The sequence below is a fragment of the Dysgonomonas sp. GY75 genome (assembly GCF_015234155.1).
Lineage (GTDB): Bacteria > Bacteroidota > Bacteroidia > Bacteroidales > Dysgonomonadaceae > Dysgonomonas > Dysgonomonas gadei.
Map to the genome: position 1 here is coordinate 1 of NZ_JADCLQ010000036.1, position 57671 is coordinate 57671.

Annotated in this window: 50 protein-coding genes (1 of these 50 running past the window's edge); 19 read left to right on the forward strand and 31 right to left on the reverse strand. The window is 39.8% G+C overall.

The features are described from left to right. Positions 1 to 283: 283 nt before the first annotated feature. Positions 284 to 805, reverse strand: coding sequence for a hypothetical protein (locus IR083_RS12535; RefSeq protein ID WP_194224565.1), 522 nt, complete (start codon positions 803 to 805; stop codon positions 284 to 286). Positions 806 to 1020: 215 nt separating this feature from the next. Here IR083_RS12535 and IR083_RS12540 point away from each other — a divergent pair, with 215 nt between their 5' ends. From IR083_RS12540 to IR083_RS12550, 3 genes are all read left to right on the forward strand, one after another. After that, entirely contained in the window at positions 1021 to 2196 is a 1176-nt protein-coding gene (locus IR083_RS12540) for a TlpA disulfide reductase family protein (protein ID WP_194224566.1), read from the forward strand. 169 nt (positions 2197 to 2365) lie between these two features. After that, entirely contained in the window at positions 2366 to 2833 is a 468-nt protein-coding gene (greA, locus tag IR083_RS12545; RefSeq protein WP_194224567.1) for a transcription elongation factor GreA, read from the forward strand. A 6-nt stretch (positions 2834 to 2839) separates the two neighbouring features. Then, positions 2840 to 3232 carry an HIT family protein gene (locus IR083_RS12550; RefSeq protein WP_006799588.1) on the forward strand — a complete coding sequence of 131 codons (393 nt, stop codon included), beginning with the start codon at positions 2840 to 2842 and terminating at the stop codon, positions 3230 to 3232. A gap of 62 nt (positions 3233 to 3294) precedes the next feature. Here the strand turns inward: IR083_RS12550 and IR083_RS12555 are convergent, their stop codons facing one another. The 4 genes from IR083_RS12555 to IR083_RS12570 all read right to left on the reverse strand — a co-directional run bounded on the left by IR083_RS12555 (position 3295) and on the right by IR083_RS12570 (position 10750). Continuing rightward, complete coding sequence (locus tag IR083_RS12555; RefSeq protein WP_194224568.1) at positions 3295 to 4101, reverse strand: alpha/beta hydrolase; 807 nt, start codon at positions 4099 to 4101, stop codon at positions 3295 to 3297. A gap of 952 nt (positions 4102 to 5053) precedes the next feature. Next, the gene (locus IR083_RS12560) at positions 5054 to 6436 is read right to left on the reverse strand and encodes an efflux transporter outer membrane subunit (RefSeq protein ID WP_194224569.1); all 1383 of its coding nucleotides are present in this window, start codon (positions 6434 to 6436) and stop codon (positions 5054 to 5056) included. Continuing rightward, positions 6423 to 9581: an efflux RND transporter permease subunit gene (locus tag IR083_RS12565; protein WP_194224570.1), complete on the reverse strand. Its 3159-nt coding sequence runs from the start codon at positions 9579 to 9581 to the stop codon at positions 6423 to 6425. The genes IR083_RS12560 and IR083_RS12565 overlap by 14 nt, the downstream gene beginning before the upstream one ends. Next, the gene (locus IR083_RS12570) at positions 9581 to 10750 is read right to left on the reverse strand and encodes an efflux RND transporter periplasmic adaptor subunit (protein WP_006799592.1); all 1170 of its coding nucleotides are present in this window, start codon (positions 10748 to 10750) and stop codon (positions 9581 to 9583) included. Before IR083_RS12570 ends, IR083_RS12565 begins: the two co-directional genes overlap by 1 nt. Positions 10751 to 11530: 780 nt before the next feature. Between IR083_RS12570 and IR083_RS12575 the strand changes: the two genes are divergently transcribed. The 4 genes from IR083_RS12575 (at position 11531) to IR083_RS12590 (ending at position 19666) form a co-directional block, all read left to right on the forward strand. Continuing rightward, on the forward strand, positions 11531 to 14539 hold the full coding sequence (locus IR083_RS12575) for a SusC/RagA family TonB-linked outer membrane protein (RefSeq protein WP_194224571.1): 3009 nt from the start codon (positions 11531 to 11533) through the stop codon (positions 14537 to 14539). A gap of 18 nt (positions 14540 to 14557) precedes the next feature. Next, positions 14558 to 16183 (forward strand): RagB/SusD family nutrient uptake outer membrane protein, encoded by a 1626-nt coding sequence (locus IR083_RS12580; protein ID WP_194224572.1) that lies wholly within the window; start codon positions 14558 to 14560, stop codon positions 16181 to 16183. Positions 16184 to 16212: 29 nt separating this feature from the next. Then, the gene (locus IR083_RS12585; protein ID WP_194224573.1) at positions 16213 to 17280 is read left to right on the forward strand and encodes a SusF/SusE family outer membrane protein; all 1068 of its coding nucleotides are present in this window, start codon (positions 16213 to 16215) and stop codon (positions 17278 to 17280) included. 169 nt (positions 17281 to 17449) lie between these two features. Beyond that, complete coding sequence (locus IR083_RS12590) at positions 17450 to 19666, forward strand: glycoside hydrolase family 97 protein (RefSeq protein ID WP_194224574.1); 2217 nt, start codon at positions 17450 to 17452, stop codon at positions 19664 to 19666. A 64-nt stretch (positions 19667 to 19730) separates the two neighbouring features. Here the strand turns inward: IR083_RS12590 and IR083_RS12595 are convergent, their stop codons facing one another. The 3 genes from IR083_RS12595 to IR083_RS12605 form a co-directional block, all read right to left on the reverse strand. Further along, positions 19731 to 20201 carry a hypothetical protein gene (locus IR083_RS12595; RefSeq protein ID WP_194224575.1) on the reverse strand — a complete coding sequence of 157 codons (471 nt, stop codon included), beginning with the start codon at positions 20199 to 20201 and terminating at the stop codon, positions 19731 to 19733. A gap of 14 nt (positions 20202 to 20215) precedes the next feature. Beyond that, positions 20216 to 21499, reverse strand: a complete 1284-nt coding sequence (locus IR083_RS12600) for a serine dehydratase subunit alpha family protein (protein WP_194224576.1) — start codon at positions 21497 to 21499, stop codon at positions 20216 to 20218. A gap of 223 nt (positions 21500 to 21722) precedes the next feature. Continuing rightward, positions 21723 to 22595 (reverse strand): flagellar motor protein MotB, encoded by an 873-nt coding sequence (locus IR083_RS12605; protein WP_006799599.1) that lies wholly within the window; start codon positions 22593 to 22595, stop codon positions 21723 to 21725. A gap of 249 nt (positions 22596 to 22844) precedes the next feature. On the opposite strand from IR083_RS12605, the gene IR083_RS12610 reads away from it, so the two are divergent. Next, positions 22845 to 23795 (forward strand): diacylglycerol/lipid kinase family protein, encoded by a 951-nt coding sequence (locus IR083_RS12610; RefSeq protein ID WP_194224577.1) that lies wholly within the window; start codon positions 22845 to 22847, stop codon positions 23793 to 23795. A 12-nt stretch (positions 23796 to 23807) separates the two neighbouring features. On the opposite strand, the gene IR083_RS12615 is transcribed toward IR083_RS12610, so the two are convergent. The 7 genes from IR083_RS12615 to IR083_RS12645 all read right to left on the reverse strand — a co-directional run bounded on the left by IR083_RS12615 (position 23808) and on the right by IR083_RS12645 (position 34857). Beyond that, positions 23808 to 26369, reverse strand: a complete 2562-nt coding sequence (locus IR083_RS12615; protein WP_194224578.1) for a DUF5686 and carboxypeptidase-like regulatory domain-containing protein — start codon at positions 26367 to 26369, stop codon at positions 23808 to 23810. Positions 26370 to 26633: 264 nt separating this feature from the next. Further along, on the reverse strand, positions 26634 to 28322 hold the full coding sequence (gene ettA / locus IR083_RS12620; protein ID WP_194224579.1) for an energy-dependent translational throttle protein EttA: 1689 nt from the start codon (positions 28320 to 28322) through the stop codon (positions 26634 to 26636). A 773-nt stretch (positions 28323 to 29095) separates the two neighbouring features. Beyond that, a complete protein-coding gene (locus tag IR083_RS12625) occupies positions 29096 to 30751 on the reverse strand; it encodes an AMP-binding protein (protein ID WP_006799603.1) in 1656 nt (551 codons plus the stop codon). Positions 30752 to 31007: 256 nt separating this feature from the next. After that, positions 31008 to 32069 (reverse strand): bifunctional 3-deoxy-7-phosphoheptulonate synthase/chorismate mutase type II, encoded by a 1062-nt coding sequence (locus IR083_RS12630; protein WP_194224580.1) that lies wholly within the window; start codon positions 32067 to 32069, stop codon positions 31008 to 31010. 13 nt (positions 32070 to 32082) lie between these two features. Continuing rightward, on the reverse strand, positions 32083 to 33249 hold the full coding sequence (locus tag IR083_RS12635; protein WP_194224581.1) for a pyridoxal phosphate-dependent aminotransferase: 1167 nt from the start codon (positions 33247 to 33249) through the stop codon (positions 32083 to 32085). A gap of 36 nt (positions 33250 to 33285) precedes the next feature. After that, positions 33286 to 34128, reverse strand: a complete 843-nt coding sequence (locus IR083_RS12640; protein ID WP_006799606.1) for a prephenate dehydratase — start codon at positions 34126 to 34128, stop codon at positions 33286 to 33288. Positions 34129 to 34401: 273 nt separating this feature from the next. Next, entirely contained in the window at positions 34402 to 34857 is a 456-nt protein-coding gene (locus IR083_RS12645; RefSeq protein WP_194224582.1) for a cupin domain-containing protein, read from the reverse strand. 345 nt (positions 34858 to 35202) lie between these two features. Between IR083_RS12645 and IR083_RS12650 the strand changes: the two genes are divergently transcribed. Together IR083_RS12650 and IR083_RS12655 are read left to right on the forward strand one after the other, a co-directional pair. After that, entirely contained in the window at positions 35203 to 36525 is a 1323-nt protein-coding gene (locus IR083_RS12650; RefSeq protein WP_194224583.1) for a hypothetical protein, read from the forward strand. 8 nt (positions 36526 to 36533) lie between these two features. Beyond that, positions 36534 to 37778, forward strand: a complete 1245-nt coding sequence (locus IR083_RS12655) for a hypothetical protein (protein ID WP_194224584.1) — start codon at positions 36534 to 36536, stop codon at positions 37776 to 37778. Positions 37779 to 37784: 6 nt separating this feature from the next. Here the strand turns inward: IR083_RS12655 and IR083_RS12660 are convergent, their stop codons facing one another. After that, positions 37785 to 38534, reverse strand: coding sequence for a GH25 family lysozyme (locus IR083_RS12660; RefSeq protein WP_006799610.1), 750 nt, complete (start codon positions 38532 to 38534; stop codon positions 37785 to 37787). A gap of 115 nt (positions 38535 to 38649) precedes the next feature. On the opposite strand from IR083_RS12660, the gene IR083_RS12665 reads away from it, so the two are divergent. Together IR083_RS12665 and IR083_RS12670 are read left to right on the forward strand one after the other, a co-directional pair. Beyond that, a complete protein-coding gene (locus IR083_RS12665; RefSeq protein ID WP_006799611.1) occupies positions 38650 to 39045 on the forward strand; it encodes a CD225/dispanin family protein in 396 nt (131 codons plus the stop codon). A gap of 63 nt (positions 39046 to 39108) precedes the next feature. Next, entirely contained in the window at positions 39109 to 39516 is a 408-nt protein-coding gene (locus IR083_RS12670) for a DUF2752 domain-containing protein (RefSeq protein ID WP_194224585.1), read from the forward strand. 31 nt (positions 39517 to 39547) lie between these two features. On the opposite strand, the gene IR083_RS12675 is transcribed toward IR083_RS12670, so the two are convergent. The 8 genes from IR083_RS12675 to argR are packed head-to-tail and all read right to left on the reverse strand — an operon-like array spanning position 39548 to position 46229. Next, positions 39548 to 40669, reverse strand: a complete 1122-nt coding sequence (locus IR083_RS12675) for an aspartate aminotransferase family protein (RefSeq protein WP_194224586.1) — start codon at positions 40667 to 40669, stop codon at positions 39548 to 39550. 1 nt (position 40670) lies between these two features. Next, positions 40671 to 42017 (reverse strand): MutS-related protein, encoded by a 1347-nt coding sequence (locus tag IR083_RS12680; protein WP_194224587.1) that lies wholly within the window; start codon positions 42015 to 42017, stop codon positions 40671 to 40673. Between the two features lie 37 nt (positions 42018 to 42054). Beyond that, positions 42055 to 42420 carry a four helix bundle protein gene (locus IR083_RS12685; RefSeq protein ID WP_194224588.1) on the reverse strand — a complete coding sequence of 122 codons (366 nt, stop codon included), beginning with the start codon at positions 42418 to 42420 and terminating at the stop codon, positions 42055 to 42057. 49 nt (positions 42421 to 42469) lie between these two features. Continuing rightward, entirely contained in the window at positions 42470 to 43438 is a 969-nt protein-coding gene (gene argC / locus IR083_RS12690; RefSeq protein ID WP_194224589.1) for an N-acetyl-gamma-glutamyl-phosphate reductase, read from the reverse strand. A 60-nt stretch (positions 43439 to 43498) separates the two neighbouring features. Further along, entirely contained in the window at positions 43499 to 43873 is a 375-nt protein-coding gene (locus tag IR083_RS12695) for a GxxExxY protein (protein WP_194224590.1), read from the reverse strand. Positions 43874 to 43923: 50 nt separating this feature from the next. Then, positions 43924 to 45123, reverse strand: a complete 1200-nt coding sequence (locus tag IR083_RS12700; protein ID WP_194224591.1) for an argininosuccinate synthase — start codon at positions 45121 to 45123, stop codon at positions 43924 to 43926. Between the two features lie 10 nt (positions 45124 to 45133). Continuing rightward, on the reverse strand, positions 45134 to 45727 hold the full coding sequence (locus IR083_RS12705) for a GNAT family N-acetyltransferase (RefSeq protein ID WP_199343238.1): 594 nt from the start codon (positions 45725 to 45727) through the stop codon (positions 45134 to 45136). A 46-nt stretch (positions 45728 to 45773) separates the two neighbouring features. Further along, on the reverse strand, positions 45774 to 46229 hold the full coding sequence (gene argR / locus IR083_RS12710) for an arginine repressor (protein WP_242052408.1): 456 nt from the start codon (positions 46227 to 46229) through the stop codon (positions 45774 to 45776). Between the two features lie 274 nt (positions 46230 to 46503). On the opposite strand from argR, the gene IR083_RS12715 reads away from it, so the two are divergent. Beyond that, positions 46504 to 46761, forward strand: coding sequence for a hypothetical protein (locus IR083_RS12715; protein ID WP_006799621.1), 258 nt, complete (start codon positions 46504 to 46506; stop codon positions 46759 to 46761). Between the two features lie 12 nt (positions 46762 to 46773). Here IR083_RS12715 and IR083_RS12720 read toward each other — a convergent pair whose 3' ends face one another. Genes IR083_RS12720 through kdsA form a run of 5 tightly spaced genes read right to left on the reverse strand, consistent with a single transcriptional unit; the run spans position 46774 to position 49786 of the window. Further along, positions 46774 to 47508: a biotin--[acetyl-CoA-carboxylase] ligase gene (locus tag IR083_RS12720; RefSeq protein WP_194224593.1), complete on the reverse strand. Its 735-nt coding sequence runs from the start codon at positions 47506 to 47508 to the stop codon at positions 46774 to 46776. Between the two features lie 15 nt (positions 47509 to 47523). Beyond that, positions 47524 to 47895 carry an MmcQ/YjbR family DNA-binding protein gene (locus IR083_RS12725; protein ID WP_194224594.1) on the reverse strand — a complete coding sequence of 124 codons (372 nt, stop codon included), beginning with the start codon at positions 47893 to 47895 and terminating at the stop codon, positions 47524 to 47526. A gap of 5 nt (positions 47896 to 47900) precedes the next feature. Continuing rightward, on the reverse strand, positions 47901 to 48266 hold the full coding sequence (locus IR083_RS12730; protein ID WP_194224595.1) for a YraN family protein: 366 nt from the start codon (positions 48264 to 48266) through the stop codon (positions 47901 to 47903). A gap of 9 nt (positions 48267 to 48275) precedes the next feature. Beyond that, the gene (locus IR083_RS12735) at positions 48276 to 48989 is read right to left on the reverse strand and encodes a 2-phosphosulfolactate phosphatase (RefSeq protein WP_194224596.1); all 714 of its coding nucleotides are present in this window, start codon (positions 48987 to 48989) and stop codon (positions 48276 to 48278) included. Next, positions 48986 to 49786: a 3-deoxy-8-phosphooctulonate synthase gene (gene kdsA, locus IR083_RS12740; protein ID WP_006799626.1), complete on the reverse strand. Its 801-nt coding sequence runs from the start codon at positions 49784 to 49786 to the stop codon at positions 48986 to 48988. The genes IR083_RS12735 and kdsA overlap by 4 nt, the downstream gene beginning before the upstream one ends. A 257-nt stretch (positions 49787 to 50043) precedes the next feature. Here kdsA and IR083_RS12745 point away from each other — a divergent pair, with 257 nt between their 5' ends. From IR083_RS12745 to IR083_RS12765, 5 genes are all read left to right on the forward strand, one after another. Next, positions 50044 to 50889: a helix-turn-helix domain-containing protein gene (locus tag IR083_RS12745; protein WP_006799627.1), complete on the forward strand. Its 846-nt coding sequence runs from the start codon at positions 50044 to 50046 to the stop codon at positions 50887 to 50889. 300 nt (positions 50890 to 51189) lie between these two features. After that, on the forward strand, positions 51190 to 51702 hold the full coding sequence (locus IR083_RS12750; protein WP_194224597.1) for an ECF transporter S component: 513 nt from the start codon (positions 51190 to 51192) through the stop codon (positions 51700 to 51702). Positions 51703 to 51826: 124 nt separating this feature from the next. Next, positions 51827 to 52225, forward strand: coding sequence for a phosphoribosyltransferase (locus IR083_RS12755; RefSeq protein WP_194224598.1), 399 nt, complete (start codon positions 51827 to 51829; stop codon positions 52223 to 52225). A gap of 40 nt (positions 52226 to 52265) precedes the next feature. After that, on the forward strand, positions 52266 to 53204 hold the full coding sequence (locus IR083_RS12760) for a DUF362 domain-containing protein (protein WP_194224599.1): 939 nt from the start codon (positions 52266 to 52268) through the stop codon (positions 53202 to 53204). Positions 53205 to 53235: 31 nt separating this feature from the next. Beyond that, on the forward strand, positions 53236 to 54771 hold the full coding sequence (locus IR083_RS12765; RefSeq protein ID WP_194224600.1) for a 4Fe-4S dicluster domain-containing protein: 1536 nt from the start codon (positions 53236 to 53238) through the stop codon (positions 54769 to 54771). A gap of 91 nt (positions 54772 to 54862) precedes the next feature. Here IR083_RS12765 and IR083_RS12770 read toward each other — a convergent pair whose 3' ends face one another. After that, positions 54863 to 55036, reverse strand: coding sequence for a hypothetical protein (locus IR083_RS12770; RefSeq protein WP_194224601.1), 174 nt, complete (start codon positions 55034 to 55036; stop codon positions 54863 to 54865). 181 nt (positions 55037 to 55217) lie between these two features. After that, a complete protein-coding gene (locus IR083_RS12775) occupies positions 55218 to 56282 on the reverse strand; it encodes a DUF3868 domain-containing protein (protein WP_194224602.1) in 1065 nt (354 codons plus the stop codon). A 247-nt stretch (positions 56283 to 56529) separates the two neighbouring features. Between IR083_RS12775 and IR083_RS12780 the strand changes: the two genes are divergently transcribed. Then, positions 56530 to 57671 carry the 5' portion of a PhoH family protein gene (locus IR083_RS12780; protein WP_194224603.1) on the forward strand. It continues 190 nt past the right edge of the window, so only the first 1142 of its 1332 coding nucleotides appear in the window; its start codon is at positions 56530 to 56532; its stop codon lies off the right edge, out of view.

Here is a 57671-nt window from a genome sequence, read left to right on the forward strand (position 1 = left end):
ATTTAATTTAATAAAAACCCAAATAGTGTACTACACTCTATAATGTTGTTATTTCAGTTCCTTCAAAGATCGCTCTTCCGCCCTACGCAAAACACCCTTCTTTAAACGTGCCCTTTAGTGGTAAAGCGGGTGCAAAAGTAGAAAACAATTCCTTACACTCCAAACTTTATGAAACCTTTTTTTGAAATATTTTTTAGACAAACATTGTAAAATCAAAGTATACACCTAGAATACAACATGTTGTTAAAACCAGAACAAACAAGCCCCATAAAAAGCATAAAATTTACCGACCTATACCGAACTCATAAGTAAGTTTCAAAGCCAATCCATGATATGTAGGTTTGATCGCCACTCTTTTATCGGGTTCCACATCAGACCATTCATAATACGTCGCCTTTTGCAATGAATAAACAAGTCCAATATTCCATGCACTACGTCCTTGCTTTGCAATACTTACCCCGAAGGAAGTACTAAAATAAAAACCTTTTCCCATAGCACCCGAATATCCGACCTTTATATCCCAAAAAGGAGTAGTATTGTCATCCAGAAAATTAATACGTGGATTGATAAAGATGGGCAGAGATGAATCCTTTTTATTTAGAGTCATAGTATAACTTGTTCCCGCACCTACATAAAAAATCGGATTAAACTGATAGCCTATAGATGTTCCATATTCGAACCGGTGATTCTTTGTTTTACCAATACCATGTATATAAGCATAATCAAGAAAAACCCGGAATCCTTTTATTTCCTGATTCCATACCTTCTCCCTCCGCTTGGGTCTTGGGACGCTAAAAGAAATCAAAATGGTTTTAACTATTATACGATAAAATCAATACAATTATTATCTCAGGTCAGAAAAAATATCATTTTATAAAAATCAAAATAAATAGATTTGATTATAATTAATATCTTTGCTGGTCTGAAATATATAGATAAAGTTTTTTTACTTCTATAATATATAATAGTTAAATAATACATCAATATATACTTTGATTTACTTATAATACAACATTATACATGAAAACGTCTCTTTTATCAAAAATCACAATCCCGGCTATTGCTTTATTAGTATCATTTGCATCATGCAAAGACAAGAAGCCTCAATTTACTATTGAGGGAAAAATAAGTAATGCCGACACAACTACACTATATCTGGAGAAAAGATCTCTTACCGAAACAACTATAATTGATTCTGTGAAATTAGATAAAGATGGTAATTTCAAATTCACAGAGGTAAATGTTGGTTATCCTGAATTTTATTTACTAAAGCTAAACGGACAAACAATCAACCTGGCAGTAGACTCAATAGAGACTATTACCGTAAATGCACCGAAAGAAACATTTGCCCTGGATTACACTGTTGATGGCTCTAGTGGTTCGGCTAAAATAAAAGACATAGTTCTGGCTCAAAACAAGCTAAGCCAAACCTTCTCCGAACTGAAAAAGAAATTTGAAAGTAAAGAAATATCACAAGATGAATATATTGCGGCTGTACAAGATGGAGTGAATGAGTACAAAACCAAGGCTAAAGACCTTATATATTCCGATTATAAAAGTTTAGCGGCTTATTTTGCGCTTTTCCAAAAAGTGGATAACTATTTGATTTTCGACCCATACAACAAAAAAGATATAACTGCATTCCAAGCTGTAGCTACAGTATGGGATACACAATATCCGACGTCTCCCCGCACAGCCAATCTGAAAAATTTTACTTTATCTGCTCTGGCTGAAATCCGCAAAGCAGCAGGTCAGGAAGAAGCGATAAACAGAATCGCAACATCGGAAGTTACAGACCATGCTACATATTATAATATAACCTTACCTGATAGACATAACAAGAATATAAGTCTTTCCTCATTGCAAGGGAAAGTAGTCATACTGGACTTTACAGCATATCAAACAGACTTTTCCCCGGCGCATAACATCCTGCTTAATAAGGCTTATGAAAAGCATAAGGGAAATATTGAAGTATATCAGGTTTCATTCGACACAGATGTGCATGCCTGGCAAAACAGCGCTGTAAACCTTCCTTGGATTTGCGTAAGAGATGACAAGTCATTGACTTCCGATTTACTGACAAAGTATAACATTCAGGGATTCCCAACTACTTTCATAATCAATAAAAAAGGAGAGATCGTAAAAAGGGTATTATCCACGGATGATTTATCTTCTGAAGTTCAAAAATTATTATAAAAGTTCTCTAAATATTTTGACGGTATAAAAATTATACCTTATCTTTGCTTGTAATAGATTGAAAAAAGGAAAAGGAGTTCTGGCCTATACGGCAAGGATTCTTTTTCTTTTTGTCGCTTTAAAAAATCAAATGAAATAATAGTCACTAACTAATTTAACTTTAATTACCATGGCTATCACTTACATGACCGAAGACGGTTACAAAAAGTTGAAAGAAGAAATCAGCGCTCTGGAGAGCGAAAGGCCGGCTATCTCGAAACAAATAGCTGAAGCCCGTGATAAAGGCGATCTGTCGGAAAATGCCGAATACGATGCAGCCAAAGAAGCTCAGGGATTGCTTGAGGCAAAAATAGCCCAGATGAAAAATCTGTTGGCAAACGCCCGTATAATAAACGAAGAGGCGATAGGGATCGATGTAGTACAGATACTAAACAAGGTAACTATACGTAACACAAAGAACAATCAGCAGATGACATATACCCTTGTAGCTGAAAGTGAGGCAAACCTGAAAGAAAACAAGATTGCAGTAAACACTCCTGTTGCACAGGGCCTTATGGGCAAAAAAGTGGGTGATGTCGCCGAAATAAAAGTTCCTTCGGGAATGATGAGTTTCGAAATCGTAAACATCTCTATCTAACAGCTGATGGCTAGTATCTTTAGTAGAATAGCAGCCGGTGAGATACCTTCTTACAAGGTGGCAGAGGATGAGAAATTCTTTGCCTTCCTTGATATAAATCCTATGGCTAAAGGTCACACTCTGGTCATTCCTAAACAGGAGGTGGATTATATCTTCGATTTGGACGATGCAGCCATAGGCGAGATGAATATCTTTGCCAAGAAAGTTGCCAAGGCCATCGAAAAGGCTGTTCCATGCCAACGCATCGGCCTAATGGTTATAGGAATGGAAGTTCCTCATGCACATATACACCTGATTCCGATAAATAAGGAATCGGACATGCTGCTATCCAACCCCAGAGTAAAGCTGGAGCAAGCTGAATTCGAAGAGATTGCCCGGACGATTAGAGAAAATATCTGATAAGATTTATTTCAAAATAGGAAGGGCGGGAATCATAAGGTTTCTGCCCTATTTGTTATGTCTTATTTCTTACTATATCTCTTTATCCAATCGAGCAAGAGCAAACAACCGGGACCTCCCACTCCCCCGTGATCAAAGCCCTGTACTTCGTACATGGTCACATCTTTATTTCCAAATGACTTCAGGATAGCTTCCATATGCAAGTTTTCTTCATAGCGCGCTGTCATTTCCAGATTACGGTCTCCCGAAATTAATAAAATAGGAGGAATGCCTGCCCGTGCCTGATTCAATGGTGCATAAGCATCAACTATAGGAAGATTTTGAGGTATCCCCCGTTCTTTCCTTATGGTGTAATGCGTATTAGTCTGGCCACTGATAGGCACCAGCCCCTTTATCTTATCCGCATCGATTCCGTACTTTTCAAGATAACTCTTATCCAGTCCGACCATAAGAGTAAGATAGCCCCCGGCAGAATGCCCCGATACATAAATATCATTCACACTACCGCCATACGACGCGATGTTATTGAAAACCCACGCAACCGAAGCGGCAGCATCCTCTATATATGCCGGATTTGTGGCTTTCGGGCTAAGGCGGTAATTGACTGCCACTACCGCGATACCTTTTTCCTTCAGTTCGTTCGGGATATGCTTTTCCCCGCCTTCAAGGCCTCCGCCATGAAACCAGACCACCACAGGAAAATCTTTCTTATCCACGGGATAGTATATATCCAGTTTACAACGCTCCTTACGGTATGCATCCGTTTCGGCAGCGCCGGTATAAGGTATATCCCTTTTCAGTTCATATGTATTCTGCGCAGTTATGGTCAAAGCACAGAAAAGGAAGATTATGATCAAACTTTTTTTCATATAGTTTATTTATTAATTTAAGATCCAAAATTTATAGTTACAAAAGTAACAGAAAACTAATGTGCCGATTAGTAAATTTGCCGATGTGCCAATTGCGCAAAGCGACTTTACTGTTAATAGTCAACAGTTAACAACCTCGTAACTGGTAACTATGCCTAAAAGGTAACAAAGGTAACACAATTACATTACTTTCTCACCTGTTACTTTTCAGGCTCCGACCACCCCTCATTTATCCCATACCAATATATTCCCAACAAAAGCAATTAGGTAAAAAAATAACAGTTTTTTAGTCTTTGTACACTTTGCGATTCTCTTTGTACGTTTAGTGGTTAATGCTCTTTACCACAAGGGGCACAAAGACTTACACAAAGATCACTATAAAAAAGGTAACAAAGGTAACACCTTTTTCCCAATTTGATATTGTTACTTTTTCTCTCATTTTCATCATCCAAAATATCAAAGAACTTATCTATATAAAAACAAATACTTGTTTAGATATAGATAAACTTTAAGCGATTTTATAGTAATGGATAAAAAATAATGGCGTATTTTTCCTTATCGCTATAGGGGCGAAAAATCTTTCACCCACATAATCAACAGGCGAAAGATTTTTCACTAGTGTCCACTAAAATAAATTAACTCTTTATTCGATGTTATTTTGATATATTTTTCACGCCATCATATTCTATAATAACTAAATGGAGTCTTTTTTCTTGGTATTTTCTAATATATCGTTTGCATTTTGCTATTATAAATTAAAAATATAATTTGAAAAGTACACCTAATATATTAATTCATAAATAATTAGTTTATAGAATCTTAGAAGAATTGTTAATGATTTTTTGTGGACACTAGTGAAAGATTTTTTGCCCCTACAATACCAAATACGACAATAAATATTTACTCATTACTATAAACCTTCAATACTATAAAATGATTATTTTCCCGAAGATCATTTTACCACTCCCCCACCCAATGCCTTATATAAACCTACCATTGAGGATAATTCATTCAGGATGGCAGTATTAAGGGCTATCTCGGCATCGAAGAACTGACGTTGTGCATCCAGCAGGTCAATATAGCTGATCACTCCGTTCACATACTGCAATTTAGCCAGTTCATGGTACGATTTAGCTGAATTGTACAATGCCTCTTGCGAACGATATACTTCTTTCATCTTATTAAAAGTCCCAATGGAATTATTCACTTCTTTAAATGCTTCCAGAACAGACTTCTCGTAAGTATATACTTCTTGTTCATAAGCGGCCTTCGCGGCATTATGCGCCGCTTTATTTTTTCCCATATTGAATATTGGACCTGTAAGAACGCCGGAAATAAACCATGTAGGGCTTTTCAGAAAATTAGACAACTCATCGTTCTCCCCACCCAAACGCCCTGTCAGGCTCAGAGACGGAAACATCTCCGTATAAGCAATGCCTACACGGGCATTCGCCTCTATTAGTTTTTGCTCTGCCTGTATCATATCCGGACGCCGCTTCAGGAGGGATGAAGGCAGATCCACAGGCAGGCTTTGAGGAATTAACTGATGATTTATATCGTCTCCTACCCTCGGTATAGAGCCGGATGGAAATTCTCCGGCCAAGACAAACAAATCATTCTCTTTCAGCTTTATTTCATTTTCCAGATTAGGAATCAGGGTTTCGGTACGTGCAAGTTCCACCAGACTCTGCCGGTATGGTATTTCCGATGTCAGACCTCCCTCGTACCGCAATTTGGCAAAGCGGACACCCTCGCGGCGGGCTTCCAACGTTTGTTTTACGATTTCCAGTTCACGGTCAAGTGCTTTCAGTTCAAAATAAGATTGGGCTACCTGTGCCACAATGGTCAGGTGCAGGGCTCTTTGCGCCTCCACTGTCTGCATATAAGCGGCCACGCCCGCATCATTTGCCCAACGGAGTTTGCCCCAGACATCCAACTCCCACGATACGTTCAGGTTTGCCCGCAGTTCAGGAGTATATTTACTGTTGTCTCCTCCATAGTTCAGATGTTCTTTTTGTCCGGCAAGTTCACCTCCAATCTCAGGAAATAAATTTGCAAAAGAGATACGTTTTTTGGCAGCCATTTCTTTTATACGGGCCACAGCAACAAGCATATCTTTATTATGGCCGAGAGCCTTGGTAATCAATCCCTGCAAAACGGTATCGGAGTATAGCGTACTCCAGCCGATATCAGATGCATCGCCAGTAGCCATACTTCCGGCATCAAAAGCCTTAGGCATATTCATCTCCGGCTGCTCATACTTCTGGCCTATCTTACAGGACGACAACAAAATAACAGAAATAATCAATATATATTTGGGTTTACTCATTTTCATTCCTTTTTATCAGCTTTTTAATTTTCAAGAACTTAGGGAATTTCAATTCAGGAATTCTTAGTTTTTCTTTAAATTTATAAACTAACACAAAGAAAAACGGCACCAGAATTATACCAAATGTAATAGCTATAATCATACCGAAAAACACACCTGTACCAATCGAATGCCTGCTTGCAGACCCCGGACCGGAAGCTATCACCATAGGCAGCATACCCAGTACAAAAGCCAGCGACGTCATCAGAATAGGACGGAAACGCAGTTTCGCCGCCTGCATAGCTGCAAATATCGGCTGCATACCTGAATCCACCTGCTCTTTCGCAAATTCGACTATCAATATCGCATTTTTAGCGGCAAGACCGATAAGAGCTACGAGTCCTATCTGAAAATAAATATCATTGTCGAGCCCTAAAGCCCATATCCCTAAAAATGCACCCAATGCCGCAATAGGCAGGGACAGCAAGACTGAAATAGGTACCGTCCAGCTTTCGTACAAAGCGGCAAGGAAAAGGAATACGAAAAGAAATACCAGTCCCAGCACGATCCCTGTCTGCCCGCTGGCTTTCTGTTCCTGAAACGATAATCCGCTCCATGCCACGCCTATATTTTCAGGCAAATGTTCTTTCGCTATACGCTGTATTTCATGCATAACCTGCCCGGAACTGTGCCCGGCCGAGGGTGTCACCTGCATAGATGCAGATGTATACATGTTGAATCGGGTGATATTACCCGGACCTGTGGTATAGCTTGTCTTCCCTAATGCAGTAAGAGGAACCATATCACCCGTCTTGGTCTTTACAAAGAACAGGTTTATATCGTTAGCCGTAGCCCTGTACGATTGATCGGCCTGTATATAAACTTTATATATACGGTTAAACATATTAAAGTCGTTCACATACACCGAACCCAGATAAGCCTTCATTGTAGAAAAGATATCCGACATAGGTACTCCCAGCAACATGGCCTGATCCCTGTCCACATCGAAATACAACTGAGGAATTTCAGATTGTAAGGAGGATGACACATTCGATATTAGCTTCGATTTCTCCGCATAATACATAAATGTATCTGTAGCCGACACCAGATCATCCCATTGTGCATCGGATTTTGCCTGTAGCTTCATTTCCACCCCTCCGGCAGACCCTAACCCGGGGATAACAGGAGGACGGGAGACAAACGACCTGATCTCCGGATAATTATAAAACTCTTTCTGTACATCGCGCATGACCTCATCTACGCCTTTTTTCCTTTCCTTCCACGATTTCAGAATTACGGTCAGCGTGGTGCGCCCCTGATTTGTTCCTACCCGGGGGCTAGAACCTGTTACATTTTGCACATACTCCACATCGTCGAGAGAGTCTACATATCCGATAGCCCTGTCGGTAACAGTGCGCATACGCTCTAAAGTAGTTCCTTCCGGCATTTCAAGCTCTACTGTAAAATAACCCTGATCTTCCTGCGGTATAAAACTGGTAGGAACAACCTTATTCAGCACAAATATAAAAACCATTACCATCCCGAAGCCCGCTAAAACACGGCGGGGATTACTGATAACCTTCATCAGTATATTTGCATATTTACTATTCCCTGTAGCTAACCAGCTATTTATCTTACGGAAAACAACATTCTTCTTTTTACCTTCTTCTTCGGGACGCAGGATCAAGGCACACATGGCAGGACTTAACGTTAGTGCAACCACTGCCGATATCAATACGGAAACGACTATCGTTACCGAAAACTGCCTGTAAAGAGAACCTGTAATACCATCGAGAAAACTAACAGGAACAAATACGGCTGCCAATACCAGAGACGTCGCAATCAGCGCTCCCGCCAACTGGTTCATCGCCAGATGCGTTGCCTCCCTCGCTCCTATCTTCTTTTCCGCCATAATCCGCTCCACATTCTCCACAACCACAATCGCATCATCGACAACAATACCGATAGACAGTACCAACCCTAACAGGGTCAGCATATTCAGGGAGAAACCCATTGCCAACATAAAACCGAATGTACCTATCAGGGATATCGGTACAGCGACAATAGGGATGATAGAGGCACGCCAGTTTTGTAACGAAAGGAACACAACTATAATAACAAGCGCCAAAGCCTCAAATAACGTTTTATATACTTCATGGATAGATTCCCCGATATACTCCGTCATATCGAAAGGAATCAGATAATCGAGCCCTTCGGGGAAGTCTTGTTTTATCTGCACCATGGCTTCTTTTACCTCTTCGGCCACTTGCATGGCATTGGCGCCCGGAAGCATATATATGCTCAGCATGGTGGCATATTTCCCGTTCAGTCCGCTTTCGGTACTATAAGATGATGCCTCAAGAGAAACCCTTGCTACATCACGCATACGAATAAATGATCCGTCATTATTCGCCCTCACCACAATATCTTCAAACTGGCTGACTGTAGACAAACGCCCTTGCGCTGTAATAGGCATTGCCACATCGACATTTACAATGGGTTGCTTACCCAATTCTCCTGCCGCCGACTCCCTGTTCTGGTCTTTCAATGCATCCTGCAAATCTTTTATCGTCAAGCCGAAACTTGCCAACCGGTCGGGATATACCCATATCTGCATACCGTAATAACGGCTGCCGACATTGGATACACGCCCCACTCCGGGGATACGCCTGATCACATCCAGTATATTTATTGTGGCATAATTACTCAGGTATATCTCATCATATTTGGGGTCATCCGAAGTCAGAGCAATGGTCAATAACTGCCCCGGCGCCTGCTTCTCTACTGTGATACCACTTTGTAATACCTCAGCAGGCAAGCGGCTCTCGGCCAGTTTTACCCTGTTTTGTATCTCAACCGCCGCAAGGTCTGCATTTGTGCTTACATCGAATGTTACAGTAATAGATAATCCTCCCGAGTTGGAACTACTCGACTCCATGTAGATCATACCCGGAGTACCATTCAATTCCTGTTCTATAGGGGTGGCCACAGCCTGCGACACAGTTGTGGCATTCGCCCCCGGATAAGATGCTCCTATCTTTACCACCGGAGGCGTTATCTGCGGATATTGCTCTATCGGCAATAAAACTAAACCTATAATACCGATTATAACAATCAATAAAGAAAGTACGGTAGATAAAACAGGCCTTTCTATAAAAAATCCGGGCTTCATTATTTATCCTCCTTCTTTGTTTCTTTATTTTTTTCCTGATCTATGATTTTTTGCTCTTCTTCCTTTGTACGGGGAATTGCTTTCTGACCATGTACAAGTTTCTGATAACCTTCAACTACAATATTTTCGCCTGCCGAAAGCCCACGTGTAACTACTATTTTGTTATCCTGTTCAGGTCCGGTTTCGACATATCTCTTTTCTATTATACTATCAGGGCGTACAACAAATATAAAAGCACCGCCCTTTTCTATCGAAATTGCTTTCCGGGGAACAACTACTACATTTTCCAAGACATCGAGTAATAGTTTAACCCGTGTAAATTGTCCGGGAAGAAGCACCTGGTTAGGATTCGGTAATTCGGCACGCACGCCGAAAGTGCCGGTCTTCGGGTCCACTTGGGGTGATGCAAAGTCAACAACACCTTTTTCATTATAGACCGAATTATCTGCCAGTGTTACGATAACGGTGGGCTGCCACGAACGGGTAGTATCCAGTTCTCCGAGATGCACGTTTCTTCTCTGGCTACGCAGATAATCCAGTGATGTAAGTTTAAAATCGACAAGTACCGTATCGCGTTTAACAACGGTTGCCAGCAACGATTTCGAATTGCCTACCAGTGTCCCTATATCTACATAGCGTTCACTTATATAGCCGGACAATGGCGAGCGAACCACAGTATAGCTAAGCTGTAGCTCAGCCTGTTCCAAATCAGCCTTGCTCATCGCCACATCGGCCTTAGCCATATTCAATGCCGCTACTGCATTATCCAAATCGAGACGGCTGGCCGCATTCTGATTATATAACGGTTCTATACGCTTGAGGTCGCTCTCGGCTTTCAATTCCTGAGCCTCATCCCTTTTTAGTTGAGCTTTTGCTTTTTCTACTCTGGCCTTGTAAGGTTTATCATTAATGTAGAACAATGGTTCGTTTGCCTTTACTTCTTTCCCTTCACTGAAAGTCATTTTTTCAAGAAAACCTTCCACCCTTGCATGTATCTCTACATTGCGGGAAGCCCTTATTAATCCTACATATTCTCCATAAATTTCGATATTGTCTGTTGCTACAGGCTCTACTTCGACAATAGGGGGATCAACTGATGCCTTTTTACACGCACTCAATAATAGTGTACAGAGTAAAGTTGCGGCTAAAGTACGTCTAATATTATTCATATATAATGTGTTGCAGCACACCTGTTAATGGGTATGCGATTTTTATCTTTCATCATTTATAAAGCACAATGCCAGATATCGCCTGTATGAAAATGCGAGACATTTCATTTTAGTAAAGAACACTTTCTACAGATGAATTGTTTACAGTATAAACAGCCCTAAAATATGCGCAAATTTATAGAATATTGATTAAACTTTAACTTAATCATTTAATAAATAGTATGAATCGCAGCCTTAAAAGACTCTAAAATTCAATAATAAATAGATATTACACACGTGCAATCGTTTGCATAACAAAAAGGTAACATTTACATATTCTTTTAAGTCAAAACAAGATAGGACTTCTCATATTTGTATTGTGAATAAAAGATAACCATGAAACAAAATGATTATTTCTATCCATTTAATTTAATCAGATCAAATTGAAATATACACTGGTGAAACAAAAAACTCTTTTGATACTTATACAGATAAAATCTCAAAACAGAACAATTTTATCTTCCGGTTTTCTTACTGAAAATTTGGAAGTTATCTCTGTTTTGTTAGAGAGAGAGAGAGAGAGAGAGAGAGAGAGAGAGAGAGAGAGACTAACTTTTTTACAAAACAATATACTTTACCTCAAATAGCGAAACAGACTATTTGGGGCTAAGCTATTTATGCGTATACCTATAAAAAAGCGATTTCTTGATAACCAGATTGACAACCGGATCAGCTCTATATACAAATCAATTTATAAAATAAATCAATATTAATTAAAGTTAATCCTTAATATTATTTCGCATGGAAAGAAAGAGAAAGAACAGATGCGCAAAAGTATTCCTGATTATTATGTTAGGAATAATCACTTTGTCATCAAGTATGCATGCCCAAAGTGGCACTATTACAGTAAAAGGAAATGTGAAAGACAGCAATGGCGAACCTATCATTAGTGGTAGTGTTGTTGTTAAAGGCACAACGACAGGTACTGTTACCGATTTGGATGGAAATTATGAACTTAAAGCACCGGAAAACGGAACACTGGTGTTCTCATATGTTGGTTTCACCTCACAGGAAATACAGATTGCCGGAAGAACATCTATCGACGTGGTGCTGAGCGAAGATGCCGAACTACTGAAAGAAGTGGTAATAATCGGTTATGGTAGCGTAAAGAAAGAAGACCTTACAGGTTCTGTAACAGCCATCTCGGCCAATTCCCTGGCTAAAGGGATGGCAACATCAGCCTCTGACCTGCTTATAGGTAAAGCCCCTGGTGTAAGTGTTGTCACAGACGGTGGTGCCCCCGGCTCAGCAGCTAAAATACGTATTCGTGGAGGCTCTTCGATGAAAGCCAGCAACGACCCTCTGATTGTTATCGACGGTGTACCGGTAGACAATACAACATCTATAAATGGTATGGCAAATCCGTTGGCATCAGTCAATCCTAATGATATCGAGAGTTTCTCTGTATTGAAAGACGCTTCTGCTGCCGCGATTTATGGTTCTCGTGCTTCAAATGGAGTTATTATCATTACTACGAAAAAAGGAAGTTCCGGTAAAGCGAAAATCAATTACAACGGAACATTCTCCATCAGTAATAAAACAGACGATATTGATGTGATGAGCGCTGATAACTTCAGAAATTTTGTAAAATCGAAATATGCTGAGGGCAGCAGTCAGGTAAATGCATTGGGAACAGCCAATACAGATTGGCAGGACGAAATATTCCGTACGGCTTTCAGTACAGACCATAATCTAAGCGTAGCCGGAGCTGCAGGAAATTTCCCTTACCGTGTGTCGATCGGTTACACTAACGAAAACGGTATTCTGAAAACATCTTATATGGATCGTTGGACAGGGTCACTGAACTTAAATCCGAAGTTTTTTGATAATCATCTGAGTGTACAACTTAGTCTAAAAGGAATATACAATACAAACCGTTTCGCTGATACAGGAGCAATCGGGGCCGCTGCAGAATTCGACCCTACCCAACCTGTATATAATAGCGACAGCAAATATGGCAACGGATATTATATGTCTCTTAAAGAGGACGGTACTCCTATCGATATAGGTTTGGCAAATCCAGTGGCAACTTTGAATCAAAAAAGAGATGCATCCAGGGTAAAAAGAAGCATTGGAAATATACAATTTGACTATAAGATGCATTTTCTTCCCGATCTGAGGGCAAATCTCAATCTGGGATATGATGTATCTAACAGTATCGGTTGGATCAGTATAGAAGACAACTCTCCATTGAGCTGGGTAACAGGAAACTTCAAAACAGGATTTGGAGAAAACAGAGACTATAAGCAATTGAAACGCAACCAGCTGATGGATTTCTACCTCAACTATGTGAAAGAATTAGGCAGTCACAAGTTTGATGTTATGGGCGGTTATTCATGGCAATATTTCTACAGATCAGAATCTAATATTTATCCATATTCTGAAGCTAAGCAAAATGAATTTGGAGCACTATCTTATAAAGATGGCGATAGCTTCAAAACAGAAAATTATCTGATATCTTACTTCGGACGTTTCAACTATACATTTGCAAACCGCTATTTATTAACAGCTACGCTTCGTAATGACGGGTCGTCCCGCTTTAGCAAAGATAACCGCTGGGGATTATTTCCTTCTGTAGCTTTAGCATGGCGGATAACAGAAGAATCATTCATGAAGAACCAGAATTTACTTTCTGATCTGAAACTTCGCTTGGGATACGGTATCACCGGACAACAAAATTTAGGAACCGGAGATTATCCTTATATGGCTAAATACCAATATAGCAAACCTGGAGCAAACTATTACTGGGGAGATGAAAAAGTTCAATTGATCCGTCCTAACGCTTACGATTCGGAATTGAAATGGGAAGAAACTACCACTTATAATATCGGATTGGACTACGGCTTCCTTGGCAACCGTATATCAGGAGCTGTAGACCTGTATTATAGAAAAACGAATGACATGTTGAATGAGATACCTATACCTGCCGGATCTAACTTTAGCAATGTACTATTGACTAATATCGGAAACATGACCAATAAGGGTATTGAATTTAATATAACTGCCCGTCCGATTGAGACAAAAGATATTAACTGGTCCCTGTCATATAATGTTTCCTACAATAAAAATGAAATTACAAAACTAGCCGAAGACCCGACCAGCATATTCAGATGGGGAGGTATCACCGGCGGTACAGGTAACCAGGTATTAGTACACAAGACCGGCCAACCTTACGGTACATTCTATGTTTATGAACAAATATATGATACCAATGGTAAGCCAATAGAAGGAGCTTATGTAGATCAGAATAACGATGGTGTAATAGACGGAGAAGATTTACGACCATATAAGAAAGCTTCACCTGACGTATACATGGGATTATCATCTCAATTCTCTTATAAAAACTGGGATTTCAACTTCGCATTGCGTGCCAGTTTCGGGAATTATGTATATAACAATATACAGTCAAACCGTGAAGCTTATGGCGGAGCTTGGTTAATGGACCCTACCGGATTCCTTAAAAATAGGGTAAGTAGTGCATCCGATACCAATTTCAGTCAGGCACAGTTTATCTCTGATTATTATATACAGAATGCATCCTTCCTGAGAATGGACAATATCTCTTTAGGATATACATTCCTGAAGCCATTCAAAGGATTGGAATCAGCCCGTCTGTATGCAACCGTTCAGAATCCTTTTATTATCACCAAGTATAAAGGCTTGGACCCTGAGTTCAACAACGATGGTATAGACAACAATATCTATCCTCGCCCACGTATTTATATGCTTGGTTTAAGTCTCAATTTTTAACATTAAACAGATTAGAAAATGAAATCACTGAAATATAAATTTATGACTGTTATGGCTGTTGCCTTAAGCACATTGGCTATAACATCATGCACAGACGATTTAAATACACTGCCTATCGATCCCAATGAAGTAGTTGGCGAAACTGTGTATGGAAAAGAAATAGGGGCCTATAAGTCCGGATTAGCCAAGATATATGCAGGTTTGGCTATTTCGGGAAATAAAGGGGGAGATGATGAATCGGATGTAGCCGGAGTAGACGGGGGTAGCCAAGCCTCATTCCTTCGCGGATTATGGAACTTGCAGGAACTGCCCACCGATGAAGCTCACTGCTGCTGGGGAGACATCGGTATAAACGATTTCAATACTCTTGCATGGAATTCTACCAATGTTTTCGTTAAAGGTATGTATTACAGGCTATACTATCAGATAAATTTATCGAATGAATACCTTCGTGAAACATCAGAAGATAAACTATCTTCAAGAGGTGTGGATGAAAGTGTAAAATCAGAGATACGCGTTCTACGTGAAGATGCGCGTTTCATGAGAGCATTGGCTTATTATTATCTGCTGGATATGTTCCGTAATGTACCATACGTTACAGAAGAAAGTGTTGTAGGAAAAGAATCCGCGCCTCAGATAATGGCTAAAGAATTATTTGCGTATATTGAAAAAGAGCTGACTGAATGCCAAAACGGCTTGTTAGATCCTTTTGTAGGATACAACAGCAAAAATTATGGACGCGTGACCAAAGCCGCCGCATGGTCTCTTCTTTCACGCTTATATCTGAATGCCGAAGCATATATCGGGGAGAAAAAATACACTGAAAGTTTGACATACAGTAAACAAGTATTAAGCGTAGGATATGAACTGGAACCAAAATATGCAGACATATTCAAAGCCGACAATGGTAAATCCAAAGAAATGATTTTCCCGATACGCTATGAGGGTGCAGACACTCAGACATGGGGCGGAATGACATTCCTTCTTTGTAGTACGGTACCTTCAGCTATGCAGGCCGATATTAACGCACAAGGCGCATGGCAAGGCAACCGCGCCCGGATTTCATTGCAGGAAACATTTACCAAACAAAGTAATAATAGTAAAGATATCCGTTATACTATGCTATATCCCACTTTGGCTGATAATATAAATATTGTAGACCCTTCTAATTATAAAAACGGTATACCTGTAGTAAAGTTTTCCAATGTTAATAAAGACGGATCTTTACCGGCAAGCAATATTGCATATACAGACTTTCCTTTATTCCGTTTAGGTGAAATATACCTGAATTATGCCGAGGCAGTTCTCCGAGGAGGAACCGGGGGATCAGAAGCTACAGCCCTCACATATGTAAACGATCTTCGCAAACGTGCCTATGGCAACGATGCAAGCGCAGAAATAAGCCAGGCCAATCTCACATTAGACTTTATTCTGGATGAAAGAGGACGTGAATTATTCTATGAAGCTCAACGCCGTACAGACCTTGTACGTTTCGATAAGCTCACCACAGGATCTTACACATGGCAATGGAAAGGTGGAACATACGGAGGAACATCTGTAGATAAGAAATTCAATATATACCCTATTCCGGCTGATGATATGGGAGCTAACCCTAATCTGACTCAGAATGAAGGCTATAATTAACCATCTCTAAACAAAAAACACATTAGAATATGAAAAAGTTAAATATACTGCTGACTTGCTTCATCGCTTTGTTCATCTTTGTTGCCTGTTCCAACGATGATGATCACATAAAACTGGGAGATGAAAGCAACATTGAAAAACCGGTGTTTACACAAAGTACGCTTCAGGATTTTGTTATAGACAAGGATACTAAAATGTCTGAAAAAATAGGAACATGGTCGTGGACAAGAACCGATTATAATATACAGGCTGCACCGGTTTATACCATCGAAGCGGCGACAAGTTCAACCTTTGAAAATGCTCAAGCTATAGTAACATCATACTCAAACAATGCAGAAATAACATATAAAGTTTTGAATGACGCCGCATTATTGTTTGTAAAGGAATCTCAACCAATAACGCTCTATTTACGTTTGCGAACAGGGCTTAACACCGTAGGAACAGGCCCGGTTTTCTATTCCGATATAAAAAGCGTTGCGTTCACTTGCTATGTTGCATTTCCTAAAGAACTATATATGGTGGGCGCTGATTTCGGAAATTGGAACTGGGATTCGGATGGAATCGTTTCATTAATTCCTATACAAAATAATGATGGAGAGGATGGAGCGTTCTGGTGCATCAAATATCTCACTGCCGGCAACGGCTTTAAATGGTCTCCTGACAAGACTTGGGCTACTGCTTACGGAAAGATGGATACAAACACTGGTTTCTCCAATGATGGTGATGGAAATGCTGTTGTCGCTACAAGCGGATTGTATGTAATATTCGTAAACTATCCGGACAAAGCAATTGCCATCGAACCGGCTAAAGTATATGGTATGGGAGATGCTTTCGGTGGATGGGACACAGGTAAATATCCTTTCACTATAACCGGAAACAAAGCTACAATTGTAACAGTAGCATCAAACAATTTGAGGATGTATGCATCTTCGAATGCTATAGATGCTTATAATAGCGATTGGTGGAGACATGAGTTCAATATATTCAGTGGAAAGATCGTTTATCGTGCTACAGGAGGAGATCAGGATGCAGTTCCTGTTGCAGCTGGCAAAACAGTCACTCTCGACTTTAATGCCGGAACAGGAACAATCCAATAAATAAAATATTAATAAATACCCTTTTCGAAAAAGTGAGGACATGTCCTCACTTTTTCTTTTTATATCCTTGCAAACGTTTGCAAACTTTTTAGCCCGCTTTAATAAATATACAGGCTGCTATTGATTCTTTAAAAGCGTTTCTTTGCTGTGTAAAACTTTTAAAAGAATCATGAAGAAAGTAATAAGTATTTCCATTTTTATCAGCTTTTGTTTAATATTCCAGACAATGAAAGCACAAGAACTAAAATCACCGGATGGTAATCTCACGCTCAAATTCTCTATCCAGAACGGAGGTATCCCAACATATGCTCTAACATACAAAAACAAAGATGTTATAAAAACATCCAAACTCGGGCTGGAACTGAAAGACGACAGTGACGCACACACAGACTTCAGTGACTTTTCGGTAAAGCCAAAAGACAATAACCCAAGTGAAGATAAAGTATCTTTACTGAACGGTTTTGAAATAACAGATACTAAAACATCTACATTCGACGAATCGTGGAAGCCGGTTTGGGGAGAAGCGAACCAAATCCGGAATCACTATAACGAACTTGCCGTCACTCTGAACCAGAAATCGACAGACAGGCATATAGTTATCCGTTTCCGTTTGTTCGATGACGGACTGGGATTCCGTTATGAGTTCCCTGAGCAAAAAAATCTCACATACTTTGTAATCAAAGAAGAAAGAACCCAGTTTGCCATGGCCGGAGATCACAAAGCTTTCTGGATTCCGGGCGATTATGATACACAGGAATATGATTATACAACATCTAAGCTATCCGAGATCAGAGGATTGATGAGTAAAGCTATTACACCGAATTCATCTCAGACTCCTTTCTCTGAGACAGGGGTGCAAACAGCATTGATGATGAAAACCGATGATGGTTTATACATCAACCTGCACGAAGCGGCATTGATCAATTACTCTTGTATGCATCTCAATCTGGATGATAAAAATATGATATTCGAATCATGGCTTACTCCCGATGCACAAGGTTACAAAGGCTATATGCAGGCACCGTGTCATACGCCATGGCGTACGGTTATCGTAAGCGACGATGCCCGCAACGTATTGGCTTCACACATCACACTCAACCTGAATGAGCCTTCTAAAATAGAAGATACATCATGGATCAAACCCGTAAAATACATTGGAGTATGGTGGGAAATGATTACCGGCAAAAGCTCTTGGGCATACACTGATGACGTGTATAGCGTACAACTGGGTGTTACCGATTACAGTAAAACCAAACCAAATGGCAAGCATGCCGCCAATACTGAACATGTGAAAGCATATATCGACTTTGCGGCGTTACATGGTTTCGACGGTGTACTTGTAGAAGGATGGAATGTAGGATGGGAAGACTGGTTCGGTAAATCGAAAGACTATGTATTCGACTTTGTAACTCCTTATCCCGACTTCGATGTTAAAGAGCTGAATGCATATGCAAAAAGCAAAGGTGTGAAAATCATGATGCATCACGAGACTTCATCGTCGGTACGCAATTACGAACGTCACATAGGCAAGGCATATCAATTTATGGTTGATAATGGATACAACTCTGTTAAAAGCGGCTATGTAGGCAATATTATCCCTCGTGGCGAACATCATTACGGACAATGGATGGTAAATCACTATCAGTATGCATTCGAGAAGGCTGCCGATTATAAAATCATGGTAAATGCCCACGAGGCAGTACGTCCGACAGGTGTATGCCGCACATGGCCAAACCTTATAGGAAATGAATCGGCTCGCGGAACAGAATATCAGGCATTCGGCGGTAATAAACCGAACCATGTCACTGTACTTCCATTCACCCGCCTTATCGGAGGCCCTATGGATTATACTCCGGGTATCTTCCAGATGGATGTAAGTAAATACAATCCCGACAATAATTCGCATGTGAACAGTACTCTGACCAATCAACTGGCACTGTATGTAACCATGTACAGTCCGTTACAGATGGCAGCCGATCTGCCCGAAACATACAACCAATATCTGGACGCATTCCAATTTATTAAAGATGTAGCTATAGACTGGGACGAAAGTAAATATCTGGAAGCTGAGCCGGGTGAATATATTACAGTTGCCCGTAAAGCAAAGAATTCAAACAACTGGTTCGTAGGCAGTGTATGTGACGAGAACGGGCGCATATCAAATATCACATTCGAATACCTGGATCCGGCAAAAACATACATCGCAACTATATACAGCGATGCGAAGGACGCTCACTACAAAACAAATCCTCAGGCATACGCTATCCGCAAAGTAGCGGTAACCAGCAAATCGAAGTTATCGCAGCTATGCGCACCTGCCGGAGGTTACGCCATCAGCATTATAGAAGCTGATAAGGCGCAGACAAAAGGATTGAAAAGACTGTAAAAGGTTTAGATTCTAAATTGGTTATCAAATGGTTAAAAAAACGCTCCCAATCGGGAGCGTTTTTTTATTCTTTCAAGCTATCCAGTAAATTGAATACATCTTCTTTTTTCTCCGGTAATAAATACCATTTATTATCAAATTTGGCTTTTCCCAACTCTTTCCATATAGATATCCAGCTGTTATCATCCTGCGATTTACCCTTATAATGCATAGTTACCATATAATCGGGTGCAACCATTTTTACCATTATGCCGCTATTGTTCCACGCAGTGTCATTTACCAATCGGGACAGCATCTCCCCTACCCGCACTTTGTCTGTATCTCCTATTGGCACTTTCAACTCATCCTTATCTATATAGATAATTGTCATTGTATCTACAGAAGCAAAATCCAGATTCAGTTTCATCGTATCCGCAATTACTGCCGTATTCTCCTCCCCTTGCACATTCTTCTTTGCAGAATTACAGGCAGAGAAGCCAATTACTAAAGCCAGCCCGCAAACAGGCAGCACCTTAAATGCATTTCTTATTTTCATTCTTATCAATTTAACTATTTACTCGTCATTATCTTTAATACCAACTTATCAGTTTCCTGCATACCAACAGCTCCAATACTGGTCAAATTTTCAATGGTCTTATCCACATCATCATCCACAATACCTTCCAAAGATGATACTACCTTGTGTTCCATTGCCATGATAGCTGAAAGAACAGCTGTAGATACACCGCTCGATATTTTAAGAGCACAGCTGGGCTTTGCTCCGTCGCAAATCATACCGGTTATATTTCCCACCATATTTTTCACAGCAAAGGTGACTTGGCTATAATCCCCTCCCATCAGATGAGTAATACCACAACTTGCACCTGTTGCCGCCGCCACACAACCACACAAAGCAGAAAGACGGCCTAGCTTTTGTTTTATATACACAACAGTCAAATGACTTAGGATTAATGCCCTGACAAGTTCATCTTCGGTGCAATTGGTATCTTCGGCAAAGGTAAGAACAGGCAAAGTCGCCGTAATCCCCTGATTACCACTACCCGAATTACTCATAACAGGGATCATCGCCCCATCCATACGGGCATCGCAAGCGGCAGCTGTATATGACATCATATGCGAAAGCATGGAATCTCCGAATATCTTTTTACCTAAAGTACCTGTAACTGTTTTAGCAACATTATGCCCGTAATTACCCTCATGCGATAACTTTGATGCCTTTCTGTTCAGTTCTGCTGCCTGAAGTATAAACCGTATATCATCTACGGGAACAGTAGTAGCAAATTCATATACCTTAGCAAAAGTCAATGTAACTTCATCTTTACAAACCTCCCCATTCTCACTACAAGCCTCATCGCAAAGTATATGTCCGTTTTTGGCTATATATGAAAAGTTTGTATGCGTTCCGCGAATGACAGCTTGCGTCTCATCCGCCCCTGCAATACAATGCGTTTCTATATATAAGTTGTCTGCGACACCTTCTTTCAGTGCTATCTCTATACGTTTTTCGGATATATATTGTTTTCCGAGTTCAACATCGCCCGGAGTAAGATCTTTTAATACTTGTAAGCCATATTCACTCTTTCCGATAAGAGCACCCAAAGCGACAGCTATGGGCAAGCCTACCATACGGGTTCCCGGAATCCCCACCCCCATCGCATTCTTCAAAACATTGGCACTCAGGTATACTTTGATTTTCTCAGGTTGCGTTCCTAGCACTTCGGTCGCCTTTGCCACACACAATGATACTGCAATAGGTTCGGTACAACCAATAGCGGGCACAACTTCTTTTTTTATCAAACTTACAATTTGCTCTTTTTCCAATGTGTTAATCATAGTCTACTACTATATTTAGTATTATATACACAAAGATATTGATTTAATTGTGTCATTAATCTCAAACCACCTCTTTAAGAAAAAGTTTTTTTATCATTTCCCAATATATGACTTAGCAGAAGACTAAATATAATAGAGAAACAAGGCAGGCATTAAAAAAGAAACAGAGGTTGTTCATCAAAATAAGGAACAACCTCTGTCTTATAAAACTGTTTACATAAAATTAATAATCTGCGTCCAGAGAACTTTCCGGAGCCTGATCAATTAATTCCATAAACTGATCCAGCTTAGGAGTAATAATTATCTGCGTCCTGCGATTAAGCGCTTTTCCTTCTATAGTACTGTTACTTGCAACAGGATTGTACTCTCCCCGTCCTCCAGCTGTCATACGTTTAGGATCCACTCCATAGTTGTTTTGCAACGCCTGAACTACCGAAGAAGCACGTAGGGTACTCAAATCCCAGTTGTTACGAATATTAGGACGGGAAATCGGATCTGTATCGGTATTTCCCTCCACCAATACATCGTAATCCTTATAATCTAAAATAATTTTTGCAATTTTACTTAGTATCTCCCCTGCCTTTTCACTTATCTCATAGCTTCCCGAACGGTACAGCATATTGTCCGCTAAAGAAATGTATACAACGCCTTTCAGCACTTTAATGTCCAAATCTTGCATTTCGCTGCGCGAAAGCGAACGAGTAAGATTATTAACCATCACCAGATTCAAAGAATCCGACTTATTTTTGGCTTCCACCAGATGTTGGATAAAACGGTTCGATGCATTAATCTCATCCAACAGTTTAGCAATATTCACATTACCTTGGGAACTTTGTGCCAAACTCTTGTTCAATGAATTTTGAAGCTCAGCATAAGCAGCACGCAAATCCGCATTGTTTTGCTGGGCTTCCCGCAATCTATCTTCAAGGCTCGCTACACGAGTCTTACTTTCCCTCAATTGTAGCTGACCTTCCTGATAATCGTTTTTCAACAGATTATAATCTGCTTCCAGGCTCCTGAATTTACCTTTACTCACACAACTTGTAAAAAAAATACTCGCTGTGAGTATCAACAACGTCCAAATAAAATGTCTCATAAATCTTATATTATTATTTAAACCTATTATAAATATAACAATGCTCCTTCTTTATTTGTTTTAAACTATCATTAGGAATATAACCTCTCAATTATTAAACGGAAGATTTCTTAGAATTCATATATATATGATACTAAAGAAAATAAAACAACTGCCACACAGGCTATCTTTTCTAAATCGAACCTATTATTTGGTCTATGACTCTTAATATGTTATTTTTGTATTACAAAACTTTTATGTGCTGATGAAATGAGTGCAAAGAAAAAAATATATGCTATAATCAACCCGAAATCGGGAACGTCATCGAAGCAAAACCTTCCACACAAAATCGCGGAAACATTTGATGCGCACAGGTTTGATGTCCATATATTTATTACTGGTTATGCCGGACATGGATCTGAAATAGCCAAGCAAGCTATCAAAGATAAGGTAGACTACGTGATTGCAGTCGGAGGCGACGGCACAGTAAACGAAGTTGCCCGCACATTGGTCAACTCCCAGACAGCACTAGGCATCATCCCACTGGGTTCAGGAAATGGACTGGCACGTGACCTGAATATTTCTACTGACGCAAAGAAAGCGATGGGTATTATTCTGGACGAAAATATAATATCCATTGACTACGGGATGGTTAATGACCGTATATTTTTCTGTACCTGCGGTGTAGGATTTGATGCAGAAGTAGCGGCTATGTCGTCGGGCAAAAAAAGCAGAGGTTCATTTATGTATATTAAAAATATGCTGGAAACCTTTATCAGACAAAAGCCTGAAACTTATGAAATAATATGCCCGGAAGGCACAATAAAAGATAAGGCGTTTGTTGTAACTTGTGCTAATGCGTCGCAATATGGATACAATGCACATATTGCACCTCATGCCGACATACAGGATGGTATGATGAATATTGCAATACTAAAACCCCTCTCTATATTAGAAGTCCCTCAAACATCCCTTCAACTCTTCACAAAGAAGATAGATGAGAATAACAAGATGATTGAACTAATCACCAATGAAGTCACTATAAAGAGAGAACAAGAGGGAATGATGCACATAGACGGTGACCCTGTAGAAATGGGAAAAGAGATACATGTAAAAATAATACCACAAGGATTGAAAGTACTGGTGCCTGCAAATCCACAAAAAAAACATCCATTAGATCCACAGGAAGTACTCATGCGAATAGCTGATACCTTTTTCTGAAAACCGGGATTATTAAAAGTTCAGTTCAAACGACACTCTGAAACCATCTTTATCCACATTCGGATGGTCGAGATAATTTATTCTGCGTACATAATCGATACGGAATAGCTTAAAGATATTCTCTATTCCTATGTTATATTCCATGTATGGACCTCTATTGGTAGTATATGTATCTTGAGGAAATATGAGCAGATTTTTATTATGTTCCGGATTGTTTTTATTACTCAGCGAGCCAATAAAACCACGGAATCCAAATACTTCCCTCCATTTCAATACCTTAAGGAAAGGAACTCTGTTGAGAAACCAGCCCCCCATATGATAATATATTTCCCATGAAGCCTGTGCATCGTGCATAAACTCGAGGGGTTCTATTAAATAGTAGTTGCCCCGCTGTATAGTATATGAGTTGTTGGCACTGGGAGTTATAAGAAACGGAAAAGGCGTTTCGCCCCATATTTTTTCAGCTTGCGCCGACAGGTAAATTTTGCCATACGGTGCAACCCAAAACTGCTTGGATATAGCCAGTGATGTCTTGTTATAATGGTATTGGCCTCCAAATATATTTTCGAGAGCCATCGTATGTGTCAGGTTTGTTACAAGCCGTGGGGAAGGGATGGAATGCCTCTTCCTACGTTGTTGAAAAAACTTTTCGTTCGGAGCATAGCGCAGTGCCAGCATAGCTTCGGTGGTCTTTACCCTGTCCACCTTGTATATATTACCATTTTCGCCCATTTTTTCAAATACGATATTGGCCGCAGGACGCTCGTCAAATGTCTGACCGGTAAGTTTGAATGAGAATCCTCCATAAAACTCTTTATCCCAAGCTATCTGAGTCTGGCGGTTATATGTCATTTTAGAGTTTCCTGACGCCTGTATAGACATCAGTATATTATCCCGTTCGGCCTGTGTATAACGTTGTCCGAGCGTATTTAGATCATACTTATAGGCAACTATCAGGTTATTCTTCGGATACTCATCCTTATGTTTCTCTATCTTATTGAAAGCCCATGTAGCCTCACCATAATATTTAAATTTCTCGTCCCGGGTTCCATAAGCTCCATAGCCATAGAAGAAAAGATGTTGATGGAGATTCTTTGTTGTAGACAGTGTCATACGAAAACGATTACCTTCCGTTTTATTGAAACTATAGAATGTTGGAATAGTCCCTATCTCCAGCTTATTTGTCTCTGGGTCTTTCGATGTAGGGAAATACCCGGTAGACAGAACATCACCTGTCCTCAATAAAAGACGGAACAGAAATACCTTATTTACATCTTCCAGCATTTCATCCATGCGGTAGTCTTTTTTATGTTCAGCCGGCCGGTTATCTGCCCAGAAATTCTTATCTCTTTTCAAATAATCTTTTTCAAATACCTCCGGAGCACTGAGAACAAAAACCGGGTCCATAGGCCGGTTTTCAACAAAATCCACATATGTACGGGTTTTATCTATATAGAATTTAATAAGATCAGCCATCGTCACATCAATGGCCATTCGCTCTTCCATCGGAATCCATTTGTTATCTGCCGATTTCTTAAAGTCATGCTGAATAATAAGCTCCTGAACAAAGTTTATATTCATTTTCTTAGGAGTCCTTATCACAGCTCTCTTTACAGCATACATACTATCGAGAGAGATATACAGATTACCGGTAAAGCCAATGTCGCGGGAGTTGAAAGGGGCAAAATCGAGCTTCACATAGCGGTCTTTATCAATTGTCACCGTATCCGAAAGGTACCATCTGTAAAAATTAACGGCACTATGTTCGCTCAATGGACTCACAAAGGGCTGCAGTAGTAAATTAATCGAATTATCATATATAGATATATCTTTAAAGACTTCCTTTATTATAGCATCAAGCCCTTCTGTATCGAAAGTCTTATCCAGTCCTTCGATATGATAGCCTTTTACAATACGTTTGGCCGAATTATTTTCTTTTTTATAAAATACATCAGATATTCTTTCCCTGATAGAGAAAGGCAATATGATTTTATTATCAATCATTGATGTATCCGCATAATTGGGCAGAAACTTATATTTTTTCAATAAAGGCATATCCGGATGATACTCATTCAGTGCAAAAAATATCCGTTCATATTCCTTATACTGGTAATAGTTGAGATCTGTTATATTATTCTCATCTTTGTGAGCGATCACTTTCTTTATCAGTTCGACAGCAGGATTATTCTTCTTGGAGTACTTCTCCTTCTGCGGACGAACAATAACTTCTTTTAATAATTTGTCCTCGGGTTCAAGATTTATTTCTATTGTGGTAGTTCTTCCAACAGGGATAGTGATGGTCTCGGACTTATACCCCAAAAGGGAAGCAGTAACAGATGTATTATTCCCTCGGTTGCTTAATCTGAATTCACCCTCTTCATCCGAAAATGTGCCGATAGTCGTCTTATCGAAAACGACGGTTACAAACGGTAGCTTCTCCTTTGTTACAGCATCTCTGACAGTACCTCTTACAATCGTGAGTGACTGGGCGCATACAGTACCACAAATGATAAGAAAGAAAGACAACAGGAGTATCATCTTCCTTCTGATAATATATTGTGGTATTTCACTCATTCAGTTAAAACGTTTTTTCCTTTTTTTTGTTTTTAGATTCTCATCTATATTCAATCTTCATCTCCTCCACTACTATCAGTTTCCCTGTAGCATTTCTTAGAGACTGTTCCGAAACGACCGCTTATTTCCTTGTTTGATAAAGGTTTCCTCATTTCGTTTATATAGAAGTTATAAAGAACCAAGAGCAAATGTAATTAAATCTGCTCTTGATTCTAGTATATTAGATGTATGCAACATACATTTAGTTGCAGTTGTTATGATTTTTTAATTAATCAGTTTGCGGTAACGAATACGTTTCGGCTCCACATTACCCATACGTGCCTTTTTGTTCTCTTCATATTCACTGTAACTTCCTTCAAAAAAGAATACTTCCGAATTGCCTTCAAAAGCCAGAATATGTGTACAGATACGGTCGAGGAACCAACGGTCATGCGATATCACAACAGCGCATCCTGCAAAGTTTTCCAAACCTTCTTCCAATGCACGCAATGTATTTACATCGATATCATTGGTAGGCTCATCGAGAAGCAATACATTGGCTTCCGACTTCAGCGTCAATGCCAGATGCAAGCGGTTACGCTCCCCTCCGGAAAGCACACCGGTAAGTTTTTCCTGGTCTCCTCCCGAGAAGTTGAAACGTGATAAGTAAGCGCGGGCATTAATATCTTTTCCTCCTACACGCACAAACTCGCTTCCTCCCGAAATAACCTGATAAACACTTTTATTCGGATCGATCTCGGCATGCGACTGATCTACATATCCTATTTTCACGGTCTCTCCCACCTCAAATGTCCCTTTATCTGCTTTCTCCAAGCCCTGAATCAAGCGGAATAAGGTAGTTTTACCGGCTCCATTTGGCCCGATAATGCCGACAATACCCGATGGAGGCAACATAAATTCAAGATTGTCGAATAAGAGCTTATCTCCAAAAGCCTTTGTTACTCCATGTGCCTCTATTACCTTATTACCGAGGCGCGGGCCGTTAGGAATAAATATTTCCAGTTTTTCTTCCCGTTCTTTCTGGTCGGCATTAAGCATCTTCTCATAGTCATTCAGGCGGGCTTTACCTTTTGCATGACGGGCTTTAGGAGCCATTCGCACCCACTCCAACTCCCGTTCGAGGGTTTTGCGGCGCTTACTGGCCTGCTTTTCTTCCTGCTCCATGCGCTTGGTTTTCTGCTCAAGCCATGATGTATAGTTTCCTTTCCATGGAATACCTTCTCCTCTGTCAAGTTCAAGAATCCATCCGGCAACATGGTCAAGGAAGTAGCGGTCGTGGGTGATACAGATTACAGTACCTTTATACTGTTGGAGATGTTGTTCCAACCAATCGATAGACTCCGCATCCAAGTGGTTGGTAGGCTCGTCGAGAAGCAATACATCCGGTTCCTGAAGCAACAAACGGCAAAGTGCTACACGGCGGGCTTCCCCTCCCGACAGGTTTGCAGTTAATTGATCTTCGGGCGGACAACGAAGCGCGTCCATCGCACGCTCGAGTTTATTGTCTATATTCCATGCATCAGTTGCATCTATCTTATCCTGCAATACTGCCTGACGGGCAAACAGAGCATCCATTTTGTCAGCATCTTCGTAATATTCAGGCAATCCGAATTTTTCGTTAATACCTTCATATTCTTTCAGCAAGTCCATTATAGGCTGTACGCCTTCCTGTACTATTTCCTTCACGGTTTTGGTAGGATCGAGTTTCGGGTCCTGTTCAAGATATCCTACCGAAAAGCCTTTGTCCGATACTATTTCGCCCTGATATTCCTTATCTATTCCGGCTATAATCTTCAACAGTGTGGATTTACCCGAACCGTTGAGACCGATAATACCTATCTTGGCACCATAGAAGAATGACAGGTAAATATTCTTTAATACTTGTTTTTGTGGCGGGTATAATTTACCGACGCCCATCATTGAAAAAATAATCTTTTTATCGTCTACTGACATGATTTTATATATAAATTTTTATTTTCTATACTTCCAAACCGTTATCACTCCCAGCAAGAACTCTTTGGTCCTTATTGCTTACTCCTGTAAAAGGTAACAAAGGTAACACAGAAACCAATTAAGAATGAAAAATTAATAATTAATAATTATCTTGTCCCTCGCTCGTGCAGACTTCCCTTTTCAGTTGTGCAACAGACACCGGAAGTCTGCGCTAGCGGAGGTATTTAGTTAAAACCTGACACTTCTGACAGTTTTTTCATTATTTATACCTTGTCATTTTTGCATCTGTTAATCATATATAGATGAAAAGTAACAGAGGTAACAGATATATCAGTTAGCAATTAACCAACTTGTAACTCGTAACTACCCGCAGGGCGAAGTAACTTGTAACTGTTAAAAGGTAACAAAGGTAACAGTCTTTTGCCCTTGTGCTCTTTGTGATTTCCTTCGTGCACTTAGTGGTTAAATCTCTTTTACCACAAGGGGCACAAAGAGTTACACAAAGAACACTATATAAAAAGTAACAAAGGTAACACATATACCAGTTATCAGTGAACAGTCATCAGTTAGCAACTTGTATCTCGTGTCTCATAACTTTCAACTTATTACTCATTACTTAAAACTTACTACTTGTTAAAAGGTAACACTTTTACACGTTTTTTAATCTTGTTACTTTTTCTCTATATAACACGCTTGCTATATATACTATATAGATAAAATTATTGAAATAAAGTAACATCAAATCTAGATAACGGATTTGTATAACTGTACACTTACTTCTGATACAAAAACCGCTTTATACTCCTCTTCGGCGTCTTTTCGAATTCCTGATCCTGCAATCTGAAATTCACTACCTGGCTATATCCCGGCAAGCGTTTGTTTATTGCTTTCAATTCAGCCACAAAAATAGCAGAATAATCCTCTTCTTTCACATCATGCGCCTTCAAATAATCTTTATCAGGATAAATAAGAGCAATCAGTTTGCCACTTTCCTCAATTATAAGTGATTCGGCAACATAAGGAGAATTATTGAAATAATCTTCTATCTCTTCGGGATAGATATTCTGCCCCGATCCACTGAGTATCATTGTTTTACTACGGCCACGAATAAACAGGAATCCATCACGGTCCATCACACCCAAATCTCCGGTGCGCAACCATCCGGAACTATCCAGAACTTGTTTTGTTGCTTCTTCATTTTTAAAATAACCAAGCATCACATTCTGTCCTTTCACTATTATTTCCCCGGCTTCGGTTTCCATATTAGATGATTCTATCCGCACATTCATACGGTCGACAGGGCGGCCACACGATCCTTGCTTATATGTTTCCCAATATTCATAGGAAATAAGCGGACCACATTCGGTCATTCCATAACCTACCGTGTAAGGGAACCTTATATCCGTGAGGAAAGCGCCGACTTCTTTGTTCAATGCAGCCCCACCAATAACTACCTCAACCAGCTTATTGCCAAAAACAGGTACAAGCTTTTCCGCAATCTTCTTATATACTTTTTTCCTGATGAAAGGGATTTTAATCAGTGTCTTGACCGGCTGCTTCTTCAATTGAGGAAAAACACGGGTCTGTATTATCTTTTCTATAATAAGCGGAACAGCCAGCACCAGCGTAGGGTTCACTTTCGAAAAGGCATCCAGAATTATCTGAGGCGAAGGCACACGGGTCAGGTAATGGATATGGCAGCCTTTAGCAATGGAAAGCAATACCTCGAAGGCCAGCCCGTACATATGCGCCATAGGCAGCATACACACTATGCCGTCACCCGCCTTCACAAATTCGATACTGTCTATCGCGAAACGGGTGTTAGACCATAAACTACGATATGGGATCATTACTCCCTTCGGATTACTGGTAGTTCCTGATGTATAATTAAGTACTGCCAGTTCATCCGGAGACTCGTCATAAAAGATGACATCTTCCTGTGAGAATCCTTTCGGATATTTAACATTGAATGTCTGTTCCAAGTGAGAACATGATTCCAAAAATTTAGCCGAGCGTGATTTCTGCGCCGAAAAGTCATCTATGAGCAAAATAGCTTCCACGGTCGGCATTTGTACAGGATCTATTTTAGACCATACATATTCATCTGCAAACAGGACTTTCGCTTCGGAATGATTCACAAGTGTATGAATATTTTCCCCGCTAAAATCGTGCAAAATGGTAGTTATAACAGCGCCATAAGTAAGCGAGCCGAAAAAGGCGACAGCCCAGTTAGCCGAATTCTTGCCGCAAATAGCGATTTTATCTCCTTTCTGAACTTCAAGATCATCGAACAAGATATGTAATTGTGCTATTTTTTTTGCAAAATCCTTATATAGGTATGTTTCTCCGTTATAATCGGTCAATGCGGGACGTTCCCAGTTATTAACTATTCCCTCCCGGATGAGTGTTAAAAATTTATTATTTTCCATATAATCATTCTATAGGTGATATATGCAAATGTAAACAAATTCTTAGATTTTATGCCATATAAGCATTGCAAATATCATAATTGTAACAGTAATGCTAACAAGCATCATCTCAAACAGGTACTTTGCTATAATCATCGAAATACGGAAAACATTCTTCGATAAATCGTATCTGATACCTGTTGCAATAAACTATGAACATATATAAATAAAGGGTGAATAAAATCCACCCTTTATTTTATCACTGATAAACAGATATTTATTTATTCAGAATATCTATTTGCTGTCTTACCGACTCTTCGTGGATCGCTTCCAGAACCACACGCATAAATTCGGGATTCATACCCATACCTTCAGCCTGAGAAATACGCTTGCTTAGTATTTCATCATAGCGGTCGGTCTGCACGATAGTCATATTATGTTCCTTCTTGAAAGTACCTATCTCACAAGAAATACGCATACGTTTAGCCAATAGTTCAAGTAACTGGTCGTCTATTTCGTCTATCTGTCTGCGCAATACCGACAAGTCTTCCGTCGACTGCTTACCATCACGGATAACCAAAACCGAGAGAATCTCTTTCAATCTCGATGGTGTTACCTGTTGCGAAGCATCGCTCCATGCATTATCAGGATCGCAATGTGTTTCAATAATCAACCCTTCGAAATTCAGGTCCATAGCCTGTTGCGAAAGAGGTTGTATCAGATCGCGCTTACCTCCGATATGACTTGGGTCGCAGATGATAGGCAAATCAGGGTAACGGCGTTTCAGTTCGATAGGGATATGCCATTGGGGAAGATTACGGTAGATCTTTTTATCATACGAACTGAATCCACGATGGATCGCACCCAGTTTAGTCAACCCTACATTGCTAAGGCGTTCGAGCGCCCCTATCCATAATTCCAAATCGGGATTCACAGGATTCTTTACCAGTACAGGTATATCCACACCTTGCAAAGCTTCTGCAATTTCCTGTACGGCAAATGGGTTAGCCGTGGTGCGGGCTCCTATCCAGAGCATATCTATGCCGTACTTCAATGCTTCATATACATGCTTCTGTGTAGCAACTTCAGTTGAGACATACATCCCTGTTTCTTGCTTCACTTTTTTCAACCAAGCAAGGCCTTCACTACCCACTCCTTCAAATCCTCCGGGTTTTGTACGTGGTTTCCAGATACCGGCACGCATAATTTTTATACCATCAGCTGCCAGTTGGCGGGCTGTACTTAATGTTTGTTCCTCCGTTTCGGCGCTACACGGGCCCGCGATCACCAAAGGACGTTCCGGGTCAACTCCCGGCAGTAAGATTGATTCTAATTCCATTTTATCTGAGTTTTTATGATTGTAATTTCTTTATTCTTTCCAGTGCCTCTTTCAGCATATGTTCGTTGCAGCAAAGCGATATACGGATGTATCTTTCCCCTTTGCTCCCAAATATAAAGCCGGGGGTTAGGAATACTCTGGCATCGTATAAGATTTTATCAGCCAGTTCCTCGCTGCTTTTGTATTTCGCTGGTATTTTTCCCCAAAGAAACATACCTACCTGATTCTCATCATATGTGCAGTCCAGCTCATCCATTATGGCAGCAGCATATCTACGGCGGTTTGCATATAGTTCTATATTATTTTTCCTGTGCCACTCGTCCGAATTATTCAATGCTGCAATAGTAGCCATTTGCATAGGCTTTAGAATACCGCTTTCGATATTGCTTAGTACTTTGAGTATCCATCCTATAAACTGCGGATTGGAAACAACCAGACCGATACGCCATCCGGGCATATTATGCGATTTACTCATAGAATTCAACTCTATACAAATCTCTTTTGCTCCCTCCACTTGCATGATACTAAGCGGATTCTCGTTCAATATAAGGCTATACGGATTATCATGGGCGATGACAATGCCATGCTTTTTCCCAAATGCAACCAACTTTTCGAACAGGCCTAACGAACCGTTCGCTCCTGTAGGCATATTCGGATAATTAACCCACATCAGCTTTACACCGGATAAATCCATTTTTTCCAATGCTTCAAAATCGGGCTGCCAGTTGTTATTTTCATCCAGATCGTATGTATGTATCTTCGCGCCCACCATCTTACTTACAGATGTATATGTAGGATAACCGGGGTTTGGCACCAAGACACCATCTCCAGGATTGAGAAATGCCAGAGAGATATGAAGGATTCCTTCTTTTGAGCCGATTAGCGGCTGTATCTCCTTTGCCGGATCAATCGTCACGTCATACCAACGTTTATACCATGTAGCAAAAGCATCACGCAACTGAGGAATACCCACATGTGGCTGATAACCATGCGCGTCATTTTTCGCTGCGGATTCACTCAGAGCCCTTACTGTCTCTTCGGAAGGAGGCAGGTCGGGACTGCCAATGCCAAGACTGATCACATTCTTACCTGCGGCATTCATTTCCGCTACTTCTCTCAATTTGGTAGAGAAATAGTATTCCTGTACTGTATTCAGGCGGTCGGCGGGTATTATATTCATATTAATTTCAATATTTAAGATTCCAAGAATTCAAAATTAAAGTTCGCTCTGACGGCCTTCCGGGTATTCACCCAGTGTTTTCAGTTCACTTATCAGGGGACGGATAGCGTCCAGCGATTGGTGATAACGTTCCAAATCCGAGAATTTGAGGTCTACATAAAACTGATATTCCCACTCCCGGCCAACAATCGGCAAAGACTGTATCTTGGTCAGGCTAATACCATAGAAAGAAAATACAGATAAAACTTTCGAAAGGCTTCCTTCTGTATGCGGCAGGGTGAACACAATAGATGATTTGTTTATGACCTCATTTTGCTGAATCTCCTGTACTATCCATTTATTACCAAAAATAAGAAAGCGAGTAAAATTGTGCTTATTCGTCTCAATTCCTCTCGCCAGTATATTCAGTCCATAAATTTCAGCTGCTCTCACACTGCATATAGCAGCCGTAGCTTGCAAACGCTTTTCGGCGACATCTTTCGCTGCCAGAGCTGTATCCTCATGTTCAATAATGCGTACCCCGGGTAATGTATCCAGAAAATTAGTACATTGCATCAGCGCGATAGGATGCGATTCCACTTCCTTTATATCATGGATGGTTTGTCCGGGAAGCGCTGCCAGGCAATGAGATATACGTTGCTTAAACTCACCTGCAATAGGAAGCTTATTTTCTTTCAGTAATTCATAATTACCCAAAAGGCTCCCGGCAATGGTATTTTCTATAGCCATAATACCAATTGTATTCGGCTCTTTTTTGATGGCAGTAAAGATATCGCGAAATGTAATGCAGGGCACTATTTCGACCTCTTCTTCAAAGAAATTTTCAGCGGCAATGCCGTGATATGCTCCCAGTCCTCCTTGTATTGCAACTCTTCTCATTTATTTAGCTTATTGTCAAAAAAAAATCCCGTCATACCTGACAGGATTCTATATATCTGATTGTTTTATTTTATTTTCAATTTTCTCATACAAAATCCTGTTTCACCTTCTAAAAAAGTAAAAGTAAAAAAAGAAAAAGTATGTAGAAAAATTCTTCATTTCAATAACCTTGTTATGATTATGGATACAAAAGTAATACTTTTTTGAATAAAACAAACATTTTGTCTTTTTTATTTCAAAAATTTTAAAATAAGTAAATCCCCGTATCCTCCGCTATTTCCATTTAGGATCGTAAAGAACCCGCTCCCCATCGGCAGAACTATACTGATTCAGTGAATCTTCCTTCGACTGAATAACCATATAAATCATTGTTTCATCAGAAGAATTACGCAGGCACCTCTTGCCTGCCGGTGACACTCTCACCACACTGCCTTCCATTATGGGAAAGCAATCCTCATCTACCTGAAAATCGCCAAAGCCCTTTAATACGATATAGGTCTCTTCATTTTGTTTATGGATATGAAAATAGGAAAGATCTGTTTTTGGGGATAGCATCTGAAATGAGATTTCGGTACCTGTGGCATCTGTCGCTTCTTTCAGAAAAACTTTGCCTGTTATCTCCTGTTTATTCTTGGGGTGGATAAGAGAATATTCATTCAGGCCCTCCAAACTGCCGATATTAATTGCCGTGTAATTTTCATTTTCTGATATTCGCTTTATTTCTTTCATATAATCTATTTTTATTTCTACATATCAGGATGATTAAAAGTCCCGTACAGTTATTTTCTGAAATATTATTTATCTATAAAGTAAACGAAGATATGATTTTTAAAGAATCATTAATTTATAATGTGATATATTTTTCAAAAAAAGATATTGTAATTTTTCGACAAGAATATAAATAACAAAAATATTTACAGGACATTATATGGACAAGAAAAGTATCTATACCATATTGTATTCTATATATTTGATTAAACTGGCAGACCGATCAGGCAATTAGTTATTTGGAAATTAATTAATTACATTTAAACCATCATCTTAATTTAACTAACGATTTAAATCTGATATTCTATGTCCGGAATAAAATTTCTATTGACTATTTTTTGTTGTATATCCTTATCGGGTATAAGTATTGCACAATCAGGCACAATCACTGCCGGATTATCGAAAGTAAACATTACATCACCCCATGAAATACCACTGCACGACTCATTGTATGCCCGTGTACTGGTGTTACAGGATGGGAATAAACGAATAGCCTTTATAGCTGTTGATCAGGGAATCTACACAAGTGACCGGATAGCCAAAATAGGTAAAGAACAGTTTGGCTTAGATGTATTGTTTTTATCTTCATCACATACCCATTCTTCCGGGAAAAGCGACGAAACTCTTGTCATAAGCCAATTAACCAAAGCATTGAAAAAAGCTACAGACAATATGTTTCCGGCAAAACTGGCTGCCGGTCACCGAAAATTCCCTCAACTTGGCTTCAACCGATTGATAGTAAGGGAAGATGGACATTCGCGGGAATCATGGTTTTCGGACGATCATTATACTTCTGAAAATCCGGAACGTATTCCTTTTGGCCCTGTCGATCCTGAAGTGGGAATTATAAAGGTGGAAGATATGCAGGGAAATACAAAGGGAATTGTAATGAATTATGCCTGTCATGCCGATATAGTATGCAGCAATTATGAGATTTCAGCTGATTTTCCGGGTGTTGCCTGTAAAAAAGTCGAGGAAGCTTTTGGAAATAACGCGGTTTGCCTGTTTGTACAGGGTGGCGCCGGAAATATAGAATCATTGATTATCAGTTCGAGGAGAAGTGGTCCGGACGATTCATTTAAGACAGACTACAGAACCATAGAACGGGTTGGAAGCCTGCTTGCATATGAGGCTATAAAACTAACCGGATCACTGACTCCCTCGGCAATCAAACAGGCCGGCATAAGATATATGAACGATTCACTGCAATTTACAGGAAGATTCATGACCGATGCTCTTTTTGATGTTCATATCTCAACAATCCTGCTCAATGACAATATAGCTATTTCTACTTGTCCGGGCGAACCGTTTGTACAACTTCAGTTGGAATGGAAACAAAAGATGCGGGATGCCGGAAGTATCCCATTTCTCTTTGGTTACACATGGTATAAAGGTACATGGCCGAATTATATACCTGATATTAAATCAGCGGCGCAAGGTGGATACGGAGCAGATCAGGATGGCCCTACGCTTATAGCAGTGGGTTCGGGAGAAGCGATAATGAATAAGCATTTCGAGAACTTTTTCCGTCTGAACGGACTGATGCGCAAAGAAAGCGGCCCGGTCGGATTTAAAGGGGGATCACAATGGCAGACTATAGAAATCACACCAGAATCGAAAAATAAATAAATACAGATATGAAACTGCTTATAACATTCATTGTATGTTCTATAATTTTCAGCTTCTCTTCCTGTGAAACCAAGGATAATAAAAAATCTTATCATTTTGATAAAAACGGCATACAGGAAGATGTTCTGAGTAATTATCTTGACAGATCAATTACAATGGTATACTTTCTTATGCCCGATAAGCCTGAAGGCAAACGCACATACCCTTATCATCAGGATGATATACGGATGGTAAAAAACATTGGGGCTAAATTTATAGGACGTTCCATCTACCGATGGGGCGGTGAAAGCCTTTTAAATTCGCCGGAGTTTTGGACGAGGGCCAAAGCCATTGTTACTGAGATGCACGCATTTGATCCAGAAATGATTTTTCAGGCTTGTATATTTGAGATTATCACGCAGGATGTTAACAATGTGAAGATACCGACATGGGTATTCAAAGATTTTAATCTTCCGGTCGAAGATCGCTTTTTCTCGTATGACAACATGTTGAATAGTGAAGGGAAACTCGTTAATCACTGGCATGAAGGCAGTAGTGTACCCGATATAAGCAAACAGGAAACTCAGTTATGGTTCTACTTTCTGGCAGGTTCATATATCAACCTTGGTTGTGAAGCGTTCCATATCGGACAGGTCGAACTTATAGGAATGAATGATCCCGAGAGAAAAGCCTGGGAAAGTATTCTGAAAAAAATACGGAATTATGCACAACGACATGCTCGCCGCAACTGGGTACTGATAGATGCACATGTACCCAAAGGCGATATGATAAAAGACGGGGTAAGTTTATTGGATTTCAATTCGTTTCCATTACGGATTAAAGAAATACCGGAAAAACCGTATGAGGGTATATTGGAAGAAAATTATCTGGATGCCATATACAACAAAAGTAAAGGTTGCATCACTCCAAGCGGATGGAAATGCGATAACCTCCCGTATTTGGTAGAATTCGATAATTTCGGGCGGGGAGAAAAGCCCAATGTGGCAAATCTGGAAAGTCATTTTGTATGGGGGTGGGATGAGATATCTTGGTTTTCACTCCAGCCGGAAGCATATAGAAATGAGTGGCTCCGTTATGCCTACAAATGGATAAAGAAAAATGATCCTGACGGTCATCTAGAAATGCCGGGCTTCCGTATGATCACCTGCCCTAATGAATCGGAAGGAAGCTATAGAGCCAATACCAAAAGTGATGATTGCCCACTCGGATATTCACAGGAAGAAGTCATTAAGGAATTATGGAATGGTAAATAAAAAGAGCTACTCACTGATAATAACCTTTTTATTTAAAAGCTTTTCGAATTCCTCACGGCTTCCATTGAAGGCATTCAGGTCGACCGGAGTATCTACGCCTTCTATCCGACCCCGGTTCGAGAATTGCCAGAATAGCCAGTCACGGCCATCAGGTAAATTGGGTTTTGCGATAATATCACGTATCCAGATAGGATTATCCGGGAATTGGTGTTGCAAGTAATTTTTATAGAATTCATTTGTAGTATAAATAATCACCTTGCGCTGATAGTGATCTTCTATAATTTCAAAGTAATTGGCTATTTCAGCGATCAGATCCTCCTTCCGGTTTGCGGGGCTACAGTTTCCTCCATACTCCAGGTCGACAATAGGTGGTAAATCTATACTATCACGAGGAACGTAGTGTATATAATTCCGGGCTTGCTCCTCTCCGTCTTTACAAAAAGTAAAGAAGTGATAGGCTCCCGACAGTATCTTATTCTGACGGGCTTCGCGCCAGTTAAGCTGAAACATGGAATCTTTATGATTACCTCCTTCTGTAGCTTTGATAAAGGCAAACTGAACCTTTTCCTTATCCAGCCTGGCCCAGTCTATCTCTTGCTGATGGTGAGAAACATCGATCCCTTGTACAGGGTAATCTTTGAAAGACGGATAATTCAAGCGGATATATCCATTCATAAAAGCCACGTATACCCCGGCACAGATAAAAACAATCATGGCCAATACAATAAGGGAATACAGGGCAACTTTTACTTTCATTGATACTTATTTAAACCGAATAACGAAGTTAGGATTAATTTTTCTTTTTGCATGTTATATTTTTATATATATTTGAACAGTATTAACAAACTTTTTTAATAATAATATCATAACCATGACAGAATTTAGCAACCAAGGTTATCAAGAACCTGCTCAACAAGCTAACGGTTGGGAAAACCCGACTAAACCACCAAGACCAAATAATAATTTGATTTTAGCTATCATAGCTACAGTTGTAAGTTTGATAACCTGCTGCGGATATGTCAGTTGTATCGGTTTTATCCTTGGTATTATCGCCATAGTATTCTCCACTCAGGTAGATTCCAAATATTTCGCCGGAGATTATGCCGGAGCAGAGAGCGCGGCTAAGAATGCTAAATTATTGTCGTTAATAGCCATAGGTACAGTTGTTCTGTCAATTGTCTGGATTATTGTTTCTATCATATTGGCAGGTGGTATTTCCGCTATCATGGAGCAATACCAGACTATCATGGATCAGTACGGGGCTTAATAGCTACTAAATAAACATTATAATACAGAAAGGTAATTTCAATGGAATTACCTTTCCTTTTTTATGAAAAAGTATATACTCCTTATATCAGCCATTTTATTCCCAATCGTTATTATAGTCGTTTATTATGCGATCTATAATATAGCGGGGGAAAATACCCCCTGTACATTCAAAGCAGCCACCGGACTGGAATGTCCCGGATGCGGCGGACAACGGGCTTTGCATTTCCTGCTGCATGGCAATATATTGGAGGCTTTGCGCTATAATATTTTCTTTATCGTAGCAGGGCCATTTCTGGCTTACTTCTACTATCTGGCTGTAAGGGTTTATATACTCGGACAGGAAAAGTATCTGAAAAGCTTTGTATTCAAACCCTGGTTCGGATATACACTTCTGATTACAGTTATCCTGTTTTTCATCCTGAGAAATATCCCTTTCTGGCCATTTATGTATCTGGCTCCTCCCCCATAAAAAAAGTGGCACCAAGCCACTTTTATATATTTCAGAGTACTTTTTTAAACCTTTCGAGAAACTCTTTAGCCTGTTCTATTGTAAGGCAGAGCGGAGGCAGCAAACGGAATACGTGTGTACCTGTTGCTCCGGTAAAAACTTTTTCTTCAAATAAAAGCTTCGTCCGTTTTTCTTTTATAGGTTCATCAAACTCCATACCTATCATAAGCCCGCGTCCGCGTACTTCTTTTATCTGAGGGAATTTCCTTAATTCCTCCATCAGGAATTCACCGACATTATATGCGTTTTCAATAAGCTTCTCATTCCTCATTATATCAAGTACAGCGATAGCTGCCGCACAAGCCAGATGATTACCCCCGAATGTGGTTCCCAATTGTCCGTATACAGCTTTAAACATCGGATTAATCAGTACTCCCGACATTGGAAAACCGTTACCAATACCTTTGGCTACTGTTATCAGATCGGCTTGTATTTCCGCATACTGATGGGCGAAAAATTTACCGCTGCGGCCATAACCCGATTGTATTTCGTCCAGAATCAGGATAGTTCCTGTTTCGGTACAAACGTCGCGAAGCTCTTTCAGAAAATCATCGTATGGTATCTGGATACCTGCAACGCCCTGAATACCTTCTATAATAACAGAGCAGTATTCTTTTGTGGCCAACTCCTTTTTTACAAATTCAATATCATTAAACGGAGCGAACACTACATTCTCCGACTGATTTACAGGCGCTGAATACGCTGGGATATCCGTTGTGGCAACAGTAACCGAAGTACGTCCGTGAAACGCTTTCTTAAATGAGAGTACTTTCTTGCGTCCATTGTGGAACGAAGCCAGTTTTATAGCATTCTCATTTGCTTCTGCACCTGAATTTACAAGGAACAGAAAATAGTCGGAGTAACCGCATTGTTCTCCCATCTTTTGCGCCAGTTCCTGTTGCAGCTTATTCACTACAGAATTGGAATAGAACCCGAGTTTATTCAACTGTTCTGTAAGTTTAGCCACATAATAAGGATGTGTATGCCCCACCGATATTACGGCATGGCCTCCATAAAGGTCTAAGTATTCATTACCCTTATCATCATACACATAGCATCCTTTTCCTTCTACGACATTGATGTCGAATAGCGGAAATACATCGAATAATTTCATTTTATATATTATTTATTTCTTTAATTGTTTCTATTAAGTTCTCTTTCCGGATAATGTACATCCCTAACCTGACCTGCGAAATTCCGTCTTTCAGCTTATATGTGTACACAGGATGTCCGTCCTGCTCGAGAATCTCGAAATAAGAAAATTCTATATTCTTATTGGCTTCCAACTCTTTGGTAACCTCTACAATATGGGAAGATATGACAAAGAATGAACTTTTCACCTCCGTAAATGCATTCACTACAGCCAATGTCCCGTCATAGGCATCTTTCACATTCGTACCCCTGAATAATTCATCGAAGATCACCAGCATATTCCGGTGTGTTTTCAGCTGACGGGCAACATCCTTGATACGCATCACCTCTGCATAAAAATGACTGTACCCCGAACTCAGGTTATCGGAAATATTAATTGTGGTACACAATCCCGACAACAGACTCAAAGTCATCCTCTTTGCAGGAACAGGGAATCCCACATGCGCCAGATATGCGGACAACCCCAGCGCTTTCAGGAAAGTGGATTTCCCCGCCATATTCGGCCCCGATATAAATAACAGGTTCGAAGGCTTTTCAAAGCGCATATCATTCGGAATAGCCGCTTCTACAAAGGGATGGTATAAACCATCTATCTCCAACCGGTTATCATCGGCCGGAAACATTTCAGCATACGACAGTCCGTATTTATCCGCCGCTTTTGCAATGGATAGAAAGGCATCATATTCGTATATAAGGTCAAGAAAGAAAAGAATATCCTTTTTGTGAGTATAGCGAAACATATAGTCGAGCCGGGATGTCTCATAAGAAGGTATTTTCCGCCCTAATTTCATTATATCGGCATAATCGTTCGAAGAAAATATTTCCAAGACCTTTTCGTTATTCTTTTCCAACAATTTCGGATAATTATTTTCCTTAAACTTATCAGCTAAAACGTGGGAAAAAGCATATATCGTCTTCAACAGGTCGACAGTAGAGCCAACTCCTTTCTTTACCAGATAGTACTCGGTATTTGTACTTATCCTGTCCATTATCATCCTCTCCAAGGCTGTAAACCATGTAGGAATGCGTGTCGGATAATCACCATGCCGGATATAATATTCGGTAAAATCAAGCGAATCTTTATCTACACTCAGGCCTTCCGGCAAATATTTCTGAAAGAAAGCAATGGTGTCTGTCCGTTCGGTTATCTTTTCCAGATCGGTCAGAGGGTTGGACAAAAAATTATAGAGTATCCTCCTGCCACCATAACACTGAGTGTGATTAAACAGGCTGAATACAGACGTACCGTCTTTGACTGTGTCAAAGATTTCAAGGTCTTTCAGGGTTTGGGAGTCTACTTCAAATTTCATAATTGCAAGTATTAAGTTGTGAGTAATAAGTAATAAGTCAGGATACTACCGACTTGCTTACAGCACTGATAAAAGCTATAAGCATGGCTTTCAATTCATTCATTTCACGTTCCAACATCAAATAATCTTCATCTTTCAAATAATCCAACTCTTTTGCTAATAATATATAATAAATACTTTCATTCAATGAGCCTAAAGCTATATTTAAGAATTGGGCAAAATCAGGCTTTGTGTTCCTTCCTGCACCTTCTGCAATATTTGCAGGAACAGAAATTATAGAACGTCTGAGTTGCGAAGTTAAACTATAAGTCTCTTCTTTTGAAAAAGAAAGCGATACTTTGTATATCATTAGAGTCAAAACATGAGCCCTTTTCCATATTTTAAGACTACGAAAATCTTGCATATTTTGTCCTTTCTTTCTTTTTACTCATTACTCACAACTTAATACTTTTCTAAAATGCACTAGCTTTCATCTTCAATCCTTCTGTCTCGTCTAATCCGAATATCAGGTTCATATTATGTACTGCCTGTCCCGACGCACCTTTTACCAGATTGTCTATGCAGGAAAGAATAAGCAACTTATTTCCGTGCTTTTCCAGATGTAAGATACATTTATTTGTATTTACCACCTGCTTGAGATCTATATTTTTATCGGAGGCAACTACAAAAGGACTTTCTTTGTAAAAATCCTGATATAATTTCGCAGCCTCTTCAATAGTTCCGTCAAATTTCAGATAAGTAGAAACAAATATACCTCTGGTGAAATTTCCACGGACAGGTATAAAGTTAATATCTTCTGTAAAATCGGTCTGTAACTGAGTTAAAGACTGGCGTATCTCTGTCAGATGCTGATGTTCGAAAGCCTTGTAAACAGAGATATTATTCTCCCGCCAACTGAAATGGGAGGTTGCCGACGGCTTTACTCCCGCCCCAGTGGAGCCTGTGATAGCATTCACATGGATTTCAGTATTCAGCAATCCGGCTTTCGCCAGTGGTAACAGGCCTAACTGTATGGCTGTGGCAAAACACCCGGGATTAGCGATATAAGATGATTTCCGTATCTCTTCTTTATTCAGTTCCGGTAAGCCGTAAATGAATTTATTTCCTTCGGCTTTGTGTCTGTAATCGGTAGACAGGTCTATAATTTTCAGATGTCCGGGGATCTCATTCGTTTCCAGAAACTTCTTTGTATCACCGTGCGCCGTACAAAAGAATAAAACGTCTATTTTATCGTAAGGCAACTGGTCGGTAAAGTCCATATCCGTATCGCCTAACAATCCGCTATGTACATCCGTTAGCTTATTACCTGCGTTACTTGTACTGTTTACAAATACCAGTTCCACCTGCGGATGATTGATCAATATTCTTATCAGTTCTCCGGCAGTATAGCCGGCTCCCCCTATAATTCCTGCTTTTATCATAGTTTTATTTTTATTGAAACTCTTTACTAACCACAGAGTAAAAGGAGTAACACGGAGTTTTTACAATATATATCTTTTTATTCCGTCTTTTAGAGACTTTACATTAAAATTCATTAGAAAGCCAATTTCACAATCGGAAAGTTTCATATAAGTCAGTAATTGTGCTGTATGAAGATCAGTTAATTCTTTTACAGACTTCAATTCCAGGATTATTTCATCTTCAACTAGAAGGTCTAATTTATAGCCGGCATCCAATGTTATTCCCTTATATTCTACCGGAAGTTCAACTTGTTTTTCAACATATAATCCAGATTCGCTTAATTCATAAAAAAGGCATTCTTCATATACTTTTTCAAATAGTCCAGGTCCTAATTCTGAATGTACAGTATATGCACAACCTAATATCTTACCTGTTAAGCTTTCTTTTTTAATCATTTAATAAAAACTCCGCGTTACTCCTTTTACTCCGTGGTAATAAAGATATTTTACTTTTTGTTTTTCTCTTGTACGCTATGATATATCTTATTTGTCATAGCATAAATTTTCGTAAAGCCTTTCGCATCATCCGATGTCCATGCCTTATTCACTTCACCGTACTCTCCGAAATCGGCTTTCATCAGGTCGAAATCACTTTCCACTCCAATCAGCACGTAATGATATGGCTGAAGTTTAATGCTCACACGCCCTGTTACATTTTGCTGCGAACTCGATAGGAAAGCCTCTATATCACGCATAACGGGTTCCAGATATTGCGCTTCGTGAAGAAACATCCCGTACCAGTTACCTACCTGCTCTTTCCAATACTGTTGCCATTTGGTCAGCGTATGCTTTTCCAGCATTTTGTGCGCATTGATAATTACCAGCGGAGCCGCGGCTTCAAAGCCCACACGCCCCTTTATGCCGATAATAGTATCACCTATATGCATATCGCGGCCGATAGCATAAGCCGATGTAATCTCTTCTATCTTCTGGATAGCTTTTACCTTATCAGCATATTTTTCACCGTTTACTGCTGCTATTTCGCCTTCTTCGAAATCAATCGTAAGAACTTCCTGTCCTTGTTTCTTCAATTGGGACGGATAGGCTTCTTCCGGCAAAGTCTGTTCTGACTTCAGCGTTTCTTTGCCACCTATGCTTGTACCCCAAAGCCCTTTATTAATGGAATACACCATCTTCGTAAAATCAGCTTCATATCCGTGTTCTTTCAGATAATCGATTTCATACTCACGGGTAAGGATCATATCGCGGGTAGGTGTAATAATCTCAATACCGGGAGCAAGCACATCAAATGTCAGGTCGAAGCGAACCTGATCGTTTCCTGCTCCTGTGCTGCCATGAGCAACAGCGTCAGCACCTATTTCCTTTGCATAGTTGATAATGGCTATCGCCTGAAATATACGCTCCGAACTCACCGAAATCGGGTATGTACCATTACGCAATACATTTCCGAAAATCATATATTTGATGCTCTTTTCGTAATATTCCTGTGTTATATCGAGGCTTACATGCTTTACAGCACCTAATTTATACGCTTTTTCCTCTATAACTTTCAATTCTTCGGGGGTAAAACCTCCTGTGTTGGCTACGGCTGTATATACATCATATCCCATATCAGCGGACAGATATTTTGCACAGAATGATGTATCTAATCCTCCACTGAATGCTAAAACGACTTTCTTTTTCATATATGTTATGTTATTTCAATTGCTTTTTGAGGTCTTTTATTATCTCTTTTATCTCCTTTTTGTCTTTCTGCTTTTCGGGATCGAAGAGCATCGCAGTACAGATACAGTATTTCCTGTCGGTACGGGTAAGGATATCATAATTGACACATCCCTGACAACCTCGCCAGAAAGACTCATCATCTGTCAGTTGCGCAAAAGTCACGGGCACATACCCCAGTTCTGTATTTATTTTCATTACCGCTGCGCCTGATGTCAGGCCAAATACTTTCGCTGTCGGAAACATAGCCCTCGCCAAGGAAAAGGCATGCTGTTTGATTTTTTTTGCCAGCCCGTGCTGTCTGAATTTTTCGACCACAATTAGCCCGGAATTGGCAACAAACTGCTTATTCCCCCATGATTCTATATAGCAGAATCCGGCAAACTCATCTCCCATCAGGGCAATAATAGCTTTGCCTTCCTTTATTTTAAGTTCCACATATTCCGGTGTACGTTTTGCAATTCCTGTGCCCCGCACCTTAGCCGCAGCCTCAATTGTATCCAATATCGTTTGCACGTATCCGACATGACTTTCGTTGGCTATCTGTATAGTAAGTTGTTGCTCCATTGGCTTTTCTACCACAAGTTCTTCTATGTTGTTCATTGTTGTCTTATCATTCAATATTCGGTATAAATTCAGAAAGCGAAGCTATTACCTCCTCCCTGCTTATATTCTCTCTCGGTATCAGAAGTATAGTATCGTCACCTGCAACTGTACCCAGTATATAACGTGTGGCCCTGCGGTCTATCTCTCCCGCTATAGCCATAGCATAACCCGGACGGGTCTTTATCACAGCCAGTTGTCCCGAAAATTCAATATTAACAAATCCGAAAGAAGACAACGGCATTTCCTCTTCCAGATTCTGCATCGACTCCGAAAACTGATATACATAATTACCTTTTGCCGTGGGTACCTTCACTATTTTCAGTTCTTTTATATCGCGGGACAAAGTAGCCTGAGTAAGCTCAAACCCTTTATCCACCAACAGTTTAAGAAGCATATCCTGACTATTTATATCGTTCGTCTGCAACACTTCTCTTATTATTTTATGTCTGTACTTTTTAGTCATAACGTATAAATATGCAATTAATAGTGCAAATTTACACATATTTATGCATATTCTAAAATATTTAATGTATAAAAAATATTATTATATAAATAACAGATCTGCAAAATGTTAAACATTCCTTTTTTTAATTTATTTTTTATATTTGCAGGATATAGGATGCGCCCGGCATAGGCCAAAGTAAGTTTTGACTCAGCTCTCGGCTTTTTCTATATTTATGTATTGGCACTTCAAGACACATCATGTCTGGAAATAAACCTATATATTTTGAATTTGAATGGAGGAACCAGAGAAAAAGCAACCGATAATATCTGTCTTGCGGTCAGATACTCCGGAGAAAAAAGCGACAAAAGTTACAGTTGATGACTCTTTTGCGCGCATTGTAGTATATGAAAAGGAGGATTTGACTAACGATGAGATTTTTCTTCTTCTGAATATTCGGAAATGTATAAAAATAGATATAGACAAACACTATGAGCGTACAAATGAGGGGGTTGAAACGCATTCTTACACGATATATAACATTCTGATTTAAAACAGATCACGTTCACAGAACATATCTTACTTCTTTAAACGCAAAGCGCCTCTCATCCCCGCTTTCCGTTTCTAAAATAAGCGTTCCATCGGGAGCTACATTCTTTATCCTGGCTATAAAATCATTTGTGTTGTCATTAAATAAATGGTAACCTGTTTTTCTGAACAGAGAATCTCTATAATTCTCTACAATAATCTGTATCTCTCCCCTCCTCAACTGCTCGTAATAAGAAAAAAGGAGTTCTCTTACTTCTCCGAGCATAATACTTTGTTTATAATATTCTCCTGTTATTTGTTTTAGTGATACAGGATTAGGCAGACTGCTATCGAAACTCTCCTGATTAAGATTGATACCTATCCCGCATACAGACTCTTTTATTTGATCACCTTCTATGGCGTTCTCAATCAGAATTCCGCATATTTTCTTCTCTCGCCAGTAAATATCATTTGGCCATTTTATTGTAATACCATCTGTATATTTCCGGAGAAAATCGGCTACAGCCAACGATACAACCTGCGATATAAGGAACTGCTCATTTGCTTTTACCGCATAGGGATACAATACAATACTGAACAACAGGTTCCTACCATTCTCTGACATCCAGCCGTTGCCACGCTGCCCTCTGCCTCCTGTCTGAAAATCGGCCGAGATAATGGTTCCCTCCTTTACTTTCTGTTTCAGCAACAGACTTTTCATATAATTGTTTGTAGAGTCAATTTCGTCAACAAGGTGAATAATCAGAGGCATAGTATGTTCGATTATTTAGATATTAGACAAATTATTATATTCGGCTTGCTTTACTTTTGGCAATTTTCTGATCACCTCATCCACCGAGTGTTGGATAAGTTCTTCGATCAAAGCATCAGATACATCACTCTCAATAACAATAGTATTCCAATACTTTTTGTTTGAATGATAACCCGGCCTGATACCGTTGTAATGCTCCCTCAGTTCAATCGCTTTCTCCGGATCACATTTCACATTCAGCCAGAATTCGCCGTCTCTTGATTCCAGACCCATATAGGCAAACATTTTGTCCATTACTTTATAGACCAGCGTATCGTCTCCGAAGGGGAAGCTTTCCGTTGCTCCTTTTATCGATATACATGCTTCACGAACTTCTTCTATATTCATTTTCTCTAATTTACAGGTGCCAGAAATGCATCGTCTATATGTTCTATCTCAAACTTCTCTCCGTTCCAGATAGCCGCAACCACATCGAAACGGGCAGGCAGATCCATATCGTATTCCCTAAGGTAAAAATCGGCAGCTTCAACAATCCGTTTTATCTTTCCCTTCGATACTGCCTCCTCCGGATTCCCCCATTGGCTCGAACTTCGGGTCTTTACTTCTACAAAAACAATATATTCCTCATTCCGGGCAATTATATCTATTTCATATTTTTCATATAGCCAGTTACGCTCTATTATTTCATAACTCCTCTGCCTGAGATAATGTTCCGCTGCATCCTCACCCTTTTTCCCCAGATCGTTATGCTCAGCCATAAAACAAAATCAGCCAATTGTTATTTTCTTGGTTTCTTTATTGTAAACGGGAATCAAATTCACAGTATCTTCTGTTAAACAGTATTCGACCGAATCTTGCAGATTATGAGCTTCCAACCGCTTAATATGCTCTGTACGGTCAATATAACTGCGAACATCGGGTACCGCCTCCTTCCACATCGACAAAGCTACCTGAGTTGCATCCGAGGCAGAAATATATCCTCTATCAATCAGTTTGCGAGCCAAAGCGCCGCCAAAAAGAGAATCCTCCATATTGAAACGGTTATTCCATCCGGCACAAAGCACTATTACATCCTTTTGTTTATCTGCACAGAAGTCAGCTAAAGCGCTAATATTGGAAAAAGCGCCAACAGTCAGTATATCCGAATCTTTCGCCATATCGATAGCCTGCGTTCCGTTTGTAGTAGTAAATACAACATCCTTACCGCTAACTCTATCGGCTGTATAATCAAATGGAGAGTTCCCAAAATCTGCGAAATCGCAACGCTTCACATTACGCTCTGCCCCTACAAGATATCCTTTTGCCTTATAGTCCTGCGCTTCTTCTATCGATGCGACAGGTATAACAGATTCCGCGCCGTTTCTCAATGCGGCACACATAGTGGTCGTTGCCCTGAAAATATCTACTACAATCGTAATATGGTTATTGTCACTAGCATAATATGGATAAAGAGCAGGAGAAAAACACACTTCTACTTTCATTCTTTTAATGCTGATTTAATCCGTGTAAGTTTTATCAATAAGCCTTCCAACTGGTCGAGTGGCAACATATTTGCGCCATCAGACAGGGCATTAGCCGGATCGAAATGTGTTTCTAAGAACAATCCGTCGACACCTGTTGCAATACCGGCTTTACACATTGTTTCTATCAATTGTGGCTGCCCTCCTGTAACTCCCGAGGCCTGATTTGGTTTTTGAAGGCTATGGGTAGCATCCAGAACGACAGGAAAGCCAAATTCTTTCATTTCGGGTATTCCGCGAAAATCGACTACCAAATCTGAGTATCCGAAAGATGTTCCTCTATCTGTTATAATTACATTATTGTTTCCCGAATCCACAACTTTCTGTGCAGCAAATTTCATCCCGCCCGGTGCAAGAAACTGCCCTTTTTTGATATTCACTATTTTCCCAGTCTTAGCTGCAGCGATAAGCAGATCGGTCTGGCGACAAAGAAATGCAGGAATCTGCAATACATCAACATACTCGGCAGCCATTGCGGCTTCATGCGTCTCATGGATATCCGTAACTGTAGGCACGCCAAAAGTTTCGTTTACCTTACGCAATATTTTCAAAGCCTTCTCGTCACCAATACCCGTAAAAGAATCGACTCGCGAGCGATTCGCTTTTTTATACGATCCCTTAAAAACATAGGGTATATCAAGTTTTGATGTGATTCCTATTATTTTTTCGGCAATGCGTAATGCCATTTCTTCCCCCTCAATAACACATGGTCCGGCTAGCAGGAAGAAATTATCATTTTTCAGATTTGTAATATTCATTTTATTCGTTTGATTAGAATGTATTAAAAACTTTATCAAAGGTACAAATATTATACCTTTTACAGAAACGCCTTTACCATTTTTAGACTAATTAATTAATTACAAACTGATTACAATCAGAAACAGATAAATATGCTTTGCTTTTAACAAAAAATTAATAGCAAACCAGACCCGCCCTTCGGAGTAAAAAAACAAACCCTTTTTATAATTTGTCCATTAAAAATAAATTCTCTTAATTTACAAAAAAATCTAGCCTCATGAACACTCAATCGGATACGATTATTTACAATTACATGGATACCTTCTTCTGTTGCCACGTAGAAAAGGACAAACTCTGCGAAGAAATGATTACTGACCACATGCTGGTATACATCTGCTCCGGTGAAATGGTTTTGCAGACAAAAGAAAAACGTACCATCTTCAGGAAAGGGGATTCCGTATTTATGAAACGCAATCATCTCGCAAAAAAGACAAAACGGCCGACCAAAAGCGGAGAGCCATTCAAAGGACTTTTTTTACAGCTTAGAACACCTCTCCTAAAGAGCTTGATGGCTGAAGCCAAATTTCCAATATCTACCAATTTTTATGCGGGAAGTAAAGACAGAAGTTATACAATGCTTACCAGGCATCCATTCCTAACCGGCCTGTTTATGTCGTTGGAACAATACTTTGATTCGCAGAAATATCCGTCCAATGAGTTGATGACAACCAAATTGAAAGAAGCTGCCCTCGTCCTTTTAGAGGTGGATCCTTCGCTAGCCAGTGTCTTATTCGATTTTGCAGAACCATGGAAAACGGATCTCGCCGAGTTCATGAACAAAAATTACAAATATGATCTGTCGCTTCAGGAGTTTGCCCATTATACCGGCCGAAGCCTCACTTCTTTCAAGCGTGATTTTGCATCTATCTTTAATGAACCTCCGGGCAGATGGCTTGTAAAAAAAAGATTGCATGACGCATATAATCAGATTGTAAACAAAAACCAAAAGCCGTCTGAAGTATATCAGGAAGTAGGATTTAAGAATCTGTCGCACTTCTCTACTGCATTCAAAAAAGAATTCGGATATCCACCCTCTAATAAAATGGACTTTCAAGAAAAGTAAATTTGAACCTATAAGCAAAGTAAGCCATTCTCTTTCTCCTTATATTTGTGCCTGATTGCCATAGCACTATCTTAAGGATATAAAAAAAACAACACGTTTTTTGCTTAGTTCAAAGATAATATATAGTATTGTATTGGTTTTGAAGATTATGGGTACAGAGTAAAAAACAAATACCGGAATTACATTTTTTATCAACAGCAACCTGAAAAACAGAAAGGATGAGAAGAATATATTTCTTCCGTTTTAACAAAAGCATTTTCAATAAATAATAATAAACACCGCACTTAATTCACTTTGATTATGGAAACAACAACAGTAAAACTTTATTCTCTCAACTACAAAGAGGTTAAAACATATATGTTTGCCCTACTGTTTATTGCCGGCAATATAGTTCTTCCTCAAATCTGCCATTTAGTTCCCGGTGGAGGGCTTACATGGCTACCTATCTATTTCTTCACACTGATTGCCGCATATAAATATGGCTTTCGCGTAGGGCTACTGACAGCCATACTATCTCCTTTGGCTAACAATATCTTATTTGGTATGCCTCCGGCAGATGTATTGCCTATAATCCTTATCAAATCATCTTTATTAGCCGGTGCAGCAGCTTATGCCGCACACCGTTTCGAAAAAGTATCTCTTCTTGCCCTGGTTGGTGTAGTACTGGCTTATCAGATAGTAGGAATACCTGTAGAATGGGCTATAGTTAAAGATCTGTTTGTAGCAGTTCAGGACTTCCGCATTGGTATACCGGGTATGCTGATCCAGATATTCGGAGGGTTTGCTGTATTAAAAGCTATAGCCAAACTCTAAAAAATAATTTAAAGATTTCAGGTTTCAAAATTTCAAAATAGGTTTATTCTCAATATATCTATACCCTAATCTTGAAACCTGAATTGAAAATCGGCGTAAGCCAAATTTTGAAATCATAATTATCATGTATGACAAAACATTCGAAGAAGTATTGGAGCGATTCCGCTCAATATCTTTTTCCGAACAGTTCGATATGATTGTAGCCATCGCTAACGGAGGTATAATTCCTGCGGCGATTCTAAATCAGCGTTTAGGCATTGAAATACAGCTTTTGAAAATCAATCTCAGAGACAGCAACCAAAGGCCAATCTACGATAGTCCGCAGCTAATGGCTCCCATCGATTTTGAATTTAAAGGTAAAACGATCCTGCTTGTAGAAGACAGGGTTAAAACAGGCGCATCTCTTACGAAAGCCTGCGAATTGCTGAAAGACGCTAAAGTTATAAAAACGTTTGCAGTAAATGGAAAAGCAGATTACAGCCTCTACGATGAGACCTGCTTTAAATTTCCATGGTTATTATAATAAAGGTAAAAGGTAAAACAAATAAAGAAAAAAGTTGGTTATGGATAGACGTAATTTTTTAAGGGCAATTGCACTTACAGGAGCAGCGGCAACAATTAAGGCAAGCGGCAACATAGACATACTGTCTGAAAAATTTATCAGTTCCGAATCTGCAGCCACAGTGGACATGGTTGCCGTCATGGGTGGTGAGCCCGAAGTTATGTTCAGGCGCGCCATGACTGAAATGGGCGGCATGGGTAAATTCATAAAAAAAGGGTGGAAAGTAGTAGTAAAACCAAATATCGGATGGGATAAGACCCCTGAACAATCGGGCAATACCAACCCGAAGCTCGTAACCGAAGTTATCCGCCAATGCTTATCTGCAGGAGCTAAAGAAGTTGTCGTATTCGACCACACCTGCGATGATTGGATCAAATGTTATAAAAACAGTGGAATTGAAGCCGCAGCCAAAGCAGCCGGAGCTAAAGTACTTCCTGCTCACGAAGAATCATACTATCGTGAGGTTGCTCTCCCATTGGGAAAGAAACTGAAAAGCGCAAAGATACACGAAGCCATCATCGATTGTGATGCCTGGATAAACCTTCCTGTACTGAAACATCATGGGGGTGCCAACCTTACAATTTCCATGAAAAATTATATGGGTATCGTCTGGGACAGGCGTATTTTTCACAGTACTGATTTGCAACAGTGTATAGCCGATGTATGTACATATTCGAAAAAACCGGTTCTCAATATTGTAGACGCATACAGGATAGTGAAAACAAACGGCCCGCAAGGACGTTCGACTGCCGATGTGGCAAATCCGAAAGGTCTTTTTATTTCTCAGGATATAGTTGCGGTAGATACGGCAGCAGCCAAATTCTTCAGCCAGGTACGGACAATGCCTCTCGACCATGTAGGCCATATAGCAGGAGGGCAAGCCCATAAGCTTGGCACAATGGACATAGATAATCTGAACATCAAGAGGATAAAAATTTAATTTCACAACTATCAACTATCAACTATCAACTATGCTAAAAAAACTTCGGGTGGGTGTATCTCTTATTTTATTCGCCCTGATAACGTTCTATTTTCTTGATTTTGCAGCACTGATGCCTGACCAGTTTCATGTACTGGCTCATATACAGTTCATTCCTGCAATATTGGGTAGCAGCTTTATAATATTAACAGTACTTATTGTATTGACTCTGCTATTCGGACGCGTATACTGTTCCTCTGTTTGTCCGATGGGTATCTATCAGGACATTGTGGCATGGATTTCGAAAAAAACTGCCAAAAAGAAAAAGAGATACAAATACAGCAAGGCCAAGAATATACTCAGATGGTCGGTGATCGCGGTTGTCCTGATAACTTTCTTTGCAGGTTACCCTGTTTTATTAGGATTAGTAGACCCTTATAGTGCATACGGACGTATTATTGCCAACCTGTTCAAACCGGTTTATATGGCCGGAAATAATGTTTTGGAATCTATTTTTACCAGTTTCGGCAATTATACATTCTATAAAATGGAAGTAGTGATACTCAGTATGTTTTCTTTTCTCATTGCTATTATCACATTCCTTGGCATAGGCTTCTTTGCTTGGAAATACGGACGAACATTTTGTAATACGGTGTGTCCTGTAGGAACTGTGCTGGGTTTCATCAGCAAATTTTCGCTATTCAAAATCCGGATAGATGACAACCTGTGCAACAGTTGCGGTTCGTGCGCTATGAAGTGTAAGGCTTCGTGCATCGACAGCAAAAACCATACAGTAGACCACAGTCGCTGTGTAGATTGCTTCAATTGCCTCGACAGCTGCTCACGTAATGCATTGAAGTTTACACCTTACAGGAAGAAAATTACTGATATCAACATCGAGAATAAGACTGACTCAGGAAAAAGGCAATTTCTGGCTACGGCAATAACAACAGCCGTATCTGTACCTGCGGTATTTGCACAGGAAAAGATAGTAGAGATTGTAACAGGCGAAAAAGTCCCTACACGTCAAAATCCGATATGCCCGCCGGGAGCAAAAAGTGCTGAGCATTTACTGCATCATTGCACATCGTGCCACCTTTGCATAAGCCGTTGCCCGTCAAGGGTTATAAAACCAGCTTTCATGGAATATGGCATCGGAGGCATTATGCAACCTGTAATGACTTACGAAAAGGGATTCTGTAACTATAACTGCACAGTATGCGCCGATGTGTGTCCCAACCAGGCATTACTGCCTCTGACGATGGAAGAAAAACATATGACACAAATAGGCCGGGTACATTTTGTTGAAGATATTTGTGTGGTGCATGTAGAGGAAACCAATTGCGGGGCTTGTGCCGAGCATTGTCCTACACAAGCTGTAACGATGGTTCCCTACGAGGGTCACGAAGGACTTACTATACCACATATCACCCCTGACATTTGTGTAGGGTGCGGCGGATGTGAATTTATCTGTCCGGTACGACCTAACCGTGCAATTTTTGTAGAAGGTAATGTCGTTCATCAGACCCGGAAAGCGTTTGAGGTTGAAGAAAAAGAAGAAGTTGAGGTTGATGATTTCGGATTCTAATTTCCCCGTTCATCATTGTCCCTGAAAATTCATAATACTGCGATAACCGGCCAACTTGGCCGGTTTTGTTTTTTCTCGGTATGCTTAAAGGTTAATAACAACCGTGAAATTCGTAAGAATCCATTTCTAACTTTTCTTCAGAATGTCCGTGTCCTATATAAGATTTATAAGCTGTAGAGTTCAGAGTCCACTCCAAATCGAACTCTTCCAACAGGCGAACTACGATATGAATAAAAAGGTTCTTTATGCTTTTGTTGAGATTCATCGCTATAATGTTTATATGGTTTAATTATAACAGGGTAAATTATCTCCCTATTATTGTAGACGAATAACTCAAACGCATATTTTAAGAAAAGACCTTTTTTCGAAAAAAGTTGATCGAACAGGCATAAGAATAAAGATATAGGTAATAAAAAAGAGACTCTCATATGAAAGTCTCTTTTTTGTTATTTGTTTCTATATACAACCCTGCATTCTATCCGCCACTGTTGAGGGAACAAATTATCCCGCATATATCTGTATGGATTACCTTGAGCTAACTGCATAAGCTTCAATTCACGGCCGGTAAAAATACCCGTATTGTTTATGATATTCAGCACTTCTTGCTGATACGGCATATTTGATTGCTTGACAAGCTCTGTCAATCCCGGCCAGTCCTCTCCTTTAAACTCTGTAAAAAACAATGGGTCCGGATAGCTATTTCCGGCCTGCAAGGTTCTCTTGAATGCCAGAGACTGCTCCTTAGTGAGTTCATCATTATCCATATAAATTCCATCCACAGACGTGTAAGCGGTAATATAAACACCTATAAGGGTAACATTCTCATTGGTCATAGCCCAGTCGATCAATGCCTTTATCTTATCTACTTCTTCCTGATTAGCTACAACAAATGATTTTTTACCCGAAAGGCGCAAATCGAAAGTAACGCTTTCACGTGAAGGATCTGCCGGATTGGAAAAGATCTCATTTGTTGACGACGGTATACCACCTGTTAATTCCTGTCTTACGGTAGGTAAAGGCATCTGCATCTTAGGTACCTTTGCATTAATACCATTCTTCAATGCGTCTGCATAACTGTATAATGGAAATCCTCCAATTTGGTTCAAATCAATTTTCATATCTAACCTCGAACTATTCATCCACGGTTCGTAAGGGACTTTAGTCTGATATAATTCGTTTTTTTGACTGGAAGTTTTAGGAAACCTATATGATCCAGCGTCTGCCAGACTCCTGTTAAACAAATAAAAGCCTTGCTGTCCTTGTCCTATCAGTACTACATTCGGGAGTGCCAGAGCATTAGAATTTGCCCTTATCAGAGGCGTCAACGTAAGGGAATCGCCTAATTCAACATAGTAATCTTGCAAATTAAAATAAATGCTTACATATACATTTTCCTTGTCATATTCAAATTCAATGTTTTTGTATTTAGCATTATTGTTTTGTTGTGCATAGACTCCCTGGTGATAACAAATGAATGCTACCATCAGAAAAATGATAAAAATCTTCTTCATATTTATATATTAGTGTTATAGGTATTTGTCTACACCTTCTATAAAGTCTCCACCCTTAAAATCGGGTAATATAAAAAACAGAATATACAAAAGATATTCTTACTTGCATGCTAATATTCAGTTGTCTCGTATTCCGACCTGGTTTTATGTCCGAAAGGTAATAAAAATATTTCAAAAATTCACTTTGTATAAATCAAATCAGCTATATTTATTGTTATATATCACAGATAAAGTAATTGTAAAGAATATGGCAAGAAAGAAAAAGAAGAACTTTGTATTAGATACGAATGTAATACTACATGATTTCAGATGTTTAGACAATTTTGAAGAAAACGATATATATCTTCCTATCGTAGTGCTGGAAGAGTTGGACAAATTCAAAAAAGGAAATGACCAGATAAATTATAATGCCCGCGAATTTCTCCGCCAACTGGATGCTATCACCGACGACAATCTATTCTCAGAAGGTACTCCCTTAGGAAGCGGGATGGGTAATCTTTTTGTGGAAACAGGTATCAAAGCACAAAGCCAGGTATATGAAATATTTCCGGAAAGAATCCCCGATCATCGTATCCTGTCCGCCGTAGTAGAGATAACAGAGCGCGATCCGAAAACAAAAACAATACTGGTTACCAAAGACATTAATCTGCGGATGAAGGCACGCGCCATCGGTCTGCTGGCAGAAGATTATATCAACGACAAAGTCGTGGATGTATTTATGTTTGAGAAACAACACAAAACATTCAAAGACATGGACTCTTCCGTCATTGATAATCTGTACGCCAATCCGGATGGTATCGACCTCGATGATTTTGATCTGGAAAGCCCTGTTATTGCAAACGAATGTTTCGTTATGAAAAACGGGAAAAAGAGTGTTTTAGCCCGCTACAATCCTTTTAGTAATAAGATAAAGAAGATTGAGAAACAAATAGCGTACGGTATACAGCCACGCAATGCCGAACAAACATTTGCGCTGGAAGTATTAATGGATCCGGATATAAAACTCGTGGCGCTGACAGGGAAAGCAGGTACAGGAAAAACCTTACTGGCTCTGGCTTCGGCCTTGAAGCAAAATGAGAGTTTCGACCAGATATTGCTAGCCCGCCCCATTGTTGCCCTTGGCAATAAAGAATTGGGATTCCTGCCCGGCGACGAAAAGCAAAAGATCGCACCATATATGCAGCCTTTGTTCGACAATCTTTCGGTAATAAAAAATCACATCGCATACGGAGGTGCAGAATACCGCAACATTGAAGAAATGCAGAAGAGTAAGAAACTGGAAATAGAAGCTCTTGCTTATATCCGGGGACGAAGCCTGTCGGAAATGATATGCATCATAGATGAAGCGCAAAACCTGACCCCCCATGAGATAAAAACAATTATCACCCG

What these genes read in the sequence shown, in the direction of transcription:
- argR (WP_242052408.1), bottom strand. Translation starts at nt 46,229, where the DNA reads ATGACTAAAAAGTACAGACATAAAATAATAAGAGAAGTGTTGCAGACG.
- IR083_RS12590 (WP_194224574.1), top strand. Translation starts at nt 17,450, where the DNA reads ATGAAGAAAGTAATAAGTATTTCCATTTTTATCAGCTTTTGTTTAATA.
- IR083_RS12745 (WP_006799627.1), top strand. Translation starts at nt 50,044, where the DNA reads ATGAACACTCAATCGGATACGATTATTTACAATTACATGGATACCTTC.
- IR083_RS12640 (WP_006799606.1), bottom strand. Translation starts at nt 34,128, where the DNA reads ATGAGAAGAGTTGCAATACAAGGAGGACTGGGAGCATATCACGGCATT.
- IR083_RS12695 (WP_194224590.1), bottom strand. Translation starts at nt 43,873, where the DNA reads ATGATTAAAAAAGAAAGCTTAACAGGTAAGATATTAGGTTGTGCATAT.
- IR083_RS12610 (WP_194224577.1), top strand. Translation starts at nt 22,845, where the DNA reads ATGAGTGCAAAGAAAAAAATATATGCTATAATCAACCCGAAATCGGGA.
- IR083_RS12650 (WP_194224583.1), top strand. Translation starts at nt 35,203, where the DNA reads ATGTCCGGAATAAAATTTCTATTGACTATTTTTTGTTGTATATCCTTA.
- IR083_RS12635 (WP_194224581.1), bottom strand. Translation starts at nt 33,249, where the DNA reads ATGAATATAATACCCGCCGACCGCCTGAATACAGTACAGGAATACTAT.
- IR083_RS12760 (WP_194224599.1), top strand. Translation starts at nt 52,266, where the DNA reads ATGGATAGACGTAATTTTTTAAGGGCAATTGCACTTACAGGAGCAGCG.
- IR083_RS12555 (WP_194224568.1), bottom strand. Translation starts at nt 4,101, where the DNA reads ATGAAAAAAAGTTTGATCATAATCTTCCTTTTCTGTGCTTTGACCATA.
- IR083_RS12720 (WP_194224593.1), bottom strand. Translation starts at nt 47,508, where the DNA reads ATGCCTCTGATTATTCACCTTGTTGACGAAATTGACTCTACAAACAAT.
- IR083_RS12565 (WP_194224570.1), bottom strand. Translation starts at nt 9,581, where the DNA reads ATGAAGCCCGGATTTTTTATAGAAAGGCCTGTTTTATCTACCGTACTT.
- kdsA (WP_006799626.1), bottom strand. Translation starts at nt 49,786, where the DNA reads ATGAATATTACAAATCTGAAAAATGATAATTTCTTCCTGCTAGCCGGA.
- IR083_RS12715 (WP_006799621.1), top strand. Translation starts at nt 46,504, where the DNA reads ATGGAGGAACCAGAGAAAAAGCAACCGATAATATCTGTCTTGCGGTCA.
- ettA (WP_194224579.1), bottom strand. Translation starts at nt 28,322, where the DNA reads ATGTCAGTAGACGATAAAAAGATTATTTTTTCAATGATGGGCGTCGGT.
- IR083_RS12750 (WP_194224597.1), top strand. Translation starts at nt 51,190, where the DNA reads ATGGAAACAACAACAGTAAAACTTTATTCTCTCAACTACAAAGAGGTT.
- IR083_RS12660 (WP_006799610.1), bottom strand. Translation starts at nt 38,534, where the DNA reads ATGAAAGTAAAAGTTGCCCTGTATTCCCTTATTGTATTGGCCATGATT.
- IR083_RS12540 (WP_194224566.1), top strand. Translation starts at nt 1,021, where the DNA reads ATGAAAACGTCTCTTTTATCAAAAATCACAATCCCGGCTATTGCTTTA.
- IR083_RS12675 (WP_194224586.1), bottom strand. Translation starts at nt 40,669, where the DNA reads ATGAAATTATTCGATGTATTTCCGCTATTCGACATCAATGTCGTAGAA.
- IR083_RS12685 (WP_194224588.1), bottom strand. Translation starts at nt 42,420, where the DNA reads ATGCAAGATTTTCGTAGTCTTAAAATATGGAAAAGGGCTCATGTTTTG.
- IR083_RS12585 (WP_194224573.1), top strand. Translation starts at nt 16,213, where the DNA reads ATGAAAAAGTTAAATATACTGCTGACTTGCTTCATCGCTTTGTTCATC.
- IR083_RS12680 (WP_194224587.1), bottom strand. Translation starts at nt 42,017, where the DNA reads ATGAAATTTGAAGTAGACTCCCAAACCCTGAAAGACCTTGAAATCTTT.
- IR083_RS12575 (WP_194224571.1), top strand. Translation starts at nt 11,531, where the DNA reads ATGGAAAGAAAGAGAAAGAACAGATGCGCAAAAGTATTCCTGATTATT.
- IR083_RS12670 (WP_194224585.1), top strand. Translation starts at nt 39,109, where the DNA reads ATGAAAAAGTATATACTCCTTATATCAGCCATTTTATTCCCAATCGTT.
- IR083_RS12665 (WP_006799611.1), top strand. Translation starts at nt 38,650, where the DNA reads ATGACAGAATTTAGCAACCAAGGTTATCAAGAACCTGCTCAACAAGCT.
- IR083_RS12630 (WP_194224580.1), bottom strand. Translation starts at nt 32,069, where the DNA reads ATGGAATTAGAATCAATCTTACTGCCGGGAGTTGACCCGGAACGTCCT.
- IR083_RS12595 (WP_194224575.1), bottom strand. Translation starts at nt 20,201, where the DNA reads ATGAAAATAAGAAATGCATTTAAGGTGCTGCCTGTTTGCGGGCTGGCT.
- IR083_RS12615 (WP_194224578.1), bottom strand. Translation starts at nt 26,369, where the DNA reads ATGAGTGAAATACCACAATATATTATCAGAAGGAAGATGATACTCCTG.
- IR083_RS12560 (WP_194224569.1), bottom strand. Translation starts at nt 6,436, where the DNA reads ATGAAAATGAGTAAACCCAAATATATATTGATTATTTCTGTTATTTTG.
- IR083_RS12655 (WP_194224584.1), top strand. Translation starts at nt 36,534, where the DNA reads ATGAAACTGCTTATAACATTCATTGTATGTTCTATAATTTTCAGCTTC.
- IR083_RS12755 (WP_194224598.1), top strand. Translation starts at nt 51,827, where the DNA reads ATGTATGACAAAACATTCGAAGAAGTATTGGAGCGATTCCGCTCAATA.
- IR083_RS12550 (WP_006799588.1), top strand. Translation starts at nt 2,840, where the DNA reads ATGGCTAGTATCTTTAGTAGAATAGCAGCCGGTGAGATACCTTCTTAC.
- IR083_RS12765 (WP_194224600.1), top strand. Translation starts at nt 53,236, where the DNA reads ATGCTAAAAAAACTTCGGGTGGGTGTATCTCTTATTTTATTCGCCCTG.
- IR083_RS12725 (WP_194224594.1), bottom strand. Translation starts at nt 47,895, where the DNA reads ATGAATATAGAAGAAGTTCGTGAAGCATGTATATCGATAAAAGGAGCA.
- IR083_RS12735 (WP_194224596.1), bottom strand. Translation starts at nt 48,989, where the DNA reads ATGAAAGTAGAAGTGTGTTTTTCTCCTGCTCTTTATCCATATTATGCT.
- argC (WP_194224589.1), bottom strand. Translation starts at nt 43,438, where the DNA reads ATGATAAAAGCAGGAATTATAGGGGGAGCCGGCTATACTGCCGGAGAA.
- IR083_RS12600 (WP_194224576.1), bottom strand. Translation starts at nt 21,499, where the DNA reads ATGATTAACACATTGGAAAAAGAGCAAATTGTAAGTTTGATAAAAAAA.
- IR083_RS12570 (WP_006799592.1), bottom strand. Translation starts at nt 10,750, where the DNA reads ATGAATAATATTAGACGTACTTTAGCCGCAACTTTACTCTGTACACTA.
- IR083_RS12700 (WP_194224591.1), bottom strand. Translation starts at nt 45,123, where the DNA reads ATGAAAAAGAAAGTCGTTTTAGCATTCAGTGGAGGATTAGATACATCA.
- IR083_RS12625 (WP_006799603.1), bottom strand. Translation starts at nt 30,751, where the DNA reads ATGGAAAATAATAAATTTTTAACACTCATCCGGGAGGGAATAGTTAAT.
- IR083_RS12645 (WP_194224582.1), bottom strand. Translation starts at nt 34,857, where the DNA reads ATGAAAGAAATAAAGCGAATATCAGAAAATGAAAATTACACGGCAATT.
- greA (WP_194224567.1), top strand. Translation starts at nt 2,366, where the DNA reads ATGGCTATCACTTACATGACCGAAGACGGTTACAAAAAGTTGAAAGAA.
- IR083_RS12730 (WP_194224595.1), bottom strand. Translation starts at nt 48,266, where the DNA reads ATGGCTGAGCATAACGATCTGGGGAAAAAGGGTGAGGATGCAGCGGAA.
- IR083_RS12775 (WP_194224602.1), bottom strand. Translation starts at nt 56,282, where the DNA reads ATGAAGAAGATTTTTATCATTTTTCTGATGGTAGCATTCATTTGTTAT.
- IR083_RS12705 (WP_199343238.1), bottom strand. Translation starts at nt 45,727, where the DNA reads ATGGAGCAACAACTTACTATACAGATAGCCAACGAAAGTCATGTCGGA.
- IR083_RS12770 (WP_194224601.1), bottom strand. Translation starts at nt 55,036, where the DNA reads ATGAATCTCAACAAAAGCATAAAGAACCTTTTTATTCATATCGTAGTT.
- IR083_RS12605 (WP_006799599.1), bottom strand. Translation starts at nt 22,595, where the DNA reads ATGAGACATTTTATTTGGACGTTGTTGATACTCACAGCGAGTATTTTT.
- IR083_RS12580 (WP_194224572.1), top strand. Translation starts at nt 14,558, where the DNA reads ATGAAATCACTGAAATATAAATTTATGACTGTTATGGCTGTTGCCTTA.